Origin of the sequence: Rhizobium sp. BK049, assembly GCF_014193135.1 — a bacterium.
Classification (GTDB): domain Bacteria; phylum Pseudomonadota; class Alphaproteobacteria; order Rhizobiales; family Rhizobiaceae; genus Rhizobium.
On sequence record NZ_JACHYV010000003.1, the window covers coordinates 286110 to 342864 of the forward strand.

The window sequence follows — 56755 nt, forward strand, 5'->3', positions numbered from 1 at the left end:
CTTCGCGCGCCTGGCGAGCCTCGTGCCCGCTGTCGGCGGCCCCTACGCCTATACCAGACTCGCCTATGGCGATTTCGCCGGCTTTCTGATCGCCTGGGGTTACTGGATCTCGATATGGACATCTCTGCCCGTCATCGCGATTGCCTTTGCCGGCGTGATGGTCGATCTCTTCCCTGCTCTCGCCAACCGCTTCGCCGCGACCGTGTTGACGCTCGGTGTGATCTGGGCGATCGTGCTGGTCAATCTTCGCGGCGTTCACGCGGCGGGTGTCTTCGCGCAGGTCACGACGTACGCCAAGCTGCTGCCCTTCGGCGCCGTTGCTATCATCGGCCTTCTCTACATCGATACGTCGCATTTCGCCGAATTCAATCCGAGCGGTCAGCCGCTACTGCAGTCCTTTGCGACACTGGCGCCTCTCACCATGTTTGCCTATCTGGGGCTGGAATCAGCGACCGTTCCAGCCGGCGACGTGGAGAATGCGGAGCGGACAATCCCGCGATCGACCGTCCTCGGCATTTCCATCGCCGCTGCCCTTTATGTGCTCGGCACGATCGTGGTGATGGGCCTCGTGCCCCGTGAACAGCTTGTTCAGTCGGTTGCGCCATTTTCCCAGGCGGCTGGGATCATGTGGGGACGGCCCGGCGAACTGGCGATCTCGCTTGCGGTTCTGGTCTCCTCGATCGGCGCGCTCAACGGCTGGACCTTGCTGATGGGGCAGGTTCCGATGGCTGCTGCCCGAGACGGGCTGTTTCCGCCGCTGTTTGCCCGGCTCTCCCCACGAGGCGTGCCGGCGTGGGGCATGATCATCTCGGCCTCGTTCGCAACGCTCCTCGTGCTCGTCCAGGCGCTCGGTTCCGAAGGCTTTGCCGCCGTCTATCGGCTGATGGTCGGGCTGAGCACCATGGCCGCCGTCGTTCCCTATGCTTTCTGCGCGCTTGCCGGAAGCCTTGTCGCGGGCATGACTGATGGGCGAATGCCGCGAGTGAGCGTGATCGAACTCATCGCGTTCCTCTTTGCGATCTTTACCCTTTACGGCTCCGGCGCCGAACCGGTGCTCTACGGCCTCGTGCTGCTGATGCTCGGCATCCCCGTCTATGTCTGGCAAAGACGCAATGCGGCTGGCGCGACAGACAAGGAGACGGCAGCGAGCGCCGTAACGCAACCGCTGCCGTCTCAGGATAAGTTTGCCTGATCGACCAGGCCCTCAGGCATGCCAGCTCAGGGTGTCGAAACGCTCGTTGATGATCGTCCCGCGGTCGCCGCGCACCATCCCGGCGATTTCGGCAAGAGAGCCGATTGCGGCCGTCTTGCCATTTGCCCGGGCAAAATGGCAAGCAGCATCGACCTTCGGGCCCATAGAGCCGGCCGGGAAGGAGAACTGGGCGAGATCGTCAGGACGAGCGCGGTGGATCGCCTTCTGGGACGGCTTGCCCCAATCGATGCACACAGCCTCGGCATCCGTCGCCATGATCAAAAGATCGGCCTGGAGTTCTCGCGCCAGCAGTTCCGAGCACAGATCCTTGTCGATCACGGCCTCGACGCCGATCAGTTTTCGATCAGCGCCCTTTTCGTACATCGTTGGAATTCCGCCGCCGCCTGCACAGATGACGATGGTGCGCTGCTCCAGAAGCCAGCGCACGGGCCGGATCTCGAAGATGCGCTTCGGCGCCGGCGAGGCGACAACGCGACGCCATTTTTCGCCGTCCTGCTTGAACACCCAACCTTTCTCCGTGCGGATCCGATCCGCCTCGCCCTTGTCGTAGACCGGTCCGACGAACTTGGTAGGGTTCCGGAAACCGGGATCATCGGCGTCGACTTCCACCATGGTAAGAAGCGTTGCCAGAGGTTGCTCGAACGGCAGGAGATTGCCGAGTTCCTGTTCCAGCATATAGCCGATCATGCCCTCGGTCTCGGCGCCGAGAACATCGAGCGGATAGGCCTCCTCTGGTTTGTAGGCCGCCCCCTGGAGCGCAAGCAGCCCGACCTGAGGGCCATTGCCGTGGGTTACGACGATCTCGTGTTCGGCCGCCAAGGGCGCAATCGCCTCGGCGGCGATGCGCGCGTTCCGCCTCTGTGTATCGGCGGTCATCGCTTCCCCGCGCCGGAGAAGCGCATTGCCGCCAAGCGCAATGACCACACGCATGCTAGTCTCCCAGGGTTGCTACGAGCAGGGCCTTGATCGTGTGCAGGCGGTTTTCCGCCTGTTCGAAGGCGACATTGGCTTCGGATTCGAAGACGTCGTTGGTCACTTCGAGCCCGTTGTCCATGCCGTAATCTTCGGCGATCTGCTTGCCGAGCGTCGTCTCGGTGTCATGAAATGCCGGCAGGCAATGCATGAACTTGGTCTGCGGATTGCCGGTCGCCTTCATCAGGTCCTGATTGACCTGGTAGGGGGTGAGCAGCTTGATGCGTTCGCGCCAGACGTCCTTCGGCTCGCCCATCGAAACCCAGACATCCGTATGGATGAAATCCACGTCCTTGACGGCCTCTCGCGGATCTTCGATGACCAGCAGCCGGGCACCCGAAGCCTGCTGCAAATCCCTGGCGATCTTCATGTATTCTTCCGAGGGCCACAGTGATCTCGGCCCGCAGATACGCACATCCATGCCGAGAAGGCAGCCGACGATCAGCAGCGAATGCCCCATATTCGAGCGCGTGTCGCCGACATATGCATATTTAATTTGCGCGATCGGCTTGTCGCTATGTTCGCGCATGGTCATGACGTCGGCGATCATCTGCGTCGGATGATATTCATCGGTCAGACCGTTATAGACGGGCACGCCGGCATATTTTGCCAGCGTCTCCACGCCCTTCTGTGCGGAGCCGCGATATTCGATCGCGTCATACATGCGCCCCAGCACCCGCGCCGTGTCCTTGAAGGATTCCTTGTGCCCGATCTGCGATCCCGATGGATCGAGATAGGTTACATTGGCGCCTTGGTCAGAGCAGGCGACTTCGAAGGCGCACCTCGTTCTTGTCGAGGTTTTTTCGAAGATCAGGCAGATTTCCTTGCCCTTCAGATGCTCCTGCTCGGTGCGGGCATATTTGGCCCGTTTCAGGTCGCGGGCGAGATCGAGGAGATAGCGGAATTCTCGCGGCGTATAGTCCTGCACGGTCAGAAGCGATCGATTGCGCAGATTGAAACTCATGGTCTTGCTCCGTCGGTCTGGTTCGTGGATGGAAACGGTCAGTAAGCGGGATCGCGCCAGATCGGGCACGTCATGCAGTGCCCGCCACCACGACCGCGTCCGAGTTCGGAGCCGCGGATGGTGATGACCTCGACGCCCGCCTTGCGCAGCAGCGTATTCGTATAGGTGTTTCGGTCGTAGGCAACGACGACGCCGGGCTCGAGCGCCACGACATTGTTGCCGTCGTCCCATTGTTCGCGTTCGGCCTGGTAGGAGTTGCCTCCGGTCTCGACGGTGCGCAGCTTCGGCAGATCAAGCGCTTCGGCGACGACATCGAGCATCGGCACATTTTCTGGATGGATCTCGAATGTGCCGTCGTCGTCCTTGGGATGCATGCTGTAGCAACGGATCTGATCGACGACCTCGGCAAACAGTGTGACGACGTCGCGGTCGCAGAAGCTGAAAACCGTGTCGAGATGCATTGCCGCGCGGCTCTTCGGCATCAGGCAGCCGATCACTCGCTTCGCCGCGTTGCTTCTGAAAAGGGCCTGAGCCACCTGGCCGACCGCCTGATAGGTGGTGCGCTCGCCCATGCCGATCAACACCGTGCCGTTCCCGATCGGCATGACGTCGCCGCCTTCCATCGAGGCATTGGCGAATTGATGATCGGCGTCACCCCACCAGATCTGGAAATCGCCGCCCTGGAAGATCGGATGAAACTTGTAGATGGCACGCTGAATCAGTGTCTCGGCGCGCCGCGCCGGCCAGAACATCGGGTTGCAGGTCACGCCGTTATAGATCCAGCAGGAGGGATCGCGCTGGAATAGTGTGTTGGGAATGGGCGGGATGACGAAATCGCTTTCCGGCAGGGCGCTGAGCATCAACGCCTTGGCCTTGACGTCAGGTAGGTCGGAGATCGCGATGCCACCGATCATGAAAGCGGCAAGTTGCGTAGCCGGCATTTCATCGAGCCACGGACGCATTGCTTCGGCAACCTGCGAGCCAAGCACATTCGGGGTGATGCGCCGGTCCAGGATGAAATCGCGCGCCTGCTTGTTGGCGAGGGCCTGACCGAGCAGATCGTGGAGTTCGAGGACCTCCACTCCTCTTTCCTGCATCTTCAGGACGAAATCATAATGGTCCTTCTGGGCCTCATGGACCCAGAGGACATCGTCAAAAAGCAGATCATGGCAGTTTGCAGGCGTCAGGCGCTGATGAGCCAAAGATGGTCGGCAGACCATGACGGTTCTCAGTTTTCCGACCTCAGAATGAACACCGAAACCACGCATGTGGTCCTCCTTCCAGCAACGGGGATAGCGGCCGCGCCGCCGGCTCTTTGAACAGCGTTAGATTATTTTGGCCGGTCCACTCATGTCATTGATTGCAGACAAGGTGCGGTGCAGCATTCGTGACTCCGGCCCTCAGCACCCGGAATATGCCGTCGCTCAGTGAAGATCGGACCCATCGTCTGGCCGTATCTGCCATGCGCGCCAATGGGTGGGATGAACGTCCAGGATCTCGCCCGTCAAGGCATTGGCCCATCCGCGCGCCAGGCGCTGGCATGGAAAAACCAGGGCGTGGATACCATCGCCGTCGATGACTGCGAGTTCGATATCCTCTTCGAATGGAGCTTCGACGACCAACCGCCACTTCACCGAACCCTCCCCGATGGTGCACGAGCGTCGACCGGATACGGGGCTGTTCTTAGGCAGGCCGGTCGCACGTCCAGCATTGGTTCCCCAGCCGGCGCTTTGCAGGCGGCGGCGCAACGACATCATTGTTCCGCCCTTCCGTTAGACGATGAGGCCCTGTGGCTTCGGCAACATTCACTCAATATAGAAGGTCAGGTTACCGTTACGGGCGCGCGTCACCCATTCTATTTGGTTGGGCGTCAGCTTCTTGGCCTTCAATTGCTGGACGAGCCAAGGGTTGGAACGGATAGCCGCCCGGATTTCCTTCACATGTTCTTCGCTGCCAGGCGAAGGCATGGCGCCCACTTCAACCGCCGTTCGAAAGCTGACGATTGAAAACCGCTTGTCATGATAGGTTTTGATGTGCCCCGGCAGGTTCTCGGCCCAGTTCATGCGCCGGTATTCCTTGCGGGTCTGCTGGGCGTCGACAGGCGCCGCAACCAGCGCGGCGGTCGAAATGGCAATAGCAAGGGCAATCTTCTTCATCTTCCTGCTCCTCAAGTGGCCGTGAGCCCATTTGCTGCCAGAGTAGCGGAAGAATAGACCCGCGGCATTGAGCCGGATCAATGGAGGGAGCGGAGGCAAAACACAAGGAAGACTAGGGTTTTCGACCAGCAATCGGCACGGGACACCCATAGAGGCTACGCGATACTACACCGTCCCATTTCCCAAAGGTGTTAATGTCTCAAGTCATTGTGAGAGGCTAAGCCCATCAAGGGCCGACTGGTCCTCAAAGGGCGGAGGGAACCATCATGTCTATCAAGATGGAGGCGCCGCATGTCGACGAATGCGATCGCGTTGACCCGGACGTCGCGGGACGAACCTCATTCATGGAAGCTCGGATGACAGGCCGCGACCGGCCGGGAAATTTGCGTGAGGACGACAGCGGACCGTCGGTGGACTGGATCCGGCAATTCTATGAACACCTCCCGGACGCTGTGTTCTTCATTACCGACCACCACCGGATTTCGGCCTGCAACAGGGCTGCCGTGGCGTTGTTCGGTTATGAGGAAGACGAATTGCTCGGTCAGGACATCGACTTCGTCTGGTATCCGACACCGGATGTTTCGTTGAAGGGACGCTGGGCGGACCGGGGCGTGGTGCGGTCCGGCGTGGCGATCACCAGGAGCGGCGCTCAATTTCCGACGGCCCTGACGATCATCAGGGAGCAGGACAGCAAAGGACACTTCTCTGCGGTGATCTTCGAGGACTTCCGCACCGAACGCGAGACTTTGCAGCGTGTCCAGGAGCTTCAGCGGGAGCTTGCCCGCATCGCCAGAATAGTTGCGCTCGGGGAAATGACATCGACCCTGGCTCATGAACTTGCCCAGCCGCTGGCGTCGATCGCCGCATACGCGCAAGGTTGCGGGCGGCTTCTGACCAAGGATCGTCGCGGCCATGGCGAAGACCTCCGTGAAGCCCTGTCCGAGATTACGCAGCACGCCCTGTGGGCGGGAAAGATCGTGCAGAACATCAGGGAGTTCGCCAAGCGTGGCGCCGACGAGAGAAAGATCGAGGCGATGCACGCGCTTATTCATGAGGCGACGGCATTCGCGCTTGCCGGATCGCAGCGAAAAGGCCTTTGCGCCGAGTTTCAGCTCGAAGCGGAGCGGGACGCTGTGCTTGCCAACCGCGTCCAGATCGCGCAGGTGCTGACCAACCTTGTTCGCAATGCCGTGGAGGCTACCGACGCTATTGCGCAGCCGCATATTGCCATCCGAACCAGAACCGACGATTTATCCCGTCTCATTGTCGACGTAACCGACAATGGCTGCGGAATTGCGATCGACATCGACGAGGCGCTGTTTCGTCCCTTCGTGACTAGCAAACCGCGTGGCCTCGGCATGGGCCTGGCATTGTCCAAGCGCATCATCGAGGCGCATGGCGGTCGCATAAGCGCGCGCAATCGAATGGATGGCGGTTCAATCCTTTCGTTTTCCCTTCCGCTGGTGGAGACAACAACCAATGGCAAACGACCTCACGATCCATCTCGTCGATGACGAGGAGTCGCTCAGGCGATCTTTGACGTTTCTGTTGGTCTCGGCAGGTTTCGCGGTTCGCACGCATAGCTCTGCCCAAGCCTTTCTGGAACTATTGCCGCTTTCGGGACGAAGCTGCCTCGTGACGGACCTGCGCATGCCCGATGTCGATGGCATCGAACTGCTCCAGCGTCTGCGCCGTTTCAGGCTGAACGTTCCGGTCATTGTCATTACCGGTCAGGGCGACATCGCCGCCGCCGTCCGGGCGATGAAGGCGGGCGCATCCGAATTCCTTGAAAAACCCGTCGGAGACGAGGCGCTTATAGCGGCGATCAACGCGGCGGTGGGACAGAGGCGCCCGGGCGGAGCCATCGCTGATTCCGAGAGCGTTGCAGCGCGTCTTCGCCAGCTCACGGAGCGCGAACACCAGGTTCTGACCGGTGTGCTTGATGGCCTGCAGAACAAGATGATCGCCTATCATCTTGGTATCAGCGCACGTACGGTCGAAGTCCACCGCGCCAACGTGATGGCCAAAATGGGCGCACGTAATCTGGCGGAACTCATGCGGATGGCCATCACACTGGACACGGCAGCACAGCCGGTCGAAACCGCCAAGGCCCTGTCCGATCACGGAGCTTGGACGCATGCCCGTTAGGCCCGTCACCGCCTCACACAACTCTCGGGGTCTGGCTTCAGTAGCGATACTTAAGGGGTGTCTCGAATATCGGGGCAAACGGCGATTGGTCATGTTGCCAGACGATTGGGGGGCGATGCATATGCTTCAACACCACGCGGCCATGAGGCAACCGGCAGTTCCTGGCCGTCACCCTGGAACTTCTGTCGCAACAACCAAGGATCAGTCGATCAGGCTGAAGGCCAACGAGACAATCTACAGCGAAGGCGAATATGCACTCGCAATCTATCAGGTCGAAACCGGCGCGGTGCGGATTTACCGCCTGACGTCCAGCGGACAGCGATATATCCTGTCATTCTGCGGCGAGGGCGAATGGTTCGGCCTTGAAAGCGGGAAAGTTCGCACCGACTTCGCGGAAGCCGTCTGCGATGCCTCCATCAGACCTTTTCGAACCAACCAGAACGCGGTCGTCCCTGTCGACCTTCTTCACATCGCCTTGACGAACCTGGCAAAGGCGCAACACAAGCAGCTCGTCATCACCGAGCAAAGCGCGCTGAAGCGGGTCGCGGCCTTCGTTTGCGAAATGGCGGATCGTCATCCGGAAGATCCGGAATTCGATATGATGATGTCGCGCAGCGATGTCGCCGACTATCTCGGGCTGACAGTCGAGACGGTTGCCCGCTGCTTCACGAAACTCCGCGAAAAAGGCGTCCTTTGCCTGAAAGGCAAGCTGCAGCGTGTCGTTCGCCTTCTGGATCGTGATGCGCTCATCGCGCTCACCACCTGACGCATTTCGCCCGGACGTCGGGGGCGCTTCGGGAATAAGGTAATGCAGAAGCACGGAAGCAAAAGCCGCGATGGATTGAAGCTCGATCGTTCAAAGAGGGGTTGAACAATGAGATACTTATTCGGCCGGAGATCGAATGCCGCGGTCACTACATGCGTTGCGGGTCTGCTGTGGCTGGTGACCTTTCTACTCGCCGTACAGACGCAGGACGATCTGTTTGAGCAATTTCCTTTGGTCATCCAGTGCAAGTACAATGAAACCTACCACACCTTCTACTTGTCACGCATCTCGCAGGATGGCGTTGCAACCTATCAGGCGTCCGAACGCATCGCCGGCACGATCACGCTTGACGGCAAGGCCAAGGCGATCGGCGGCGAAGGTGGAGGCACCTGCGTCGGCAAAACCTTGGCTGAGCTTCGCGCATCCCATCAAACATATGATCTGAAACGCTAGGCTATGGAGACATCCTTGATGGGCTTCGTCAGACTCCAGGAAAGGCCGATCCCTCGATAACCACGCGTCCCTGCAGATTGAACTGTGGAACGATCGGTTGGGGGCACCCGGCCGATCGGGTCCGAGCACGACAAGATTTTCCGCTTTCATCAGCTTCGTCAGCAGCTGGTCTGCTAGGCCTTTCGCAAAATTTAAGCCTTCGTGCACCGGAAAATGCCGAAGCCATTTCGGCTGCGCCGCCCACCAGTGCGACGACGACGAAACCGGCGAAGGCAGGTGTCATTCCATAAACCTTGGCAGCCTCCTGCACCGACTCGACGAAGATCTCGCTGACCAGCGCGACCAGTATCGTGACAGCGGCCAACGTGGTCAGCGCCAACCCAATCGGCCAACGGGTTTCGTCGGTCGCGGCATGCTCGGCGGCAGCAAAAGACTCCCGATGCGTCTTGAGAGTGAACGGCAGCCCCAGCGCGTATCCGACGATAAGCAGGATCGCCAGGCCTAAGCTGAGCTTGTTAATCACTTCCGTAGCCGAGGTCGAATCCATTGACGCAACTGAAAAGCAGCCCATATAGCTGTCGCAAATCGACGGCTCCTCAAAGCCCGGAAAATTTGCCTGCATGGGAGAAAGTTTTCAGCTACGCGGCAGGCGGCGCAGCGCCTCGTCGATCAGCAGATTGGCGACCATCATGCGCCTGTTGGCATTGTCGCGGAAAGGCGCCGCGACACCATCAGGATGATTGGCCTTGGCAAAGGCGCGCCGCTTCTCGTTCAGCGTCTGTTGGGTATCGGCGGCAGCGATCGCCAGTTCGATGGCGATCTCTTCGGGGGCAATGCGGGCGAGATGGTTCGGCATGACGGGCTCCGGCTGCGGCGGGGGAGCCTCCTCGGCCGCAGGCCCGCTTGCCAGATTATCGAAATAGGCTTCGCCAATCCGCTGCGAGGCGACCGAGATGCCTTGCATGACATCGAATGCGAGGCCGGTGGCGAGCCCGGATACGCGGTGGGCAGCCGGCGCTTGCGTCTCTTCGGCCGGTTCTTCCTCCGTCCTCAGCCGCTCGAGCACTGATTGAAATACCGATTGTCCGAACAGCATTCGCCTTCCTCTCGAAGACATTAGATCCTGGCAAGATGGCGCAGGGCTTGCCGGGTTAAATCGGTGGAGCATCTGTCGTCCGAGAACCGCGGCCCGGCGCCGGGATCTAACCGCCCTGCTTGCGGCTCTCCTCGATGATGATGTTATAGAGCAGCTTGGCGCTCGGCGGCAGCGCCCGTTCTCTCGCGGTGATCAGGCTGTAGGGCTTGACGTTGATGTCGAAATCGATCGGCAGCATGCGCACATCGGACGCCCTCGCGCCTTGGCTTGCGAGGAAATGGGCGACGTCGACGGCGACGGGGGCGATCGCATCGGTTTCGCAGACGATGGCGCAGGTGAGCAACAGCGACGAGGTGTTGACGATGTTCTCCGGCAGCGCCACGTCGTGTGACAGGAAGATGTCCTCGATCGTGCGGCGCAGCAGAGTGCCCGGCGGCTGGAACACCCAGTCGTAATCCCGGACATCGATAAGGCTGCTCGTCTTCTTCCTTTTCAAGAGCGGATGGCGGTTGCGCACGATCAGGCAGGCCCGTTCGATGCCGATCTCTTTCACCTCGAACAGGCGCGGGTTGAGGTCGTCGGGAATGCGGCCGATGATGAAGTCGTGGCGGGCGGCAAGCAACTCGCGGGCGAGCACGTTGCTCGTCTCCACCTGGATGTTGATCTCGATTCCAGGATAGGCCTTGCGCACCCTGTCGATCGCCGGCACGACGAGGCTCATGGCCGGCGCCGTCACCGCGCCGATGAAGACCGAGCCGCCCTTGCCGCTCTTCAATTCGCCGATCTCGCGGCTCGCCTCGCGCAACTCCAGAAGGATCTTGCGGGCGCGTCTGGCAAGCGCCGCGCCGAAGGTCGTCAGCACCACGCCGCGGGCTACGCGCTCATAGAGCGATGTCTTGGTAATCGCCTCCATTTCCGACAGCATGCGCGATGCGGCGGGCTGTGAGATGTTGAGAACTTCTGCGGCTGCGGAAATCTGTCCACTATCTTCGATTGCGACGATAACGCGCAGGTGATTCAGCTTAAGTCCCGAACGGAGAAAGCTGTCGTCGCCAAAATTGTCGCTGTGGATATCGACGTGATCCATCAAAACGGGCTCTGAAACGATCGTCATGGTTGCAGCCTCCCCACTGCGCTCCATCAAAAGTAATACTTTTTAACGATATACCAAAATTGTTATGCACATTACCACTTATTCTATTTGACAGTTATAGGAATCCATACCAGTTTGCCGCCGTGTGCTGGTTGGCACTCAACACGTGTGAGATCGTGGAGGAGACCTACTTCGTTTCTCACCATCTGAAGTAACTATCCAATACGGAACCTGCCACAGTTTCGGGGCGGGCGATTTTTCGTCCGCTGCTCTATTAACAAGGGAGAGAGAAATGAAATCCATTATCTCATTGATGGCTGCGGCTGCCTTCGGCGTCGCTTCATTCGTTGCACCGGCGATGGCCGCGGACAAGGGCACCGTCGGCATTGCAATGCCGACCAAGGCTTCGGCTCGCTGGATCGACGACGGCAACAACATTGTCAAGCAGCTGCAGGCCGCCGGTTACGGCACCGACCTGCAGTATGGCGACGATGACATTCCGAACCAGTTGTCGCAGATCGAAAACATGGTGACCAAGGGCGTCAAGGTTCTCGTCATCGCTTCGATCGACGGCACGACGTTGTCCGACGTTCTCCAGAAGGCCCATGATGCCGGCATCAAGGTCATTGCTTATGACCGCCTGATCCGCGATTCGGCAAACGTCGACTACTACGCCACCTTCGACAACTTCCAGGTCGGCGTTCTTCAGGCCAACTCCATCGTTGACGGTCTCGGCCTCAAGGACGGCAAGGGCCCGTTCAACATCGAACTCTTCGGCGGTTCGCCGGATGATAACAACGCCTTCTTCTTCTATGATGGCGCCATGTCCGTCCTGCAGCCCTACATCGATTCGGGCAAGCTCGTCGTGAAGTCCGGCCAGACCGGCATGGACAAGGTCGGCACGCTGCGTTGGGATCCGGCAACGGCCCAGGCCCGCATGGACAACCTGCTCTCGGCAAACTACACCGACGCCAAGGTCGACGCCGTCCTGTCTCCCTATGACGGCCTCTCGATCGGCATCATCTCCTCGCTGAAGGGCGTTGGTTACGGCACTGCCAGCCAGCCGCTGCCAATCGTCACCGGCCAGGACGCTGAAATCCCGTCGGTCAAGTCGATCATCGCTGGCGAACAGTACTCGACGATCTTCAAGGACACCCGCGAACTCGCCAAGGTCACGGTTTCCATGGTCGATGCCGTCATGTCCGGCAAGGAGCCCGAGGTCAACGACACCAAGACCTACGACAACGGCGTCAAGGTCGTACCGTCCTATCTGCTGAAGCCGGTTGCCGTCGACAAGACCAACTACAAGCAGGTCCTGATCGACAGCGGTTACTACACCGAAGACAAGCTGAAGTAAGTTAAGCTGGAGGCCGGAGCCTGCGCTTGCGGGTTCCGGCCTTCGATTTTATGATTACCCACCCATTGACGGGCTGGGGACGCTGGAAATTTGACTATGGACAATACCATCCTCGAAATGCGGAGCATCACCAAGACGTTCCCGGGCGTCAAGGCGCTGGAGAACGTGAACCTCAAGGTTCGCAAGGGTGAAATTCACGCATTGGTAGGCGAAAACGGGGCCGGCAAATCGACCCTGATGAAAGTGCTATCGGGTGTTTATCCCACCGGAAGTTATGACGGCGATATCGTCTATGAAGGCGAGACGCGCCACTTCAAGGCGCTGAGGGACTCCGAAGAAATCGGCATCGTCATCATCCACCAGGAACTGGCGCTCGTGCCGTTGCTGTCGATCGGCGAAAACATCTTCCTCGGCAACGAGAACGCCAAGAATGGCGTCATCAGCTGGGATGAGACCTTCAACCGTACCAAGCAGCTGCTCAAGAAGGTCGGCCTGTCCGAATCTCCGAACACGCTGGTGACCGACATCGGTGTCGGCAAGCAGCAGCTCGTCGAGATCGCCAAGGCGCTGTCGAAGAGCGTCAAGCTGCTCATCCTCGACGAGCCGACGGCCTCGCTCAACGAAAGCGATTCCGATGCGCTGCTCATGCTGCTGATGGAATTCCGCAAGCAGGGCATCACCTCGATCATCATTTCCCACAAGCTGAACGAAATCCGCAAGGTCGCCGACCAGATCACCGTCCTGCGCGACGGCATGACCGTCAAGACGCTCGACTGTCACGCCGACGAGATCAGCGAAGACATTATCATCCGCAACATGGTCGGCCGCGATCTCGAAGACCGCTATCCCCCGCGTTCGGTGCCGATCGGCGAAACCATTCTCGAAGTGAAGAACTGGAACGCCTATCACCAGCAGCACCGCGACCGTCAGGTCCTGCACAATATCAACATTACCGTCCGCAAGGGCGAGGTCGTCGGTATCGCCGGGCTGATGGGGGCAGGGCGCACCGAATTCGCCATGAGCCTGTTCGGCAAGTCCTATGGCCACAAGATCTCGGGCGAAGCATTGATGCACGGCAAGCCGGTCGATGTCAGCACCGTGCGCAAGGCGATCGACGCCGGTCTCGCCTATGTCACCGAAGACCGCAAGCAACTCGGCCTGGTGCTCAACGACACGATCCTGCACAATACGACCCTCGTCAATCTGAAGGCTGTGTCCAATGCCTCGGTCATCGACAGCGTCAAGGAATCGCGCGTTGCGGCCGACTATCGGTCGAAGCTGCGCATCCGCTCCTCCAGCATATTCCAGGAGACGGTCAATCTTTCCGGCGGCAACCAGCAGAAGGTGGTGCTGTCGAAGTGGCTGTTCTCCGGCCCCGATGTCCTGATCCTGGACGAGCCGACGCGCGGCATCGATGTCGGCGCGAAATACGAAATCTATACTATCATCAACCAGCTTGCCGCCGATGGGAAAGGCGTTCTGATGATCTCGTCGGAAATGCCCGAACTGCTTGGCACTTGTGACCGCATCTACGTGATGAACGAAGGACGCATCGTCGCTGAACTGCCGAAGGGAGAAGCAAGCCAGGAAACCATCATGCGCGCTATCATGCGCTCAGGGGAGAAGAAACAATGACGCCGATCAATCAACCCATCGCTGAGCAGGGGCGTGTCGTCTCGATCGGAGACTACATTCGCGGCAACATCCGCGAATACGGCATGTTCATCGCACTCATCGCGATCATGGTGTTCTTCCAGTTCTCGACCGGCGGCGTTCTCTTCAGGCCGCTCAACCTGACCAACATCATCCTGCAGAACTCGTTTATCGTCATCATGGCGCTCGGCATGCTGCTCGTCATCGTCGCCGGCCATATCGATCTGTCGGTCGGCTCCGTCGTCGGCTTCATCGGCGCCATCGCCGGCGTGATGACGGTGCAGTGGCACATGAATTATGTCCTGGCAGGCGTCGTCTGCCTGGCGCTCGGCGCGCTGGTCGGCGGTCTGCAGGGCTATTTCGTCGCCTATCACAAGATCCCGTCCTTCATCGTCACACTCGCCGGCATGCTGGTTTTCCGCGGTCTGACGCTGTTCGTGATGACGGCATCGGGCACCGGCACCAGCATCGGTCCGTTCCCGCCGGAGTTCCAGCTGATCAGCATCGGCTTCCTGCCCAACCTCTTCGATATGGGCGGCATCAACTCGACCTCGATCATCCTGACCGTCGTCGGCGCCGTCACCCTGTTCTACTTGGCCTGGCGCAAGCGCCTGTCGAACGAGAAGCACGGCAATGACGTCGAGCCGATGGGCTTCTTCCTCGCCCAGAACATTATTGTCTCGCTCGCGATCCTGGGGCTCGGCTACCAACTGTCGATCTATCGCGGCTTCCCGAACGTGCTGGTCGTCATGCTCGTTCTCGTCGCCGCCTATGCCTTCATTACCCGCCGTACGACGATCGGCCGCCGCATCTACGCCATGGGCGGCAACGAGAAGGCGACGAAGCTTTCCGGTATCAATACCGAGCGGCTGACCTTCCTGACCTTCGCCAATATGGGCCTGCTTGCCGGTCTTGCCGGCCTCATCGTTGCGCTGCGCCTCAACTCGGCGACGGCCAAGGGCGGTTTCGGTCTCGAGCTCGACGTCATCGCCGCCTGCTTCATCGGCGGCGCATCGGCCCAGGGCGGCGTCGGCAAGGTGACGGGTGCGGTGATCGGCGCGCTTATCATGGGTATCATGAACAACGGCATGTCGATCCACGGTCTCGGCACCGACTCGCAGCAGATGGTCAAGGGTGCGGTGCTTCTCGCCGCCGTGTTCTTCGACGTCTACAACAAGAACAAGGGCTGAGCGCCTAAGCGCAGTCCAGGCATTCGCAGTCATATGAATGATGGATTCCGGCTCCCGTGGGAGCCGGACAGGCGGAGCTTTTTCTGAGACTCGCCGGAACGAGAAGGATTGAAGTCGTGCTTATTTCCCAGATCAAGGGTGCCAACGGAGAGATCGTCGTCGCCGTGCGCGAGCAGGGCGGCGCGGCAAGGTCGGTCAAGAATGCCGGCAGTGTCTATGCGCTGGCGATGGAAGCCGCCGACGGCGGCAAGTCGCTTGCCACGGTTATCGAGGCTCATGGTTACGGCGATGCCGTCGATCTCGAAAAGGCCTATGCGGAAGGCCGCTTCCTGCCGCCGATCACCCATCCCGACGCCGCCCACCTGCATCTGACCGGCACTGGCCTGACCCATCTCGGCTCCGCCGCTACCCGCGATTCGATGCACAAGAAGACCAGCGAGGCGGCCGAGGAAACGCTGACCGACTCGATGAAGATGTTCAAGATGGGCCTGGAGAACGGCAAGCCCAAATCCGGTGAAAAAGGCGTGCAGCCCGAATGGTTCTACAAGGGCAACGGCTATGGCACGGCTGCCCCCGGCGCTACGCTCATCTCGCCCTCCTTCGCGCTCGATGGCGGCGAAGAGCCTGAAATGGCCGGCATTTACGTCATCGCCAAGGACGGTACGCCGTTCCGCATCGGCTTTGCGCTGTCGAACGAGTTTTCGGACCACGTCACCGAACGGATCAACTATCTCTATCTGGCCCACTCCAAACTGCGCCCGGCCGCCTATGGTCCGGAAATCCGCATCGGCGCCGCACCCGACGATATCCGCGGCACTTCACGCATCAAGCGCGGCGACAAGGTGATCTTCGAAAAGCCCTTCCTGTCGGGCGAGGCGAACATGTCGCACACCTTCGCGAACCTCGAATATCACCATTTCAAATATGGCCTCTTCCGTGTTCCCGGCGATGTCCATGTCCATATGTTCGGCACGGCGACCTTGTCCTTTGCCGACGGCATCAAGACGGAAGAGGGCGACGTCTTCGAGATCGAAGTCGCCGAATTCGGCCTGCCGCTCAGGAATCCGCTGAAGGTCGCGGCCGAAGAAGAGATCGTTATCAAGCAGCTCTGATTTTTGAGATCTGGCCGCCTGGTGGCCGGATCGTGATGTAAACGGTAAAGGAGGCTTGTTCAGCCCATGACCATTTATCAAAACCTGATCGCCGGCGAATGGGTCGGCACGAACGCGACGAAGAACATCAATCCGTCGGATACGAACGAGGTCGTCGGCCTCTATGCCGACGGCAGCGCGGAAGATACGAGAAACGCCATCGCCGCCGCCAAGGCCGCCTTTCCGGCCTGGTCGCGCTCGGGCATCTGGGAACGCCACGTCATCCTGAAGAAGACGGGCGACGAGATCATGGCGCGCAAGGACGAGCTCGGCGCGCTGCTCGCCCGCGAAGAGGGCAAGACCTTGCCTGAGGCGACCGGCGAAGTCATCCGAGCCTCCCAGATTTTCGAATTCTTCGCTGGTGAAGCCCTGCGGCTCGCCGGCGAGGTCATCCCGTCGGTTCGCCCGAATATCGGCGTCGAGATCACCCGGGAGGCGCTCGGCGTCATCGGCATCATCACGCCGTGGAACTTCCCGATCGCCATTCCCGCCTGGAAGATCGCTCCTGCGCTTTGCTACGGCAATACCGTCGTCTTCAAGCCGGCCGAACTGGTGCCGGCCTGCTCCTGGGCGATCGTCGATATCCTCAACAGGGCAGGGCTGCCGAAGGGCGTCCTGAACCTCGTCATGGGCAAGGGCTCGGTCGTCGGCCAGGCCATGCTCGAAAGCCCCGACGTTCACGGCATTACCTTTACCGGTTCCACCGGCACCGGCCGGCGCGTGGCTGCCGCCTCCATCGAGCATAACCGCAAGTTCCAGCTTGAGATGGGCGGCAAGAACCCGATGGTCGTGCTCGACGATGCCGACCTCAACGTCGCCGTCGAGGCAGCCGCCAATTCGGGCTTCTTCTCGACCGGCCAGCGCTGCACGGCGTCCTCGCGCCTGATCGTCACCGAAGGCATCCACGACAAGTTTGTCGCGGCGCTCACCGACAAGCTGAAGACGCTCGTCGTCGACAATGCGCTCAAGGCCGGTACCCATATCGGTCCCGTCGTCGACGAACGGCAGCTGAAGACCGATACCGACTATATCGAGATCGGCAAGAAGGAAGGCGCCAAGCTCGCCTTCGGCGGCGAGGTCATCTCGCGCGAAACACCCGGCTTCTACCTTCAGCCGACGCTGTTTACCGAAGCGACCAACCAGATGCGCATTTCGCGCGAGGAAATCTTCGGGCCTGTGGTCTCGGTGATCCGGGCGAAGGATTACGACGAGGCGCTTGCCATCGCCAATGACACGCCGTTCGGCCTTTCGGCCGGCATCGCCACGACCAGCCTGAAACACGCGACGCACTTCAAGCGCAATTCGGAAGCCGGCATGGTGATGGTCAACCTGCCGACGGCAGGCGTCGATTTTCACGTTCCGTTCGGCGGTCGCAAGGGCTCGTCCTATGGCCCGCGTGAGCAGGGCAAGTATGCGAGCGAATTCTTTACTGTGGTCAAGACGGCCTACACGCTGGCTTGAGACATATCCGATGACCCGGGCCGTACGAGGCGGCCCGGCAATCACCTGAAGGACAGAGATTATGAAGAAGAAAGCGGAATGGCCGCGCAGGCTGAGGTCGCAGGAATGGTACGGCGGCACGAGCCGCGACGTGATTTATCATCGCGGCTGGCTTAAGAACCAGGGTTATCCGCACGATCTGTTCGACGGACGGCCGGTTATCGGCATCCTCAACACCTGGTCGGATATGACCCCCTGCAACGGTCATCTGAGAGAGCTCGCCGAGAAGGTGAAGGCGGGTGTCTGGGAGGCGGGCGGCTTCCCGCTCGAGGTGCCGGTGTTCTCCGCGTCCGAAAACACCTTCCGCCCGACCGCGATGATGTACCGCAACCTTGCTGCGCTGGCGGTAGAAGAGGCGATCCGCGGCCAGCCGATGGATGGCTGCGTGCTGCTCGTCGGCTGTGACAAGACCACGCCGTCGCTGCTGATGGGTGCTGCCTCCTGCGACCTGCCGTCGATCGTCGTCACCGGCGGTCCGATGCTCAACGGCTATTTCCGCGGTGAACGCGTCGGCTCCGGCACGCATCTCTGGAAGTTCTCCGAGATGGTGAAGGCCGGCGAGATGACGCAGGCCGAATTCCTCGAAGCGGAAGCGTCGATGAGCCGTTCGTCTGGCACTTGCAATACGATGGGCACGGCCTCGACGATGGCGTCGATGGCCGAGGCGCTCGGCATGGCGCTGTCAGGCAATGCCGCAATCCCCGGCGTTGATTCCCGCCGCAAGGTCATGGCGCAGCTTACCGGCCGCCGTATCGTGCAGATAGTCAAGGACGACCTGAAGCCCTCCGACATCATGACGAAACAGGCCTTTGAAAACGCCATCCGCACCAATGCAGCGATCGGCGGATCGACCAATGCCGTCATCCATCTGCTCGCCATCGCAGGCCGCGTCGGCATCGATCTGACGCTCGACGACTGGGACCGCTGTGGCCGCGACGTTCCGACGATCGTCAACCTAATGCCGTCGGGCAAGTACCTGATGGAAGAGTTCTTCTATGCGGGCGGCCTGCCTGTCGTGCTGAAGCGCCTCGGCGAAGCCGGCCTTCTGCACAAGGACGCGCTGACGGTCTCCGGCGAAACCGTCTGGGACGAAGTCAAGGATGTCGTCAACTGGAACGAGGAGGTCATCCTGCCCGCCGAGAAGGCGCTGACGTCGTCCGGCGGCATCGTCGTGCTGCGCGGCAACCTCGCGCCCAAGGGCGCAGTGCTGAAGCCCTCGGCGGCTTCGCCGCATCTTCTGGTGCACCGGGGCAGGGCGGTCGTGTTTGAGGACATCGACGACTACAAGGCCAAGATCAACGACGACAATCTCGACATCGACGAGAATTGCGTCATGGTGATGAAGAATTGCGGGCCCAAGGGTTATCCCGGTATGGCCGAGGTCGGCAATATGGGGCTGCCGCCGAAGGTGCTGAAGAAGGGTATTCTCGACATGGTGCGTATATCGGACGCCCGCATGTCCGGAACGGCCTATGGAACCGTCGTGCTGCACACCTCGCCGGAAGCGGCAGTCGGTGGGCCGCTCGCAGTCGTGAAGAACGGCGACATGATCGAGCTCGACGTCCCGAACCGCCGCCTGCATCTCGACATATCGGACGAGGAATTGGCGCGCCGTCTCGCCGAATGGCAGCCGAATCATGATCTGCCCAAATCCGGCTATGCCTTCCTGCACCAGCAGCATGTCGAAGGAGCCGATACCGGCGCCGATCTCGACTTCCTCAAGGGATGTCGCGGAAATGCTGTCGGCAAGGACAGCCACTGAGCGAAAACGCATTCAGAGATTGGTGCTTTGAAGAGGCGGGGTGAGAGCCCCGCCTTTTTGTTGCTGACAAGTCGCGAACGCCTCTTTCGTCATGCTCGGGCCTATCCTGAGCATCTGCCTCCGTTCGATAGGGCAGCAGATCCTCGGCACAAGGCCGAGGATGACGTCGAGTGAAGAGCTGAAGGCGGGTGAGAGCCGCCTTCCCAGTCGCACTTGTTCGATAAGGATATGGTGGCGACGATGTCAGGCGATGGATCGACAGAGCGCTGTCGTTGCCTGGCTTCAGCTCGCGCCCATCGAGCCTTCCATCGCGATAGACAGCGGCCGGCTAACCTGGCGAGTTTCATACCCACCCCGCCGACCGCATCATTGCCGCTACGGCCCGGTTTCATCGCGTACCGTTGCTGATCGGCGCTTCTAGCCAAGTTTCCGGAATGGCTAGCTATGGGCTGTGAGATGCCGCTCAGCTTTGGCTCTGGCTCTGGCTCTGCATCTGTCCGCCGTCCTCGACCTTCACGGTGACTGACAGCGTTTCGCCCGGTGTACCGATGCGCATGCCTGAAATCGGGGCAGCGTCGCGGTAGCAGAGGCCCGAGGCGATGCGGACATATCGTTCATCCGGGCAGATCTCGTTGGCCGGATCGAAGCCGACCCAGCCGAGGCCGGGAATATGGGCTTCGGCCCAGGCATGGGTCGCCGCCTGTTCGACCTTTTCTTCCATCATGAGATAGCCGGAGACATACCGCGCCGGCACCTGCAGGGCGCGGGCGGCGGCAACGAAGATATGCGCGTGATCCTGACAGACACCGCTCTTCTTCTCCAGCGCCTGTTCGGCCGTCGTCGCAGCGTCGCTGGTTCCTGGCCTGTAGATGACGGTCTCGTGAATGGCTGCCATCAGCGCATGCATGCGGGCGAGCTCGTTATCGCCGTTGACGGTTCTGATCAGTTCCTTCACCAGCTTGCCGCTCCTGGTGAGCGGCGTTTCGCGCAGGAAGAGCCAGAGTGGACAGAAACCGGTATGCGGCCCGGTGACGCCGTTCTGATCCATGGTTTCGACCTCGCCTTCGGCGAGAATGCGCGTCACCTGCTGCTCGCCTTCCAGCGAGACCAGGTTGACGTGGTTGCCGAACTGGTCGTCATATTCGACTTCGGGAGTCGCACCCTCGACCTTCAGCGACCAGCCGAGCACAGTCTGGCCATTGTTTGTCGGCGGTGTCAGTCTCAGCCGTTGCAGGGAGAATTTCGCCGGATCGTCGTAGCGGTATTCGGTGAGGTGGCTGATCTTCAGTCTCATATTCTGATCCGCTTAAACGTAGAACCGGTAGCCGTCGGAAATTTCCATGCCGAGCTGGTTGTTGCGCGCGACGAAATCCTCGAGGAACTCATGCAGGCCTTGATCCATGATGTCGCGGATCGCCCGCGTCTGCAGGGTGGTGCGGATCGCGTCCGCCGTATCGTGGGCGGGAAGCCGTTCCTCGTAATCCTGGGCGAGATAACCGAGATTGCTGACGATCTTCTCGTAGCAATAGGCCAGCGAGCGGGGCATCTGCACATTCAGGGTGAGGAAGTCGGCGATGTTCATTGCCCGGTACTCGCCGTCATAGGCCCAGCTATAGGCGCGGTGCGCGGAGACCGAGCGCAGGATCGATTCCCACTGCACGTTGTCGAGTGATGAGCCGACGGCCGAAACCGAGGGCAGCAGGACGTAATATTTGACGTCGAGGATGCGGCTCGTATTGTCCGCCCGCTCGATGAAAGTGCCGATGCGGGCAAAGTTATAGAGTTCGTTGCGTAGCGTCGAGCCGTGGAAGGCGCCGCGGATGAGGCCAGCGCGGCGCTTGATGACGTCGATCACCTCCGGCATGTCGGCGGCTTTCACGCGCTTTTCGAGCAAAGATTTCAGATCGATCCAGCATTCGTTGGTTGCTTCCCAGGTCTCCCGCGTCAGCGCGGTGCGCACCATGCGGGCATTGTTGCGGCCGGAGTCGATGCAGGACATGACGCTTGACGGGTTTGAGCGATCGCGCAGGAGATAATCGATCGCATCGGCATTGGTCAGCTTGGCGTGGCCCTCGTCATAGGCCTCGCGCACGCCGGCACTTTGCAGTACGCCATCCCAGTTGTCGTCGCCGGCGCTGCTGCGGGTCAACGACATGCGCAGCCCGGCGTCGATCAGGCGGGCGATATTTTCGGCGCGCTCGATGTAACGGAACATCCAGTAGAGGCCGTTTGCAGTTCTTCCGAGCATCAGTCCTCCAGTACCCAGGTGTCTTTGGTGCCGCCGCCCTGACTGGAGTTGACCACCAGCGAGCCCTGCTTCAACGCCACGCGGGTGAGACCGCCCGGTATGATCTGGACCTTGTCGGAAACGAGTACATAGGGACGAAGGTCGACATGGCGCGGCGCGATCCCCTTGTTGACGAGGATCGGCACGGTGGAGAGCGACAGGGTCGGCTGGGCGATGTAATTGTTCGGTTTGGCCTTCAGCTTTTCGGCGAAATCTGCGCGTTCCTTCTTCGATGCCGTCGGTCCCACAAGCATACCGTAGCCGCCGGAGCCGTGCACTTCCTTGACGACGAGCTCCTCCAAGTGCTCCAGCACGTATTTCAGGCTTGATGCTTCCGAGCAGCGCCAGGTCGGGACGTTTTCCAGAAGCGCCTTGCGGCCGGTATAGAATTCGACGATCTCCGGCATGTAGGAATAGATCGCCTTGTCGTCCGATATGCCGGTGCCCGGCGCATTGGCGATGGTGATGTTGCCGGAGCGGTAGACATCCATGATACCGGGGATGCCGAGGGCGGAATCGGCCCGGAATGTCAGCGGATCGAGGAAATCGTCGTCGACACGGCGGTAAAGCACGTCGATCGCCTCGTAGCCACGGGTCGTGCGCATCTTCACCTTGCCGTCAATGACGCGCAGGTCCGAGCCTTCGACCAGTTCGACTCCCATCATGTCGGCCAGGAACGAATGTTCGTAGTACGCAGAATTGTAGATGCCGGGGGTCAGCACCGCGACGCGCGGCTTGCCGGTACAGCCGGGAGGCGCAAGCGACGCAAGGCTCTGGCGCAAGAGGTAGGGGTAATCCTCGACGCGCTGAACCTTGTTCTCATGGAAGAGCTCCGGGAACATCTGCATCATGGTTTCCCGGTTTTCCAGCATGTAGCTGACACCGGAAGGCGTGCGGGCATTGTCCTCCAGCACGTAGAACTGGTCTTCGCCTGTTCGTACGATGTCGGTGCCGACGATATGGGTGTAGACGCCGCCGGGCGGGCGGAAGCCGATCATCTCCGACAGGAAGGCAACGTTGTTCTCGATCAGCTCGCGCGGAACGCGGCCTGCGCGGATGATCTCCTGCTTATGGTAGATATCGTCCAGGAAGGCGTTGAGCGCGATCACCCGCTGCTCGATGCCCTGGGCCAGCTTGCGCCATTCGCGGGCGGAGATGATGCGGGGGATGATATCGAAGGGGATGAGCTTTTCGGAACTGTCGGCATGGCCGTAAACGGCGAAGGTGATGCCGGTCTTCCGGAAGATGTTTTCCGCGTCGCGGGACTTGGCAATCAGATGCGACCGGTCTTGGCTGTTGTACCACTCGAAATATTTTTCATAAGGCGGGCGGGGGCTTTCGTCCCCGGTAATCATTTCATCAAATGCCAAAGGTGCGGCTCCCCTTTTTTGTTCATTTGAATACAACGCAAATTGCAATGCAAGAACCATGCGCAGTTCGGGGAAAAGATTTTGCACTGCGAGAAAACGGTAAAAATCCGGGCATTCGGAGTGAGGTGGCGCGGCGGAGAGGGTGGTCAGTCTGCCGGGGCTGCGCAAAATGCAGGCAGGTGATGGTTTTTCGGTCAAGCGGTTTAAAGGGTGCATGCGCTTCCTCCCTCATTCCTGTGCCTGTCACAGGAATCCAGCCACCGCGCGTCTGCGCGGTGAATGACTCTGTGACGATGATGAGAGTCTCCCGCGCCCAAGGATCTTGGGCGCACTGGATTCCTGTGACGAGCACAGGAATGAGGGAGATTGGGAAAGCGCCGGTGATTCTTCGCCGTGGTGGCATGGCCCCGCCTGTCGCCCGCAACATCAGCGAAATTTCACGTAAGCATCAACGCTTCGCCTTTGACTGCGGTGCCCGGGTGCCGTTATCAGCACGGCGAATCTTTCTTGCGAGCCCCCATGTCCCTCGATCGCCTTGCCCCCGCTCTCTTCGTTCTGCTCTGGTCCACGGGATGGGTGGTGGCGAAATATGCGGCGCTGCATTCCGAGCCCTTCACCTTTCTTTCGATACGCTACGCGCTGTCGGCCCTGGCATTCCTGGTGCTCTGCCTGTTGATGCGGGCGCAATGGCCGACAAGCCGGGCGACGTGGCTGCGCGCCATCTATTCCGGCTTCTTCCTGCATGGTTTCTATCTCGCCGGCCTCTGGTGGGCGATTGCCAATGGCGTGCCGGCCGGCATATCGGGGATCATCGCGGCGCTGCAGCCGCTGCTGACTGCAATGGCGGCGCCCTTTCTCGTCGGCGAGCGGTTGCAACAGACACAGAAGCTCGGCCTCGGGCTCGGTTTCATCGGTATCGCCATCGCGATTTCGCCGAAGCTCTTCGATCCGGCGACGGCCGATCTCGGCCATGCGGCGCTGCCGCTGGCGATCAACCTCATCGCCATGGGCTCCGTCACTTACGGCACGCTTTACCAAAAGAAACACTTGCAGTCGGGTGATCTCAGAAGCATCGCGACGCTGCAGTATGTCGGTGCGCTAATCCTCACCCTGCCGTTGTCGCTGATCTTCGAAAACCAGCATTTCGATGGCACCGCGCAGGCCTGTGGCGCGCTTCTCTGGTCGGTCTTCGGCCTCTCGATGGGCGGTGTCGGGCTGCTGCTTTACCTCATCCGCCGCGGACAGGTCTCGCGCGCCGCCTCGCTCATCTACCTGATGCCGCCGGCGGTGGCGTTGGAGGCCTTCGTTGCCTTCGGGGAACCGCTGACGCTGCCGTTGATCATCGGCACCGCGATCGTAGTGATGGGCGTATATATGACAAACCGTAGGGTCGTTCAGCAAGCGCAGGCGAGCGTATAGGCTGATGGCTGGGCCAAGGTCGAACAATCGGATGGCTTGAACCTCAACTGAGCGAGGTCGCCGGCGATTGCCGACGACCTCATATCTAGAGCGTCGTAGAGCGCTACTCGGCCCATCAAGCAGCAAGCGACGATCAGCTGCGGGGCTGCAGCAGCGCCAAGGCAACCGTCGACGCCGCCAGGAGAGCGGTGAGCGTCAATGGTCCCGCAGCGCCGTAGTGGTCGACGATATAGCCGCCAAAAATCGCGCCGCTACTGATGGCCACCTGAAAGGAGACGACCATCAGGCTGCCCGCCGCCTCCAGAGCGTCGGCGGCCGCGCGGGAAAGATTGGTCGGCAGCACTACCGGCGCCATGCCGAAGGCAAAGCCCCAAAGCGCAACGAGCGCAAACGCGACGGCGGTATGAGCGCCCCAAAGCAACAGAGCGAGTGCGGCAAAAGCCATCAACACCGCCGTGACTGCGAGCGCTATGCGGATGCTCGCGTCGGCCATCCGGCCACCGGCAAGATTGCCGATCACCGAGGCGATGCCAAACCCGAGCAGTGCCAGGGCGATCGATCTGGTTTCAAGGAGCGTCACTTGTTCAAGGAAGGGACGCACATAAACCGATCCGGCAAAATGTCCCGTCATCAGCAAAAGGATAGCAAGCATTCCCAGTTGAACACCGCGCCGTCGTGTCAGCCGGAAAACATCAGCGAGACTGTTGCTTGTGCTTGCCGGGAGCGTCGGCAAGCTGAGCACCTGCAGCAGCATGGCAAGCGCGGCAAGCCCGGCTGTCATCGCCATGGCGCTGCGCCATCCCAGCCAATCGCTGATCAAAGCACCCATTGATGGTGCAGCTATCGTGGCGAGCGAAACGCCGAGGGTGACGATAGCCATGCCCCGACCTGTCGCGTTGGCGCCGACCAGCCTCGCCACGACCGCCACGGAAAGCGCCCAAAAGCCGCTCAACGCGATGCCCAGCCCAGCCCGGCCCAACAACAACAGCCAAAAATCGGTCGCTAAAGATGCGAGTATATTGGAGCCGACTGCCAACGCACTGAGACCGACCAGCACCACCTTGCGGTTCAGTCTGCCGATAAGAACATTGCTCAAAAGGGCCGTCACAGCTCCGACGGAAGCGGTGGCGGTGACGACCTGTCCGGCCGTTCCCTCGGAAATGCCGAGATCGCGCGCCATTGGCGTCAACAGTCCCGCCGGCAGGAACTCAGCAGATACCAGTGCAAAGCTGGTGGCCGCCATCGAAACAACGGCAAACCAAGTGGCCGCGCTCCACGCGGATGGTTCAGCCGTCTCCAGGCCGATTGCAGCCTCGTCGAATTGTGATGTTGTGTCCGTCATAGATGGATCTCCTGTGTTCGGAGATTTCATAGACGAAGTTTTCAGGATGATATGTGTCTTAAAATCCGAAATCCATGTCCGTCCGTCCGGAATTTGTGCGACGCACAATCCCCGGTGAAAGGTTGGTGACGCGCTTGAAGGCACGCGCAAAAGACGCCTCGGACTCATAGCCCAATCGTGAGGCTACCTCGGCGACCGACATGCCGTTCTGCGCCAACAAATCGCGGGCAAGCTGCATACGCAGACGGGCGAGATAATGTGCCGCGCCTTCTCCCAAGATAGCGCTGAAGCGCTCGGCGAAGATCGAGCGCGACTGGCCTGCCACACCAGCGAGGCTTTCAAGGGTCCAGTTATGGCCGGGATCTCGGTGCATGGCCGCCAGCACACGACCGATCTGGGGATCGCGGATGGCAGCGAGCCAGCCGGTGGTCGAGGCTCCGCTGCAGTTGACCCAGCAACGGATAAGCCGCGCAGCGAGCAAGTCCGCCATACGCGACAAGACCGTCGCACTTCCCATCTGGGGTTGTGTCGCCTCGGCCGACATAGCGGCCAGCAGGGGGCCCACGATCGGGTCATTACCGGCTACATCGCAGCCCTTGATGATTGGGGGCATCAAGGCGATTAACGGATTAAGCGCATGGGCGCCCAAAGCCATGGAACCGCAGAAAAGGGTGCTGGTGGCGCCCGTTCCTTCCCGCACGACGTCGCAGACGTTGCTGCCCAATTTTGTAATCTGGCAACTTTTAAGCGAGTCGCCCTCAACATCAGGCGCGCTCGCCAACCGGTGTGCGTTACCTTGCGGCAGCAGCACCAGATCGCCATCGTTCAACGCCTGCCATCCGTGGGTTTCGGTATGGATCCAGCATGAACCCTGGCTGACGAAGTGAAAACGAAGCAGCTGTTGTTGCGGAAAGGCGATGCTCCATGGATGCCTGAGCTCGCAGCGTCCATAATTGACTCCACTCAAGCGAAAGTCTTGCAGGACTTCGCTCAGGGCATCCATTGGGATAGATGGCGGGGACAATGGCCGGGACGGATGGTCAAGCATGGAGCCAATTTAGGTCTCAAACGTCCGGGACGCAAGCGGTCCGGCTTCGCGGCGAGGTTCTTTGCGGCGTCACGCTGCCCGTCGACGGCGGGTTCACAGCGCATTGATACCGCAAGGCTCCCGCCGGCGCTGCGAAGGCTTCGATCTCGTCAACTGGGTGCGGGCAGAAACCGGGAAACGTGACCGAGTACTGCCGTCGCAGTGTTGTCGTCACTACAATGAGAAAGGCCGGGCATCCCACCAGATGCTCCGGCCTCCTAATATTCAAGGCCGAAGGTCCGGCCTTTTCTCCTTTGAATTAATCGGCGCTCAGGCGCGTTCGCGGCGCTGGCCGCCGCCATTGCGAGAGCCCGAGCCGCCGCGGCGGTTGCCGCCATTGCCGTCGCGGCGCTGTTCGCCGCCCTGAGCCTGATGCGGTCCACGGTCTTCGCCGTGCTTGCGGGCCGGGCGGCCGTGAGCGTGGCGGCCGTTGCCGCGGTGATGGCCGCTCGGTTCGCCATTGGCATGATGGCCATTGGGACCGTTATGCGCAGGGCGCTGCGGCTTTGCCGGGCGGAAATCGGAGGTCGAGGCCAGATCGTTGTCGGGGCCGAAATCCGGGGCTGCTTCGCCGCGGCGCTGACCGCGGAAGTCCTCGTTACGGCCTGAGCGTTCGGGACGAGGACGGCGCTCGCGGCGCTCCTCGCCGCCGGCGCGGATTTCGCCGCCTTCGCCTTCGCGGCGCGGGCGGCGTTCCTGGCGGCTGCCGCGATGCTCCGAGCGGTTGGCATCGCCGCGGCCTTCGCCGCGACCCTGGCTGCCGCCCCGATTGCGGTTGTTGCCATTGCCGTTGCCTCGGCGCGGGCCGCCGGCGCTGATATGTGCCGGCGGTTCACCGCTGGCAACTGATATGTCGATGCCCATCAGGCGCTCGATATCTCGCAGCAGCTTGGCTTCGTCAGGAGCGCAGAAGGCGATCGCGATGCCGTCGCGGCCGGCGCGCGCCGTGCGGCCGATGCGATGAACATAGGCGTCGGGCACTTCGGGCAGGTCGTAGTTGTAGACGTGGCTGACGGCCGGGATGTCGATGCCGCGGGCGGCGACGTCTGTCGCGATCAGCGTCTTGATGCTGCCGTCGCGGAAGGCCTTCAGCGCCCGCTCGCGCTGACCCTGGCTCTTGTTGCCGTGGATCGAGGCGACGGAATAGCCGATATTGTCGAGGTGCTTCATCAGCTTCTCCGCACCGTGCTTGGTGCGCAGGAAGACGATGGCGCGGCCGTCGGGATTTTCGGTCAGCGACTTGCGCAGCAGTTCGGTCTTGTCGTTCTTGCCGCCGACGAAATGGACATACTGCTCGACCTTGTCGGCAGCCTTGCCGGGAGGCGTGACTTCGACCTTGACGGGATCGACGAGATAGTCGCCGGCGAGATCGGCGATCGCCTTCGGCATGGTGGCCGAAAACAGCATGGTCTGACGCTTCTTCGGCACCAGCTTGGCGATCTTGCGCAGGTCGTGCACGAAGCCGAGGTCGAGCATCTGGTCGGCCTCGTCGAGCACGAGATAGCGCACCGTCGTCAGCGTGATGGCGCGGCGATTGACGAGATCGAGCAGGCGGCCCGGGGTCGCGACCAGGATGTCGGTTCCCTTTTCGAGCTGCAGCTGCTGCTTGTTGATCGACACACCGCCGACGACGACGTTGATGCGCAGCGGCGACTTGCGGATGAACTTCTTCAGGTTCTCGGCGATCTGGTTCACCAGCTCGCGGGTCGGCGCCAGGATCAACGTCCGCGTCGTGCGGTTGTCGGGGCGGCGCTCGTCAGCGAGCAGCTTTTCGATGAGCGGCAGGCCGAAGGCGGCGGTCTTGCCGGTGCCGGTCTGGGCAAGGCCGATCAGATCGCGGCCCGAAATGAGGAGGGGAATGGCCTGTTCCTGGATCGGCGTCGGCGTTTCGATGCCGAGCTGGAACAAGGTGGCGACGATCGGCTTGGAGACACCAAGCGATTCAAAATTAGTCAAGGCATAACCTTTCGGGGCGCCACAACGACTAGCGCCGGAACGCACCATGCGATCCGGTTTCATTCTGGCGTCAAGAACCCCGCGTGAAGTGGGAACTTGCAAGTTGGAAAAAGCTTTCCAGCGCTTCTGGCCGCTCTTGAGAGTGCGGCGCTCTGTCGAAATGCGCTTTTGTCCCTTCTTCCTGCGTTTCGTATTTTGAGCAGGGGCACGCTCACGCGGCGGCCGGAAGGGTGAAAGCTGAGCCGCATTTGGGCTAGTTTGCGTGGAAAGTCAAGTGCAGCGCACAAAAAGGCATTAGCCCTGGTCGGGCGACGGTATTCTGAGGACGAAACTTTCCGATGCGCTTTCGGCGCCATTGACGAGCACGGCGATGCGGTGCTCGCCGGGATAATAGCGCCGCGTCGTGATCGGCCGCATGGCATGGCGGCGCTCGATTGCGTGGCTCTGCCCCGGCGCGAGCGTGACCGTCTTGCATTTGAAGACTTTGGGCGAGAGCGAGCCGTCGGCCTTCATGTGGTGAATGGCGTAGTCGATCATTAGTGAGTGCGCGGTTTCGCCTGAATTGGTCAGGCGGATTTCAAAATCCAGCCGTTCACCAAACACCACTTCGCCGTTCTGAAGGCGCAGCTCGCATGTCAGCGCGGTTGCCGCGTCGAAACCGAAATTGGCAAGCGCCTGCGCATGGCCTTTCTTGAGCATCGTGCGAGAGGCGTGTTTCAGCAGCCGGCGGCGCTCGGCGGACGCGCCGTGGATATGGCCGGCGATAAAGGCGGCGACCAGATCTGGATGATCCTTGGCGATGTCGTTCAAGCTGTTGGCGACGGAGCGGCGCACATAATCCTCCGGATCATCCATCAGCGCGGTCAAGATCGGCAGGATCGGTGCGGGGTCTTTCACGAGTTGCGGCAGGCGCATGGCCCAAGGCAGGCGCGGCCGCGTTCCCTCGCTCGCCAGCCGGCGCACATGCTGGTCGGGATCACCGACCCAGGTGGAAATGGTGGCGAGCGCACGTTGCTGGTCGCGATGGATGAATTGCCGGATGCCGAATTCGCCGGTGAAATGCGGCGTCAGCGCCTTGAGGAGGTCGAGGCCGAGATCGAAATGATCGGGGCCGCGGGCGGCGATGAACTGATTGACCGGCAGCAGCATCCAGCCGGAGAGTCCCGGCGTGTCGGCGGCCGGCAGGCTTGCCTTGAGGATAGAGGCTGCTTCAGGAAAATCTCCGGGAAGCGTGGCAAGCAGCGCGTCACGGATCAATGCGGAGCGCTCCATCAGTTCCAGGGCTGCGAGGCCATCGGTCGCCAGAGTTACGAAACGTTCCCGGTCGAAGGCGGGCGCATGGGCCGCAATGTGATCGGCCATATCACCGACGAGCGCTTCATGCAGCAGTTTCTTGAGCGGTTCCGGCATGCTGATTCTCCTGCGGGAGGATTGGACCAGCGCCGCCGGGAGGTCAAGCGGCGCCGGATGCGGTCTTGCTATTCCGGGCAGACTTTCACGCGGTAGGGCTCGCCCCAGCGGTCGTAACGCCATTCGAGGTGGCAATAGTGCGGCCGGTAATAGGTCCGATAGACGGGGTAGGGACGGTAGACAGGGTAAGCCGGATAGACGGGGTAGGCGGGGCGGGCGGCCTCCGACAGCAGGGCGCCGCCGACGACGCCGGCCGCAAGGCCGCCAAAGAAGGCATCGCGCGGATGGGCATCGGCGGTGGTGGCAGTGGCGAGCGAGGCGCCGGCAAAGGTCAGCGCGATCAGGCCCGTCGCCATGGTCTTATGAAGAACGGACATGGTAACTTCCTTATCTAGACTGGCTTCTATAAAGCCATGGCCAGACTCCGCCCGGATCGCGGCGGAGCGATGGCCGCACAAGGGCGGCCCGCATTAAATTTTAGTCATGATTTCAATGGACAGCCAGGAGTAAAGAGCGGATTGCGGCCGGCCGCAGTTGCTGCAGTCATCCCTTCGGTTTCGTGCAGCATACGGCGCCTCTCCGGTCTGTACGCCGATTGTAAAATTCCACCTTCGAAATTTATGGTTAAAACCTTGTTAAAAGCCTTGGCGTTATAGTCTTTGTCGTTGATATTCCATTCATTGCGGGAGCGACGATTTCTTGAAATCAGCCGGGGACATTCTGGAATTGGCTTGCCGCCGGATCGCCGATCTGGACACCCCGGCCTATGTCAAGAACAGCGAGCTGCGTTATGTCGCCGTCAACGAGGCCTATGCCGATTTCCTGGGCCGAGAGATTTCCGATTTCATCGGCAGGCGCAGCCGCGAACTCTTCGACCGCCCCGAGGAAGAGGACCGCGAGGACAAGGAGCGCCGCGCGCTGGTGTTCGGCACCGAGGAAAATGCCATCTGTTTCGATGCCGCTGGCCTCGATCACGAGCGCATTCAGATCGAAAGCTTCTCGCCGTCGCCGGAGCGGATTTATGTGCTCGGCATCTTCGAAGCGCGCGAACGCAGTGCCGTTGCTCTTGGGAGGATTGCCGGCAAGCCCGGGATTGCCGGTAGCTCTAAGACTGTAAACGATTTCGGAAGTGCCGCCGATCTCGCCCAAGTGCGCGAGGCACTAGAGAACCTCGATCACCCGATCGGCATCTTTGCAGCCGACGGACGCCCGCTGGTCGTCAATGCAGCCTATCGCAACGGCGCGACGCCTGTGGCCGCCGAGGAATCGGCCTGGGGAGAGAGTGTCAATGAACTCGACGTTCTCCGCACCGTCCTGGAGGATCTGCCTGTGGCGGTCTTCGTCCGCGACGACAAGCACCGCCTGGTCTATGCCAACAAATATTATGAAACCTTCAGCGGCCGCGCCCGCTCCGAATATCTGGGAATGACCGAACACGAAATGTTCGGGCCGGAAGGTGCTGAGGCGATCTACCAGGAAAACCTGCTGGCGCTCAGGGACGGCATTTCGGTGGAGCTCGAAAGCGAGATGCCGAGCAATAGCGGCCATGTGTATCCCGTCATCTCGCGCGTCAACCGTGTCATAACGGCGGATGGGCGAACCTATGTCGTCGGCTCCTTTTCCGACATCTCGCCGCTCAAGGAACGCGAGAAGGCGCTGATTGAATCGCGCAAACAGCAAGAAATACTGCATCGGGACATCGAGAGCATTCTGCGTTCGCTGCCGATCGGCGTGCTGATCCTCGATAACGACCACCGGATTCTCTACGTCAACGACGAATTTTACAGCATCTGGGAACTGCCGCTCGACGATCGCTTCGACGGCCGCCCGTTCATCGACGTCATCCGCCGTAATGACGAGCTCGGCCGCTACGACGGGACACAGACGCCGGAAGAGATCTACGCCTTCCGCAAACATCTGTTCGAAGCCGAGGAGCCCGAGCCGATCGAGCTTGGCTGGGCGGGCGGCAAATCCGTGATCTTCGACAGCCGCCGCATCTCCAACGAGCGCATTCTGCTCACCTATGCCGATATTTCTGCGGTGCGCGAACGGGAAAAGGAAATCCACGAGACGCGCGCAGCCCTCGAGCGGCTCGGCGAAATGATGCGGGATGCGACGCATGCCATGTCGCAGGGCCTTGCCATCGTCCAGGACGGCATGATCAAAATGTCCAACGAGGCGATGGCCGAGATCCTGCAGATCCCGGCGCACTATATCGAGGCCGGCCAGGGCTGGCTCGGCATGTTCGAATTCTGCGCGGCACGCGGCGATTTCCACGATGCGGCGGATGAGATCCTGCAGGAGTGGCGGGCGAATATCGCAGCCAGGCAGCCAATTTCCACCGTCTTCCATGTCGGTGGCGAGCGCTGGGTGAACATGGATGCGACGGTCAGCCAGGGACAGCATTGGGTGGCGCTTTTCACCGACGTCACCGAGCTCAAGAGCCGCGAGGAGGAACTGCGCCAGCTCCTGTCGCGCGCCGAAGCCGCCGACCGCGCCAAATCCGAATTCCTTGCTAATATGAGTCACGAGATCCGCACGCCGATGAACGGTGTGCTCGGCATGGCGGAACTGCTGGCCAAGACTAATCTCGACACGCGCCAGAAAACCTTCATCGACATCATCGTCAAGTCGGGAAATGCCCTGCTGACTATTATCAACGACATCCTCGACTTTTCGAAGATCGATGCCGGACAGATGAAACTGCGCAAAGCCGCCTTCGATATCACCGAAGCGGTGGAGGACGTGGCGACACTCCTCTCCTCGCATGCCGCCGAGAAGAACATCGAACTGCTGGTGCGGGCTGCACCCGATCTGCCGGCCGCGGTGATTGGTGACGCCGGGCGTTTCCGCCAGATCGTCACCAATCTCGTCGGCAACGCCGTCAAGTTCACCGAGCGCGGCCATGTCTTCGTCGATGTCGGCTTCGAGACGATCGCCGGCGGGGAGATCATGGCGATCATCCGCATCGAGGATACCGGAATTGGCATTCCCCGAGAAAAGCTCGAATCGGTCTTCGAAAAGTTTTCGCAGGTCGACACCTCGTCGACCCGCCGGCATGAGGGAACGGGGCTCGGCCTCGCGATCACCGCCGGCCTCGTCGATCTCTTCGGCGGCTATATCAATGTCGAGAGCGAATGGGGTAAGGGCTCGGTCTTCACCGTCAACCTGCCTTTTGCGGTGGCGGCCGCCCGCCTCGAACCGAAGCCGCTGCCGATCAATGTGCAGGGCGCGCGCATCCTCGTCGTCGACGACAATGAAGTGAACCGGCGCATCCTGACCGAGCAGCTCTCGCTCTGGGGCTTTGACGGAGTGGCTGCCGAAGGTGGCGGCACCGGTCTGGCGATCCTCGAGGCAGCGGCCGATCTCGGGGTCACCGTCGACGCCGTCGTGCTCGACTATCACATGCCCGACATGAACGGCGCCGACGTCGCGCGCCGGCTGCGCGCCGATCCCCGCTTCGTCGAGCTGCCGATCATCTTCCTCACGTCGATGGATATTTCGGGCACGGAAAAGGAATTCGCCGCGCTGAACGGCCATGCGCATCTGATGAAACCGGCACGCGCCAACGTGCTGCGCAATACTGTCGTCGAGGTCGTCCGCGCCCGCCGTGTCAAACAGGCGTCGGAAGCCGATATCGCCCGGCTGCGGGCGGAAGCGGCCGTGCCGGCGTCTGCACTTGCAACTGCGCCCGAGCCGCAAAAGCGGGCGGCCGAATTCGTCGACGTGCTGGTTGCCGAAGACAATGAGGTCAACCAGATCGTCTTCACCCAGATACTGCAGTCGACGGGCCTCTCCTTCCTGGTCGTCAACAACGGGCAGGAGGCCGTCGCCGCCTGGGAAAGCCACACGCCACGCATCATCATGATGGACGTCTCGATGCCCGTCATGAACGGCCATGAAGCGACCCAGACGATCCGCGAAAGGGAGAAGGGGCAGGGCCACCGGGTGCCGATCATCGGCGTCACCGCCCATGCCCTCGAAAGCGACCGCGAAGCCTGCCTCGACGCCGGCATGGACGATTACATGTCGAAGCCGATCAGCCCGGAACTTCTGGAGGAGAAGATCCGGCAATGGCTCGGCAGGGATGAGCTGCAGCCGGAGCGCACGAGTTACTGATCTCCATCGAATGGAAGTCGTAGGGCTTACCGAGCGGTTGCCTTAATGCCGCAGAGCATTTCGCGCTTGCCGGCGAAGCCCTGGCGGCGTTCGACCGCAAAGCCGGCGGCGATGAGGTTGCGGCGCACGAAGCCGGCTGCGGCGTAAGTTGCGAAGGTGCCGCCGGTCACAGTCTTTTCGGCGACCTCACGCATCAGCTCTTCCGACCACATGTCGCCGTTGCGCGAGGGCGCGAAACCGTCGAGATACCAGGCGTCGAAGCCGGGTTTTGCCGCGGCGACGCCGTCAAGTGCCGCGCCGCAGACAACGCTGAGCCGCGTCTGGCCATCGAGATCGAGCGAGACGGTACCAGCAGGTGTTTGAGGCCAGGCTGCGGTCAGCGCCTCACGTTCCGCATCAATCTCCGGCCAATGCGAGAGCGCCCGGCCGATCTCTTCACCGCGCATCGGATGGAGTTCGAAGGAAATGAAATGCAGGTGCCGGCCGTCTGCGCGATGGAGCTTCCACTGCCGCCAGGTCTCGGCGAAGTTCAGGCCGGTGCCGAAGCCAAGTTCGCCGATGGCAAAATCCCGCTGGCCGTGCCAACGCTCCGGCAGGCCGTTGCCGGCGAGAAAGACATGGCCGCATTCCAGACGGCCATCGGTCTGGCAATAAAAATGATCGCCAAAGGCGGTGGAATAGGGCATATCGCCGTCGCGCCATTCGAGCGGCTGCGGCGCGCCCGCGCCAATCTCATCGGGGTTCACGTCTCTCATGGAAAAAGCCGATAGTCCTCAGCCCACGTCCGGTCAATCTTCTTGCGACTTGCTGATCGTCGGCGGCGGCATCATGGGTCTCTGGGCGGCCATTCATGCCGAACGCCGCGGCATCAGCACCGTCCTCGCCGACGCCGGCAGACTGGGCGGAGGCGCGAGCGGCGGACTGCTCGGCGCGCTGATGCCGCATATGCCGGACCGGTGGTCGGAGAAAAAGCAATTCCAGTTCGATGCGCTGGTCTCGCTCGAAACCGAAATTGCGGCGCTTGAAGCAGAAACCGGGCTGTCGGCCGGCTACAACAGGTCGGGGCGGCTGATCCCGTTGCCGAAACCGCATCTCAACCGCATCGCCCGCGGCCATTCCGAAGATTCCGAGCGCCATTGGCGGACCGGCGAACGCCGCTTCCACTGGAATGTCATCGACAGGCCGCCGGTCGATGGTTGGCCTGACGCATCTGCCGGCGAAAGTGGCTTCGTGCACGATACGCTCGCCGCCCGTGTTGCGCCCCGCTCCTTGATCTCAGCGCTCATCGCATTGCTGCGGCGGGCAAAACATGTGCGCATCATGGAAAATGCTGTTGTCGCTGATCTCAATCCCGATCGCGGGACGGCCGAGATCGGCGGCGAAATCATCACGTTCGGCCGCTGCATCCTGGCCGCCGGCCATCAGTCCTTTCCCGCGCTGCAGCGGCTGACGCCGGGCTTGAAGCAGCCGCTCGGCCAGTCGGTGAAAGGGCAGGCGGCTCTATTGAAAGCAGATGTCGACCCGGCGTTGCCGACGATCTTCCTCGATGGACTCTATGTCGTCGCGCATGAGGGGGGGCATGCGGCGGTCGGCAGCACCAGCGAGAACCGTTTCGACGACCCCCTCTCGACCGATGCACAGCTCGACGCGTTGATCGAGGCGGCGCGGGCGATCGTGCCGGCGCTCCGCAGCGCCCCTGTCATCGAACGTTGGGCGGGGCTTCGCCCGAAAGCCATCGACCGCGATCCAATGATCGGCCGCCATCCCATCTATCCCCGACTAATCGCACTGACCGGCGGTTTCAAGGTGAGCTTCGGGCTGGCCCATCGGCTGGCGGAGGCTGCGGTTTGTATGGCAGGCGACACAGATTGCGAATTTTCGCTGCCGGAAAGCTTCGCGATATCAAGCCATATCGCTGTCGCTTCACGTTAAACGTGAATTAGATACAGCTGCGTTTCGTTATTCTGTCATGCAAATCACCTATCTGCTTGCGCATCGGCAGCGCCGGATTTCCCCGGCGCTCACTTCCTTCATGGAGGAAATTGCATGCGCTATGCCATTTGCTTTACGCCTCCGGCGAGCGACCCCTTGTCGCTCGTGGCCGCTAATTGGCTTGGCCGAAACGTGTTTTCAGGCGATATGGTGGAGCCTCCGGCCGTCCGCGGCCTCGGCATTCATGAGATCGCCTTTTATACTGCGGTGCCGCGGCGCTATGGTTTTCACGGCGTTCTGAAAGCGCCTTTTCACCTCTCCGCCGAGACGTCCGAATCGCAACTCCTGCGCGACCTTATGCGTTTTGCCGGAACATATGCTCCCTTCCAGATCCCAGGTCTCGAAATCGCCCGGCTCGGCAATTTCTACAGCCTGGTGCCGAGCGCCCCCTGTGAGCGGATCCAGTATCTGGCTTCGGCGATCGTTCAGGAGTTCGATCGTTTCCGGGCGCCGCTGAGTGAAGCCGATATCGAACGCAGCGATCCCGACGGGTTGTCGGCGGCGCAATTCGCCAATCTGCATCGTTGGGGCAATCCCTATGTGATGGAGGAGTTCCGCTTCCATATGCCGGTGACAGGCCCCATCAACACGATCGACATGCCCCGCATCGAGCCAGTGCTGGGAACGATCTTCGAGCCCGTCTTGAGGGAGCCGGTGATCGTTTCGAATGTGGCTTTGATGATCGAGGAGGGCACTGGCGGTCCCTTCCGCGTTCACTCGCTCCACCCGATGGGCAAGGTCAGCGCGCGCAGGATCGCCTGAGCAGATGTCGATCTAAGTCGTTGTGTTGAAAAGAGAAATTCTCCTATGCAGTTTCCGTCTCGACATTCCGGCTGCGGATGATACCGTTCCTTCGTCTTTTCAGAAGGTGATTTGATGGTATCCGAGACCTACCCGCGCAATCTCGTCGGCTACGGGCGTCAGACGCCCGATCCGAAGTGGCCGGGCGACGCCCGCGTCGCCGTGCAGTTCGTCATCAATTACGAGGAGGGCGGCGAAAGCTGCATCCTCGAAGGCGATCCGGCTTCCGAAAACCTGCTGTCGGAGATTGTCGGTGCGGCGGCCTGGCCGGGGCAGCGCAATCTCAACATGGAATCGATCTACGAGTATGGTTCGCGCGCCGGGTTCTGGCGGCTCTGGCGGATGTTCACGGGTCTCAAGGTGCAGGCGACCGTCTATGGCGTGACGCTGGCGATGGCGCGCAACCCCGAAGCCGTCGCGGCCATGAAGGAGGCCGGTTGGGAGATCGCCAGCCACGGTTATCGCTGGCTGGAATACAAGGATTTCCCCGAGGATCTCGAGCGCAAGCATATCCTCGAAGCCGTGCGCCTGCACACCGAACTCACCGGCGAGCGGCCTTTCGGGATGTATCAAGGAAAGCCTTCCGACAACACGCTGCGACTGGTGCAGGAAGAGGGCGGTTTCCTCTATTCCTCCGATTCCTATGCCGACGACCTGCCTTACTGGGTGAAGGGCGTCGACGGGAAACCCTTCCTGATCATCCCCTATACGCTCGAAACCAATGACATGCGTTTTGCCACACCGCAGGGTTTCAATGCCGGCGACCAGTTCTTCACCTATCTCAAGGACGCTTTCGACACGCTTTACGAGGAAGGCAAGGACGGCAGCCCGAAGATGATGTCGGTCGGCCTGCATTGCCGCCTCGTCGGGCGTCCGGGCCGGGCAGCCTCTCTGAAGCGCTTCATCGAATATGTGTTGAAGCATGACAAGGTCTGGATTCCGCGCCGCATCGAGATCGCCGAGCACTGGCACAAGAATCATCAGCCGGATGCGCTCTGATGTTGTCGCGCGAGGATTTCGTTTCCCGCTTCGGCGGCGTCTTCGAGCATTCGCCTTTCATCGCCGAACGCGCCTATGACGCCGGGGGTCTGAGGGAGCCTTTGACGACATCAGGCGTGCATGCGGCTCTTGCCGCCGTCTTCCGTGCAGCAAGCCGGGAGGAGCGTCTCGGCGTGCTGCGTGCCCATCCCGATCTTGCCGGGCGTCTGGCGATAGCGGGCGAACTCACGGAGGACAGCCGCAAGGAGCAGGCCGGCGCCGGTCTCGATCGGCTGAGCCCGGCCGAACATGCCCGCTTCACCGAACTTAATGCAGCCTATGTCGAAAAATTCGGCTTTCCCTTCATCATCGCCGTCAGAGGGCTCGACAAGGACGATATCCTTTCGGCCTTCGAAAGGCGGATCGGCAATGACCTGGATGAAGAATTCGCGACCGCCACGACACAGGTCGAACGGATCGCGCTGCTGCGCCTGACATCGATGTTGCCGGAGGGCAAATGAACGAGCCTCGTGCTATCGACTATCTCAATGAAATGCAGAAGGCGGCAGCCGAAGCACTATACTTCGTGGGCGGAATGGATGAGGCGGCCTTCGCCGAGGATAATCTCACCTTCAAGGCGGTCGCCTTCTGCCACTTCACTATCGGCGCGGCTGCTTCCCGACTGCTCGTAGCCCATCCGGAATTCGCAACCGAGCATCCCACTCTGCCGTGGACGAAAATCTGCGGAACGGGCAACCGTATCCTGGAAGACGTCTTCGCCCTCGATCCCCCGGACATCTGGGATGCAACCTATCGCACGCTGCCGGAACTTCTCGTCGAGATCGACGCTATTCGTCACTGGCACGCCGAAGGTGAGTGAACCCATTGGCTGATTTTCTCGATATCCGCCCGCTTACCAGATCGGCCTTTGCTCCTTTCGGCGAAGTGATCGAAGCCGATCCAGCCTCGATGCGGCTCATCAACGGCGGCACGACCGAACGCTTCCATGCGCTGGCCACGGCGGAGGCGGCGGGCGAGGGCGCGCGCGTCATCATCAATCTCTTTCGCGGCCAGCCGCGCAGCTTCCCTTATGACGTCGACATGATGGAACGCCATCCCTTCGGCAGTCAGAGTTTCTCGCCGATCTCCGGCCGCCCATTCCTCGTCGTCGTCTCCGAGGACGATGGCGGACGTCCGGGCAGGCCGCAGGTGTTTTTCGCGCGCGGAGACCAGGGTGTAAACTACCGCCGCAATGTGTGGCATCATCCGCTGATGGCGCTCGGCCAAACCTCCGATTTCCTGGTCGTCGACCGCGACGGCCCTGGCAATAATCTGGAGGAATTCTTCTTCGACCCCCCCTATGTCATCAAAGAGCCAGCCCCATGACCGGACTGACGACACATGTGCTCGACACCGCCCTTGGCAAGCCCGCCAATGGGCTCAGGATCGATCTTTTCCAGCTCGACGGCGATATCCGCAGACATCTGAAAACGGTGGAGACCAATGCGGACGGCCGAGTCGACGGTGGCCCGATCCTTGCGGGCGAAAATTTTCACGTAGGCATCTACGAGCTGGTCTTCCACGCCGGCGAGTATCTCAGGGCCTGCGGCACGCCGCTGCCGCATCCGGCCTTCCTGGATCTCGTGCCGATCCGCTTCGGCATCGCCGATGTCACGGCGCATTACCATGTGCCGCTCCTGCTTTCGCCTTACGGCTATTCAACTTATCGCGGCAGCTAAATGAGGTTTGCTGCAATCGCCGATATTCACGGCAACCATCTTGCACTCGAGGCGGTGCTTGCCGATATCCGGGCTCATGGAATCGAGGACGTCGTCAATCTCGGCGATTTCTTCAGCGGGCCGCTGGAGGCAGGCCGAACGGCTGACCTGCTGACACCTCTCGGGCTGACCTCGGTTCGGGGCAATCACGACCGCTATCTGATCGAGCAGGATCCCGCCTCTATGCATGCCTCGGATGCTGCCGCCTACCGGCAGCTGACGCCGTCCCACCTCGAGTGGCTGCGGGGTCTACCGTTCGATGCCGTATATCGCGGCGAGGCCTATCTCTGCCATGCGACGCCGAAAGACGACAATCTCTACTGGCTGGAGTCCGTTTCGCCGCAGGGGCAAGTCTTCTTCAAGCCGTTCGAAGCGATCGAGGCGCTCGCCGAAGGCATCGACCTGCCGCTGATCCTCTGCGGCCACAGCCACATTCCCCGTGCCGTCCGACTCTCGGACGGCCGGCTGATCGTCAATCCCGGCAGTGTGGGCTGCCCCGCCTATGACGATGTGCTGCCCTATTATCACAAGGTCGAAGCCGGCCATCCGCTGGCGAGCTACGCTATCCTGGAAAAGACGGCAGCCGGATGGATGTGGCAGTTCCGAACTGTCGCCTACGACCACATGGCCCAGTCGGCACTGGCCGCCGAAAGGGGCCGTGCCGACTGGGCCAGTGCGCTTGCAACGGGCTGGGTGAGATAGCCCGGCCCTACCTGCGCTGCGATCAATCCTTCTCGGGCGCGTGAGGAGCGATCGTTTGTACGGGAGCCGCGGCCGATGCTACGGGCTTTACCGGAGTGGCGGGCGGGATTGCCTGTTTTGCCGGAGCCGCGGCTGGGATTGTCGGTTTTGCTCCATCGAGAGTTCCAAGCAGGGATGAGATGGCGTTGTCGCCGTCGAAGCCGGCCTCCTTCAATAATTTGTCGAGGATCGGCTTGTTGGCCTGATAGGAGAGCAACTGGCCGGCCAGTCCGTCGCCGAGACCAATGCCGTTTTCACCGTTCGCGCCGTTTCCGCGGCCGAGCATGCCGCCGGTGTCGAAGATGCGGATATCGGAGATCTTCTCGATCGGCTTGACCGCTTCGGCGAGCGCCTCGGGAATGATGCGGATACGCTCGCGGGTGATTTCGAACTCGATGATGGTCTGGCTGAGCTTGTTGCGGGCCTCGTTGAGCAGCGCCTCGCTTTCGGCCTGAGCCCGGCCGGTTTCGAGAATGCCCTTGGCCTTGATGATCGCCGCATCGGCTTCCGCGGTCGCAAGCGTCTTGATGGCTTCCGCCTGGTCGATCGCCGCCTGCTTCTCGGCTTCGGCGCCGACGGTGACGGCGGTCGCTTCGGTTTCGGCGGTCTTGCGGGCATCGATCACGGCGATCTGTTTTTCTCGCTCGGCGATTTCGATCGCCTTGGCGGTGCCGACCTTTTCCTCCGCTGCGATCGCCCGGGCGCGGGCCATTTCGGCGGTGGCCTTGGCTTCGGATTCTTCACGGCTCTTGTTGGCGACGGCAATCGCGCTTTCCTGCGCCACGATCTGAAGGTCGCGCTTGGCTTCGGTATCGCGCTGCTGGACGGCGCGGGCGGCATCGATGTTTGCGCTTTCGCGGGCCTGCTTGGCGGCTGCCTCGCGCTCGGCGATCGCCTGTTCGGCGGCGATGCGGGCTTCCTCCTCGGCGCGTTTGGCCGCCTGTTCCTGTTGTGCGGTTTCGGCGCGGGTCGCCGCGGATTTGTTGGCGATGTCGCGTTCCTGGTTGAGTTCAGCTTCGCGCTTGGTCCGCTCGATGGCCAGCGATTGCTGGCGGGCCTCCAGGTCCTTCTGGGCGATGGCGACTTCGGTGTCGCGGACGATTTCGTTGCGCTCCTTCTTGCGGCCTTCGGTGATGCGGGTCAGCGCCGCCAGCCCCTGCGCGTCGAAGAAATTGTTAGCGTTGAAATGCTTGATGTCGGTCTGGTCGAGGCGTGTCAGCGACACGGATTCAAGCTCGAGGCCGTTCGACTGGAGGTCGGCGCCGACGGCTTCCTGCACGGCCTTGACGAAATCCATGCGCTGTTCCTGCAGCGCGTCGAGATTCATGGTCGCCGCCACCGAGCGAAGGCCGTCGACGAATTTCGCTTCGATCAAGATGCGAAGCGCCTCGGCGTCGTTGGTGCTGCTGCCGAGCGTCTGGGCGGCCAGCGCGATCGACGAAGCGTCGGGTTTAACGCGGACGTAGAATTCGGCGCCGATATCGACGCGCATGCGGTCCTTGGTGATCAGCGCATCGCCTTCGCCGCGGCGAACCTCGAGGCGCAGTGTCTTCAGATTGACCCTGGCGATGGAGTGGAAGATCGGCAGGACGACGGAGCCGCCGTCGAGCACGACCTTCTGGCCGCCGAGGCCGGTGCGCACATAGGCCTCGTCGCGGCTGGAGCGCGTATAGAGAGAGGCGAGAACAAAACCGATGCCGAAGATCAGAACGATGCCAATGCCGGCCGGTAGAATAATGTCATACATCATGGCTGCTCCCTGAAAGATTGATTGTCCGCTGCGGCGGGGTCCGCCAGTGCGGGAATGGCGATAAATACATCTGCCGTGCGATCGACGAGGAGAACCTCCGTGCCAACCTTGAGAGGCTCCTGATCTCTGGCGGCCTTGGCTCTCAGCACGTGCCAGTTTCCATGCTGGTCCTTGACGCGGACGCGCCCCGGCAGTCCCTGATCAAGCGGGCCGAGCGATACTTCGGCGGTCCGGCCGATCAATGTGTCGAGATCGACGGCATAGGTCTCGTCGTGTGGAACGAGCCGCGCCACGGTTCTGCTCGACGCCCTGACCATGGGCACGGCGACCAAGATGGCGGGAACGGCGGCGACGGCGGCGGGAAGCGGCGCCCAGAAGGCGTTGGCGACGGCCTGTATGGCAAAGCCCGTCATGGCGAAGAAGCCGAGCGCCAGCATGATGAGGATGAGCAGGGGAACGCCGCCGACGTTGAGCCAGGACAGATAGCCCGAAAACCCGTCATGGCCATGAAAATCCGGTTTTCCCAGAAATTCCATGATCGAAAAACCCATGACGGTCGCGAGCATCTCGATCGCGGTCAGGCCTGCGAGCACGGCGGCGGCGATGGCGAAGGGGGCACATTCAGGGGCGAAAAGAAGTGCCATCGGCGTTACCGGTTATCCGCCTTGAAGCGTGCGAGGCGTGCTTCGATCGCTTGTTCGCGATGCAGCCGGTCGAGTTCATCCAGTTCGGAGCTGTTGATATGGTCGCCTGATGGAACGCCGGTCAGCCGCGACACCGCCGCCGCAGCCCGGGCAGCATCGGCGCCCGGCGCGGGCCGGCTATGGCCTGTAGCGGCGTCCTCGGGATGTCTGGCGATGCTGCGCTTGAAATCGGCAAGGCGGGCGTCGGCCTCGCGGCGCGTGGCGAGCACGGCCTGTAGGGCTTTCTGGCCTTCGTCCAGCTGCTGCCTGGCATCGGCCAGCGCCTTGTCGAGCGCGGCGATCTGGGATTCGAGATCGATCTGGCGGGCGACGCCGGCCTTTGCCAGATCATCGCGCCCGGAAGAGACGGCGAGGCGGATCTTTCCGTCGAGCGCGTTCATATCTCCGACGATCTCGTCCCTGCGGCTCTGGATGCGATATTCCTCGGCGCGCGCCTTGCCGAGATCGGTGCGGGCCTCATCAGCCGCAGCGTCGATCTCGCGGATCGCCTGTTCGATGACGGCGATCTTGTTGATGCCTTCCGCCTTGTCGACCGCTGCATTCGCGATGCCCGCGATCAGACGGCCCATGCGGGATAGAATGCCTTCATTCGTCATGTTTTCCTCCATCCGAGCGGAATTCGGCGTGACGCCGATATGGATCTCGTAATCCGGCTCTGCAACGAGGTAGGCCGGAAAAATGCTCTCCCATCCCCGTGAATAACCGGCGACATCGAAGGGCACGGCAACGCGTCCATGCACGGTGGCGATGGTCAGATCCGAAGGGCCTTTGATGGCGAAGAGCTTGTCGTCGAGGGGCATTTGCGGCGGGTCGACGATCATGCCGCGATTGGCAGCGAAATCGCGAAGGCCGAGTGTGACCAGCCGTGCCGGCAGGCCCGTTTGTTCGCGCACGGTTTCATAGGCAAGGTCGTGCAGGACGACGAGATTGGCGCCTGCCTTGTCGTCGATGATTTCAGCGAGGATGTCGATCATCCTGCGGTAGGCGGCGATGGTGTCATCAAGCGCCTGGCGGGCATGATCATCCGGTGCCAGCACGTAGCGCAACTGCGATGGATGCTGTGTCTTGCTCACGTTTGCCATGACTAAGACATAAAGCACCGCTTTTTTGCTTTCAAGGGAGCGGAAAAAAATAGAGGCTGTATTTAATAGGTCGTTAGGCGGAGAGTGGCTTGGAAGAAGCGCCAACCAAGCAACTCGTAAGAAGCAGCGTTCAACACTAGTTTCGAAATACACTGCCAGTGAAAGAACGGGCGGCCGATCGGCTCCGCGCTTTCTATCGGGTGGCCGTTTGCGACTCCCGAATACCGGCGCTGATACGGTTGATGGTGGTCCATACGAGAAGCAGGGCCACCACGGCCCAAAGCCATGAGGTCCATGCGGCAAACGTGCCGCCAACGGCGACAAAGATGCCGAGCGCGCCGAAAAGCACCGCACGGTCGCTCTTGCCCAGCGGCCCGTCATAACGCCGGCTTGCCCCAACCGTTTGACCCAGGACGCCGGCAAATTCCGTCAGTGCCGAGAGGAATATGACAGCCATGACCGGCATCAGATCGTTCGGATCGATGAGCGCAAACGGGAAATAAAGGGCGGCATCCGACACGACGTCACCGATCTCGTTGAGATAGGCGCCCAAAATGCTCTTTTGCCCATGTTCGCGCGCGAGCATGCCGTCAATGGCATTGAGGCCCATGCGCAGTAGAAACCATGCAGGCACCAACACGAACCAATGCGGAAGCGGGGCGACGCTGAGGAAAAGCCCAAGTGCAACCGAGACGGCGGCAGCAACAGAAGTCACCTGATTGGCGGTAACACCTCGTGTCGCAAGCGAGCGCACCAGGGGGCGAAGAATATTCTGAAACCGGGACTTCAATTGATAAACAGACATGGTACCTCAGTGGAATTTCGCGGCATTTGAACAGTCTATCCCGGCTGGGTCCGTGCGGATCATCGTAGCTGTGGGAAAGCCCGCACTTCAAATCGGCTCACCCAAAGGACTTATCATTTGCAGCTAGACTTTTGCAATGAAAGCAACTCACTGTTGCCGGCAATAGATGCAACCTATCCACTGATCAGAATTGGAGACGACCGTGCTGCAGACTACCGACAGCGAGCAACCGTCCTCGACGACCAGACCCATGCATGAATCCGAATTCGCATCGCATGACGGGACTCGACTGTTTTATCGGACGTGGCCTGCGACCGGTGCTTCACCGAAGGGCGCCATCATTCTTCTCCATCGCGGCCACGAGCATAGCGGCCGCGTCGCTCATCTCGCCACCGAGCTCGGCCTCGATGATTTTGCCTTCTACGCCTGGGACGCGCGCGGTCACGGACGTTCGCCGGGAGAGCGCGGTTATTCGCCATCCTTCGCTGCCTCGGCGCGTGATCTCGATTGCTTCGTCCGCCATGTCAGCGAGACCAGCGGTACTGCGGTCGAAGACATCGCCGTCATTGCGCAGAGCGTCGGCGCCGTCCTTGCCGCCACCTGGGTGCACGACTATGCGCCGCCGATCCGCGCGCTGGTGCTGGCCTCACCGGCTTTCAGCGTCAAGCTCTATGTGCCTTTCGCCAAGGAAGGCATTGCGCTCTGGGAAAAGTTCAAGGGGACATTCTTCGTCAATTCTTACGTCAAGGCGAAGTTTCTGACGCATGATCCCGAGCGTATTGCCTCTTTTGAATCCGATCCATTGATCACGCGGCCGATTGCCTCCAACATTCTGCTGCAGCTCTACGAGGCGGCGGCCCGCGTAGTCGACGACGCCCGCGCCATCACCGTTCCGACCCAGTTGCTGATCTCCGGCAGCGACTGGGTGGTACGACACACGCCGCAGCACCGGTTTTACGAAAACCTCGGCAGCCGCATCAAGGAACGGCACGTGTTTGCCGGCTTCTACCACGACACGCTCGGCGAAAAGGATCGCGCGATTGCGCTGGCCGAAATCCGTCGTTTTATCGATGCGCGTTTCGCTGAGCCCCGGGCGCCTGCCGACCTGCGCACCGCCCATGTCCAGGGCTATACCAAGGACGAAGCCGACCGGCTCGCGAGCCCGTTGGATGCAACATCCGCACGCGGCATGTACTGGGCGCTCAGCCGCCTCAACATCAGGATCGGCGCGCTGCTGTCCGAAGGCATAAGGACCGGCGTCAAGACGGGTTTCGATTCCGGCTCGACGCTCGATTACGTCTACGAAAACAAGCCGCGCGGGCTCGGTCCCGGCGGGCGGTTGATCGACCGGGTGTTCCTCGAGGCGGTCGGCTGGCGCGGCATCAGGCAACGCAAGCTGCATTTGCAGGAACTGATCGACCACGGGCTGCAGCGCCTGAAAGCCGCCGGCCGCAGCACTCATATGCTCGACATAGCGGCCGGGCACGGGCGATATGTCCTTGATGCTATCGAGACCGCTGCAGTGCGTCCCGATAGCGTGCGGCTGCAGGATTATTCCCTCATCAACGTCGAGGCCGGCCGCAACAGCATCGCCGCGCGCGGCCTCAGTGATTTTGTGAGCTTCCGCCAGCAGGATGCCTTTGACGGCGGGGGGCTGGCCGCAATCACGCCGGCTCCGGACCTCGCGATCGTCTCCGGCCTGTATGAGCTGTTTTCCGACAATCAGATGATCGCCGCTTCGCTCGAGGGGGTCGCCAGCGCGATGGAGCCCGGCGGTCTGCTCGTCTACACCAACCAGCCATGGCATCCACAGCTGGAGATGATTGCCCGCGCGCTCACCTCTCATCGCGGCGGTCAGGCATGGGTGATGCGGCGGCGCACGCAAGAGGAAATGGACCAGCTGGTCACCGCAGCCGGTTTCCGCAAGATCGAACAGCGCATCGACCAGTGGGGCATTTTCACCGTCTCGCTGGCGGAGAGAGTTTGAGGGCAACGCCGTTGGGGCAGGCACATTCTCCTCTTTCCCGAACAGCGCCGGTTATGAAGCGGGCGGCGTTCTGGCTCGCCTTCCTGGCGCCGTTCTTCTATCTGACCTATGGCGGCGCCAACTGGCTGGCGTCGCAACGCGCTGATGTGTCGAACATTGCCTTCGCATGGGAAAGCGCCATTCCGTTCTTGGGATGGACGATCATTCCATATTGGTCGATCAATCTGTTCTACGGGCTCTGCCTGTTCATCAACACGACGCCGCGCGATGTGGATATGCTGGCGAGGCGTTATCTGACGATCCAGTTAATCGCAGTCGCCTGTTTTATCGCGTTTCCGCTCGAAGCAATCTTCGTGCGGCCGGCCACGAGCGGCCTGCCCGGTTTCATGTTTGCTGTCCTCGGTGGCTTCGACAAGCCGTTCAACCAGGCGCCGTCGCTGCATATCGCGCTGCTGGTGGTGATCTGGGACCATCTGCGCAGCCGGCTGCCGCGCAGGGCCCGGCTTCTCTGGCACTGCTGGTGCTTCCTCATCGGCGCCTCCGTGCTGACGACGTGGCAGCATCACGTCATGGACATACCGACCGGCGTGCTGCTCGGTCTGTTTGCCGCCTGGCTTTTCCCACGCGATGCCGGTTCGCCTCTTGCCAATTTTGCGTTGAGCGACGATCCGAAGTCGCGCCGTCTCGGCATCTATTATCTGTGCGGTGCTCTCGCATTTCTCGGCCTTGCAGCGCTCTTTACTCCTCTGTCGGCCGCAGCGCTTCTGTTGCTCTGGCCGGCGGTTGCGCTGGCGATCGTCGCAGCCGGATATCTCGGCGCCGGCCCGCAGATATTCCTGAAACGCGCCGATGGCCGGGCCGCGCTTGCCAGCCGCTGGCTACTGGCGCCCTACCGGCTCGGCGCTGTCATCAACGTTTGGCTCTGGACACGCAAAATGCCGGCATCCGTGATGATCATTGACGGTGTCCATCTCGGCCGCTTTCCGCGCCGCCACGAGGCCGACCATTTCGCCACGGTGATCGACATCACCGGCGAGTTTCAGCGCCCAAGCGGGACATCAAGGCGCTGGTGCAGTTTTCCCACCCTCGATCTGACAGGCCTCGACGAGATCCAGACGCGAGCCGCGGCGAACCTCATCGAGATTGCGCGCCACCAGGGACCGGTCCTCGTCTGCTGTGCGCTCGGTTTCCAGCGGAGCGCCGGCGTCATCGTGCGATGGCTGCTCATCAGCCGACGTTGCGAAACTCCAGCAGAAGCGCTGCGGCTGATCGAAAGGGCGGGGCGGCGTGTTCATCTGCCCGAGGAAAGCATCCATGCCGTGACGGAGGGCTTGCAATGACGCAATGGAATGCCAAGGCCTCGGCTGCTGCGCGAAATCTCGGCCGCAATTCGATCGTCTGCGGGCTGACAGCGCTGTTGCCGCTGATTATCGGCCCGATCACTCAGGGATATCGAGGTTTCGCTCCAGCATTCGGCTGGCTGTTGACGCTCGTCTTCTGCGGGATCGTCCTTGCGCTGGCGATCCATCTCCTTTTCGATGCGCTGTTGTTTCGCCTCGCGTCGAGCCATGAGACAGAGGCCGCCGGTCTTGCCGCCGTCGACGACCTGCTCTCCCGGATGCAGCTTCGCAAGCCTGACGGGACACCGCCCGGCCTCGAGAGGCGGATTGCCGGATCGCGCCGCATCGTTTGGCGGCAGCGTTTGGCGCTCGCCATCTGTCTCGTGATTTTTGCGATCCTGCTGTTCACCGCGGGTGACGGCCGGCCGCTGTGCTGAATCGCATGCCGTTGCGCAGGTCGAAGATCTTGCCGACCCATCGGGGCGTTCAGCAAATGCCGACTTCTCTCAGCCGCGCCCCGATATGATCGACGCATCCACGTCGTTGATGTCGCGCTTGCCGCAGAGGGCCATCGTGATGTCCATCTCCTTGCGGATGATGTCGAGCGCCAGCGTGACGCCTTCCTTGCCCATGGCGCCAAGCCCGTAGAGGAAGGGGCGGCCGATATAGGTGCCCTTCGCGCCGAGCGCCACGGCCTTCAGCACATCCTGGCCGGAGCGGATGCCGCCGTCGAGGTGGACTTCGATGCGGTCGCCGACGGCGTCGACGATCGCAGGCAGCATGCTGATCGAGGAGGGGGCGCCGTCGAGCTGACGGCCGCCATGATTGGAAACGATGATCGCATCGGCGCCGGTATCGGCGGCGGCCTTCGCGTCTTCGGGATCGAGGATGCCTTTGATGATCAGCGGGCCGCCCCATTGCTCCTTGATCCAGGCGATATCAGCCCAGGACAGCCGTGGATCGAATTGCTCGTGCGCAAACTTGGGCACGGAGGCAACGTTGGCGACGTTCTTGGCATGGCCGACGATATTGCCGAAGTACCGGCGCTTCGTCTGCAGCATATCAAGGCACCAGAGGGGCCGGGTTGCCATCTGCCAGATATGTTTCGCGGTCAGTTTCGGTGGGGCGGAGAGACCGTTGCGCAGGTCCTTATGGCGCTGGCCGAGGATCTGCAGGTCGGCGGTCAGCACCAGCGCGGAGCATTTCGCCGCCTTGGCGCGACGGATGAGGTCGAGGACGAAATCCTTATCTTTCATCACATAAAGCTGGAACCAGAAAGGACGCGTCGTCACCGAGGCGACGTCCTCGATCGAGCAGATGCTCATCGTCGACAGGGTAAAGGGAACGCCGAATTCTTCCGCTGCCCGCGCCGCCAGCATCTCGCCGTCGGCATGCTGCATCCCGGTCATGCCGGTCGGTGCGAGCGCTACCGGCATCGATACTTTCTGGCCGATCATCGTCGTTTCGAGCGTGCGGTCGCTCATGTCGACCAGCACGCGCTGGCGCAGCTTGATCTGACCGAAATCGCTTTCATTCGCCCGATAGGTGGATTCCGTCCAGGCGCCTGAATCCGCATAGTCGAAAAACATTTTCGGCACGCGGCGCTGCGCGAGTTTTTTCAGATCGTCGATGGTGAGCGGAGTTGCCATGAATCGAACCTTCTACAGGTTTAAATGCGACCATCGCCCATAACATGAATCCCAAAAGAAGGGTTACGGGAAACGTCCGCCTCAGACGGTCTTCACTGTACCTCGTTGGGGGGAACCGATATCGTCAAAGCCCTGTTTTCAAGGCAATGCCGGAAACGTAGGTCTCGGCGATCGCTCTGTCGTCGCCCATCGTCTGAAGCAGGAAGAGTTCCTCGGGCAGGGTCTTTACCGTTTCCATCTTCAGCGCCATGGCCGGGGTCGCGGCCGCGTCGAGGACGACGAGGTCCGCTTCGGTGCCGGGGTCCAGCGTGCCGATCCGGTCGGCGAGCGACAGCGCCTCGGCATTGCCGCGCGTCATCAGGTAATAGCTTTCCAGCGGGTTCAGCCGCTCGCCGAGCAGCTGCTGGATCTTGTAGGCCTCGTCCATTGTTTTCAGCATCGAATAGCTGGAGCCGCCGCCGATATCGGTTGCGACACCGATGCGGACCGGGTTTTGGCGCCGCGTCAGCGCCTTCAGCGGAAAGAGACCGGAGCCGAGGAAGAGGTTTGAGGTCGGGCAATGGACGGCGACGGCGCCGGCGTCGCTCATGACATCGGCCTCGCGTTCCGACAGGTGGATGGCGTGGCCGAAGAGACTCTTCGGCCCGAGCAGACCGTAGCGGGCGTAAATGTCGGTATAGTCGATCGCCTCGGGATAGAGCTCGCAGGTGAATTTAATCTCGTCGTGGTTTTCCGAAAGATGCGTCTGGATGTGAAGATCGGGAAATTCGCGGGCGAGCGCCGACGTAGCCTCCATCTGCGCCGGCGTCGACGTGATGGCGAAGCGCGGGGTGATGGCGACGTGGTTGCGGCCCTTGCCGTGCCAGTCCGCTATCACCTGGCGGGTCTCGTCATAACCCATCTCAGGCGTGTCGAGCAGGCCCTGGGGGGCGTTGCGGTCCATCATCACCTTGCCGCCGACCATGCGCATATTGCGCTTCATCGCCTCGGCGAAGAAGGCGTCGGCCGAGGTCTTGTGCACGGAGCAATAGGCGACCGCCGTCGTCGTGCCGTGGCGGATCAGCTCGTCGTAGAAATGTGTGGCGATCCTTTGCGCATGCGCACTTTCGACGAAGCGGCATTCCTCGGGGAAAGTGTAGGTATTCAGCCATTCGAGCAGGTTGGCTGCATAGGAGGCGATCACCTGCATCTGCGGAAAATGCAGATGCATGTCGATGAAGCCGGGCAGGATCAGATGCGGACGATGGTCGATCTCGGCCACACCAGCGGCTGCCTTTGCCTTGATGTCGGTATAGGAGCCGACTGCGGCGATCAGCCCGTCCTCGATCAGCAGGCCACCGTCTTCCTCGTAGAGATAACTCTGGCTGTCGGCGAGACTCAGCGGCGCGCGATGGAAAGAGAGGAGGCGGCCGCGGAGAAGTGTCGTCGTCATTGTTTCTTGCCTTCGACTGCGCTTTCGAACCAGGCGACGAGCAGCCTGCGTTCGTCCGGGGTAATATCGGTAACGTTGCCGGGCGGCATGGCATGGCTGCGGCCTGCCTGTATATAGATTTCTCGGGCATGGGTGGCAATTTCCTCGTCGTTTTCGAGCATCACGCCTTTCGGCGGCCGCACGACGCCTTCATAGGCGGGCTCGGCCGCATGGCACATGGAACAGCGTGTCGAGACCAATTGCTTGACGGCCGGAAAATGCGGATCTCCGGCGAATTTCTGGAAGGCCGGCGCCACTGCCGTCGCATGCGCATCTGTCTCGCCGGTCAGCAGCTTTGGCGCCGTCGAAAGCCACATGATCAGGATGAAGAGGATGACGGTAACGATCCAGGTCCAGGTTGGGCGGCCTTTCCTCGCATGGGTGGTGTTGAACCAGTGGCGGATGGTGACGCCCATCAGGAAGACCAGCGCCGCAATCACCCAGTTGAACGCCGTGCCGAAGGCCAGCGGATAATGGTTCGACAGCATGAAGAAGATGACGGGCAGCGTCAGGTAGTTGTTGTGGAGCGAGCGCTGCTTGGCGATCTGCCCGTATTTCGGATCGGGCGTGCGCCCGGCGATGAGGTCGGCAACGACGATCTTCTGGTTCGGGATGATGATCATGAAGACATTCGCCGACATGATCGTCGCGGTAAAGGCGCCGAGATGCAGGAAGGCGGCGCGCCCCGTGAAGAGCTGCGTATAACCCCAGGCCATGAAGACCAGCACCACATAGAGCACTGCCATCAGCCCCCAGGTGTTGCGGCCAAGCGGGGATTTGCACAGCAGGTCATAGACGATCCAGCCGAAGGCCAGCGACGCCAACGAGATCAGGATCGCGACGGGCGGACTAATATCGAGGACGTGGCGATCGATGAGAAACAGGTCGGCCCCGCCGTAATAGACGATGCAGAGCATGAGGAAGCCGGAGATCCAGGTGAAATAGCTCTCATATTTGAACCATGTCAGGTGCTCCGGCATCTGAGCGGGCGCCATCAGATATTTCTGGATATGATAGAAGCCGCCGCCATGAACCTGCCATTCCTCGCCATAGGCGCCGGGCGGCAGATGCGGGCGTTTCACCAGTCCCAGATCGAGTGCGATGAAATAGAAGGATGATCCAATCCAGGCGATCGCGGTGACGACATGGAACCAGCGGGCCGCGAAGGCGAGCCATTCCCATGCTATGGCATATTCATACATCGAGTTCCCCTATCTTCCTCCGACTCGCGACATTGCGGAAATTTTGGCGGGGAGGAAAGAGGAGAATGATGAACCGCACAGGCCCTTCGCAAGGCGGCGGGCCGGGGCGGGGCGCTGGCAGTCGCCATTGGTTTCGCCTATGTCGGCGACCGCTGACGCATCGCCGATCTGTCGTCCCGTGCCTAAAAGCTGCCGAGAAGGCCATGCATTATGACTGTCTCATACTGGATTGGCAAAGATTTGCCGATCTTGAAACTATGATGAGCAGATACAGTTAGGTTTGCAGGCCGCCGGCATGAAATAAAAAGAAACGTTAGATATCGGCGGCGCATTCATCGACGGAGAGATGCCCATGCGCAGCATTCTGACGTGTGTGATGATGGCATACGCATCGTTGGCGACGGCTCACGACGCACCTTCGGGGTGGAGTTATGACCCCTATTGTTGCAATGGCGACAGTCATAATGGCGATTGCCAGATGATTCCGTCGAAAAGCGTGGCGGTGACACCAAACGGATATCGTGTGACGCTGATGCCGGGCGACCACCGGCTGGTCACGCATGCTCACGTCTTTCTGCTGCCGATGACGAAGGCAATGCAGTCCGGCGATGGTGATTATCACCTCTGTCTGTTTCCCAACGAGAACACGCCGCGCTGCTTCTATGCGCCGGAAATGGGGTTTTGAAGCCGAACCTAGCAAGGCCTGTTCAGCCTGATTGGACCTGATCTGTTTGCCGGATCAGTTTCCGGCGGCTTTCATCTCATCCAGGATCCAGTTGCGGAAGGCCTTGATCTTCGGCACGTTGCGGCGATTTTCGGGATAGGCGAGCCAGTAGGCCTTGCCGTCGCTGCGGGTCAGGTCGAAAGGCTGATAGAGCCGGCCGAGCGCGATCTCCGCCTCATAGAAGGCGGGGTGGAGGATGGCGACGCCGTGACCGGCGATCGCCGCGTCGGCTTCCATCGCCTGAGAGCCCAACTGGTTGCGCGGGCGCCGATCGAGATCCGTATCGGTAACGCCGGCAGCTTCGAACCATTGCTTCCACCAGATGTCGCCGGCGTCGAAGAGGTCGAATTTCAGGAGATCGCGCGGCTCCTTAATGCCGCCTGCCGATTCCGCCAGCTTCGGGCTCAGCATCGGCGTGAACTCCAGGCCCATCAACCGGTGCAGCGCGAGCCCCGGCCAGTTGCCGTCGCCCCAGCGGATGCCGACGTCGATCTGTTCGCGGGCGAAGTCGATGATGTCGGAGGTCGCCTGAAACCGCACCGCGATCGCCGGATGCTTCAAATGGAAGGAGCCGAGGCGGGGCGCCAGCCATTTCGAGGCGAAGGTATGGGTCGAGCTGATGGCGAGCGTGCCTTCGACGCTGTCGCGCGCCGTTGCCATCGCATCATGCAGCATGGCAAAGGCCTCGGTCACCTTCGGGGCCAGCCGCTCGCCGGTCTCCGTCAGCGCGATCTGGCGGGGGCGGCGCAGGAAGAGCGGCTCGCCGACATTCTCCTCCAGGAGCTTGATCTGATAGCTGACGGCCGTCTGCGTCATGCCGAGCTCATCACCTGCCCTGGTGAAGCTGCCGAGCCGGGCGGCGGCTTCGAAGACGCGCAGCGCATTCAGCGGAAATTGCTTCGACAGTTTCATGGATAAGTTCTCTTGATGCAGGCAGACGATCGTTCGATTGGAATAGCAGCATTTTTAGCGGCAAGCTGCAACTCATACCATCAATCTAATGAGGTGACGTCATGGATTGCCAAGCTATCGAAGAGAGCCGGCCGCAACGGAATAGCAGTGTTTTCCTGCGTCTTGCCAGTTGGCTGGCGGGAAGCGCCAATCGCTTCTGCCGTTTGCCGCGGCTCGACCTTTCCGCCACGCCAGACCGCGTCAAGCGCGACCTTGGTTTCCTCGACGGCCGCGATCCCTATTATGAAGACGAGCGCATGCGGTAGGCTGCGAGTGCCGTCAGGATTTCGGCGGCCGTCATCGCGGCGATCACTTCCGGGCGCTTATCCCTGACGGCCGAACCGCCGATCGGCAGCGTCAGCCGCTCTATCCAGGCGCGGTCGCCGCCGGCCTCACGGGAAAGCCAGCTTGCGAAGGTGGCGCGTTTGGTCGCCGAGCCGATCATGCCGATATAGGCGAGGTCGGTTCTCTCAAGCGCCTCGCGGGCGATGAGGAAATCCAGCGCGTGGTCGTGGGTGAGGATGACGACCGCTCCGCCGGCGGAAATATCCTTCACCAACGCTTCCGGCATTGGCACGAGCCGGGTGTTGATTTCATCCGGAAGGTTAGCAAGCTCTTCCTGCCTCGTTTCGACGACCGTCACGGACAGCGGCAGCGGCGCAAGGGCCGACGCCAGCGCCCGGCCGACGTGGCCGGCGCCGAAGAGAAAGACCTCCGGCAGCCTGTCGATCTCGCCGGCAAGCCTTGCCTCGAGCTCATCCTTCAGCGCCTGCGTCAAGCGCCGAAACCGCAGTTGCGTGCGCCCGCCGCAACATTGGCCGATTTCGGGGCCGAGCGGGATGTCCATGGTAATCGCTCCGCCGGTTCCAGCCAGAATCTCACGCGCATTTGCAATTGCCATGAACTCGAACTGCCCGCCGCCGATCGTGCCCCAGAGGGCGTTCGCCGAAACGAGCATGAAAGCGCCGGCCTCGCGCGGGGTGGAGCCTTGCGTGCCGGTGATGTCGACGAGGATTGCGTCGGGGTGGGCGGTGAGGAAGGCAGCGAAGTTGGTCATGGGAGGACGGCCGATGAACAGGTGGGTGTGGCACCGCCCTGCCGGTTCTGCCCAAACACCAAATCAGCCGGACGCATTACTACACCCGCTTCATCCGCTCCACCGCCATCAGCACCCGTTCCGGCGTCGCCGGCGCATCGAGTCTCGGGCAGACCTTATAATCGGCGACGCTAGCGGCCGCCATCGACAGGGCTTCCAGCACCGAGATCGCCAGCATGAAGGGCGGTTCGCCGACGGCCTTGGAGCGGCCGATCGTCGCTTCGGCATTCTCCGACCATTCGGCAAGCCGCACGTTGAAGATCTTCGGGCGGTCGGAGGCGAGCGGGATCTTATAGGTCGACGGGGCATGGGTGCGCAGCCGGCCCTTATCGTCCCACCAAAGTTCTTCTGTCGTCAGCCAGCCCAGGCCCTGCACAAATCCGCCCTCGACTTGGCCCATGTCGATCGCCGGGTTCAGCGAACGGCCGACATCGTGGAGAATGTCGGTGCGGTCGATCAAATATTCGCCGGTCAGCGTATCGATCGAGACCTCGGTGCAGGCGGCGCCATAGGCGAAATAGTAGAAGGGGGTGCCGCGGCCGGCCTTGCGGTCCCAGTGGATCTTCGGCGTCTTGTAGAAGCCGGCGGCGGAAAGCTGGACACGGGCGAAATAGGCCTGCTTGATGAAATCTGGGAAGGGGATCTCGCTCTCGCCGACGCGCACGCGGTTCGGCAGGAAGACGATCTCGGAAGGCGCCACTTCCCATTTCTCGGCAGCGAAGGCTACCAGACGTTCCTTGATCTGGCGGGCGGCATCGAAGGCGGCCATGCCGTTCAGATCCGAGCCGGAAGAGGCGGCGGTGGCCGAGGTGTTCGGCACTTTCGCCGTTGTCGTCGCTGTGATCTTCACGCGGTCGATGTCGACCTGGAAACTGTCGGCCAGCACCTGCGCCACCTTGGTATAGAGGCCCTGGCCCATTTCGGTGCCGCCGTGGTTCAGGTGGATCGAGCCGTCCTGATAGATGTGGACGAGGGCGCCGGCCTGGTTGAAGGCGGTCATCGTAAAGGAGATGCCGAATTTGACCGGCGTCAGCGCGATGCCTTTTCTGATGTAGCGGCTGTCGCGGTTGAAGGCGATGATGGCGTTGCGCCGGGCCCGGTAGTCGGCCGTTTCCTCCAGCTCCTCGACGACGCGGGCGATGATGTTGTCCTCGACCTCTTGGTGGTAAGGCGTCAGCGTGCGCCCGGAGCCCGGCTGGCCGTAGAAATTTAGCTTGCGGATATCGAGCGGATCCTTGCC

General features: G+C 61.3%; 52 protein-coding genes and 1 pseudogene (2 of these 53 only partly in view). 26 read left to right on the forward strand and 27 right to left on the reverse strand.

What is annotated here, in order from left to right; all coding sequences use genetic code 11:
• Positions 1–1192, forward strand: partial view of an amino acid permease gene (locus tag FHT70_RS04920; protein ID WP_183699309.1) — the 3' portion only. The gene continues 176 nt to the left of window position 1, outside the view; only the last 1192 of its 1368 coding nucleotides appear in the window; the start codon falls outside the window, past its left edge; it ends in the stop codon at positions 1190–1192.
• Positions 1193–1204: 12 nt separating this feature from the next.
• On the opposite strand, the gene arcC is transcribed toward FHT70_RS04920, so the two are convergent.
• The 5 genes from arcC to FHT70_RS04945 form a co-directional block, all read right to left on the reverse strand.
• Positions 1205–2143: a carbamate kinase gene (arcC, locus tag FHT70_RS04925; protein WP_183699311.1), complete on the reverse strand. Its 939-nt coding sequence runs from the start codon at positions 2141–2143 to the stop codon at positions 1205–1207.
• 1 nt (position 2144) lies between these two features.
• Positions 2145–3149: an ornithine carbamoyltransferase gene (locus tag FHT70_RS04930; RefSeq protein WP_183699314.1), complete on the reverse strand. Its 1005-nt coding sequence runs from the start codon at positions 3147–3149 to the stop codon at positions 2145–2147.
• A 38-nt stretch (positions 3150–3187) separates the two neighbouring features.
• Positions 3188–4417, reverse strand: coding sequence for an arginine deiminase (gene arcA, locus FHT70_RS04935; RefSeq protein WP_183699316.1), 1230 nt, complete (start codon positions 4415–4417; stop codon positions 3188–3190).
• 156 nt (positions 4418–4573) lie between these two features.
• Positions 4574–4783 carry a hypothetical protein gene (locus FHT70_RS04940; protein WP_097597041.1) on the reverse strand — a complete coding sequence of 70 codons (210 nt, stop codon included), beginning with the start codon at positions 4781–4783 and terminating at the stop codon, positions 4574–4576.
• A gap of 171 nt (positions 4784–4954) precedes the next feature.
• A complete protein-coding gene (locus tag FHT70_RS04945) occupies positions 4955–5305 on the reverse strand; it encodes a hypothetical protein (protein ID WP_097597040.1) in 351 nt (116 codons plus the stop codon).
• A 266-nt stretch (positions 5306–5571) separates the two neighbouring features.
• Here FHT70_RS04945 and FHT70_RS04950 point away from each other — a divergent pair, with 266 nt between their 5' ends.
• The 4 genes from FHT70_RS04950 (at position 5572) to FHT70_RS04965 (ending at position 8672) form a co-directional block, all read left to right on the forward strand.
• Entirely contained in the window at positions 5572–6819 is a 1248-nt protein-coding gene (locus FHT70_RS04950) for an ATP-binding protein (protein WP_183699318.1), read from the forward strand.
• Positions 6785–7453, forward strand: a complete 669-nt coding sequence (gene fixJ / locus FHT70_RS04955; protein WP_097597038.1) for a response regulator FixJ — start codon at positions 6785–6787, stop codon at positions 7451–7453. The genes FHT70_RS04950 and fixJ overlap by 35 nt, the downstream gene beginning before the upstream one ends.
• Before the next feature lie 121 nt (positions 7454–7574).
• Entirely contained in the window at positions 7575–8219 is a 645-nt protein-coding gene (locus FHT70_RS04960; protein ID WP_183699320.1) for a helix-turn-helix domain-containing protein, read from the forward strand.
• A gap of 108 nt (positions 8220–8327) precedes the next feature.
• Positions 8328–8672 (forward strand): hypothetical protein, encoded by a 345-nt coding sequence (locus FHT70_RS04965; RefSeq protein WP_183699322.1) that lies wholly within the window; start codon positions 8328–8330, stop codon positions 8670–8672.
• A gap of 196 nt (positions 8673–8868) precedes the next feature.
• Here FHT70_RS04965 and FHT70_RS04970 read toward each other — a convergent pair.
• The 3 genes and pseudogenes from FHT70_RS04970 to FHT70_RS04980 form a co-directional block, all read right to left on the reverse strand.
• A pseudogene (locus FHT70_RS04970) lies at positions 8869–9195 on the reverse strand (calcium/proton exchanger); the annotation flags it as partial.
• 111 nt (positions 9196–9306) lie between these two features.
• The gene (locus tag FHT70_RS04975; protein ID WP_183699324.1) at positions 9307–9768 is read right to left on the reverse strand and encodes a hypothetical protein; all 462 of its coding nucleotides are present in this window, start codon (positions 9766–9768) and stop codon (positions 9307–9309) included.
• A gap of 106 nt (positions 9769–9874) precedes the next feature.
• Positions 9875–10882 carry a LysR family transcriptional regulator gene (locus FHT70_RS04980; RefSeq protein WP_183699326.1) on the reverse strand — a complete coding sequence of 336 codons (1008 nt, stop codon included), beginning with the start codon at positions 10880–10882 and terminating at the stop codon, positions 9875–9877.
• 271 nt (positions 10883–11153) lie between these two features.
• Between FHT70_RS04980 and chvE the strand changes: the two genes are divergently transcribed.
• From chvE to araD, 6 genes are all read left to right on the forward strand, one after another.
• Positions 11154–12218, forward strand: a complete 1065-nt coding sequence (gene chvE / locus FHT70_RS04985; RefSeq protein ID WP_085779018.1) for a multiple monosaccharide ABC transporter substrate-binding protein — start codon at positions 11154–11156, stop codon at positions 12216–12218.
• A 96-nt stretch (positions 12219–12314) separates the two neighbouring features.
• Complete coding sequence (gene mmsA, locus FHT70_RS04990; RefSeq protein WP_085779017.1) at positions 12315–13853, forward strand: multiple monosaccharide ABC transporter ATP-binding protein; 1539 nt, start codon at positions 12315–12317, stop codon at positions 13851–13853.
• Positions 13850–15061 (forward strand): multiple monosaccharide ABC transporter permease, encoded by a 1212-nt coding sequence (mmsB, locus tag FHT70_RS04995; RefSeq protein ID WP_085779016.1) that lies wholly within the window; start codon positions 13850–13852, stop codon positions 15059–15061. Before mmsA ends, mmsB begins: the two co-directional genes overlap by 4 nt.
• Before the next feature lie 116 nt (positions 15062–15177).
• On the forward strand, positions 15178–16173 hold the full coding sequence (araD1, locus tag FHT70_RS05000; protein ID WP_183699328.1) for an AraD1 family protein: 996 nt from the start codon (positions 15178–15180) through the stop codon (positions 16171–16173).
• A gap of 66 nt (positions 16174–16239) precedes the next feature.
• Positions 16240–17673: an aldehyde dehydrogenase family protein gene (locus FHT70_RS05005; RefSeq protein WP_183699329.1), complete on the forward strand. Its 1434-nt coding sequence runs from the start codon at positions 16240–16242 to the stop codon at positions 17671–17673.
• A 61-nt stretch (positions 17674–17734) separates the two neighbouring features.
• On the forward strand, positions 17735–19474 hold the full coding sequence (gene araD / locus FHT70_RS05010) for an L-arabinonate dehydratase (protein WP_183699331.1): 1740 nt from the start codon (positions 17735–17737) through the stop codon (positions 19472–19474).
• Positions 19475–19937: 463 nt separating this feature from the next.
• On the opposite strand, the gene FHT70_RS05015 is transcribed toward araD, so the two are convergent.
• From FHT70_RS05015 to FHT70_RS05025, 3 genes are read right to left on the reverse strand one after another with little or no spacing between them, the layout of a single operon-like run.
• Positions 19938–20768 carry a transglutaminase family protein gene (locus FHT70_RS05015; protein ID WP_183699333.1) on the reverse strand — a complete coding sequence of 277 codons (831 nt, stop codon included), beginning with the start codon at positions 20766–20768 and terminating at the stop codon, positions 19938–19940.
• Positions 20769–20780: 12 nt separating this feature from the next.
• Entirely contained in the window at positions 20781–21722 is a 942-nt protein-coding gene (locus FHT70_RS05020) for an alpha-E domain-containing protein (protein WP_085779010.1), read from the reverse strand.
• The gene (locus FHT70_RS05025; protein WP_183699335.1) at positions 21722–23131 is read right to left on the reverse strand and encodes a circularly permuted type 2 ATP-grasp protein; all 1410 of its coding nucleotides are present in this window, start codon (positions 23129–23131) and stop codon (positions 21722–21724) included. The genes FHT70_RS05020 and FHT70_RS05025 overlap by 1 nt, the downstream gene beginning before the upstream one ends.
• Positions 23132–23650: 519 nt before the next feature.
• Between FHT70_RS05025 and FHT70_RS05030 the strand changes: the two genes are divergently transcribed.
• Positions 23651–24550 carry a DMT family transporter gene (locus FHT70_RS05030; protein ID WP_183699337.1) on the forward strand — a complete coding sequence of 300 codons (900 nt, stop codon included), beginning with the start codon at positions 23651–23653 and terminating at the stop codon, positions 24548–24550.
• 133 nt (positions 24551–24683) lie between these two features.
• Here FHT70_RS05030 and FHT70_RS05035 read toward each other — a convergent pair whose 3' ends face one another.
• From FHT70_RS05035 to FHT70_RS05055, 5 genes are all read right to left on the reverse strand, one after another.
• Positions 24684–25892 (reverse strand): MFS transporter, encoded by a 1209-nt coding sequence (locus FHT70_RS05035; RefSeq protein ID WP_183699406.1) that lies wholly within the window; start codon positions 25890–25892, stop codon positions 24684–24686.
• A 58-nt stretch (positions 25893–25950) separates the two neighbouring features.
• Positions 25951–26940 carry an AraC family transcriptional regulator gene (locus tag FHT70_RS05040; protein ID WP_183699339.1) on the reverse strand — a complete coding sequence of 330 codons (990 nt, stop codon included), beginning with the start codon at positions 26938–26940 and terminating at the stop codon, positions 25951–25953.
• A gap of 309 nt (positions 26941–27249) precedes the next feature.
• Positions 27250–28983 carry a DEAD/DEAH box helicase gene (locus FHT70_RS05045; protein WP_183699408.1) on the reverse strand — a complete coding sequence of 578 codons (1734 nt, stop codon included), beginning with the start codon at positions 28981–28983 and terminating at the stop codon, positions 27250–27252.
• A gap of 246 nt (positions 28984–29229) precedes the next feature.
• Entirely contained in the window at positions 29230–30345 is a 1116-nt protein-coding gene (locus FHT70_RS05050) for a DNA alkylation repair protein (RefSeq protein ID WP_183699341.1), read from the reverse strand.
• A 68-nt stretch (positions 30346–30413) separates the two neighbouring features.
• Complete coding sequence (locus FHT70_RS05055) at positions 30414–30722, reverse strand: hypothetical protein (RefSeq protein ID WP_183699343.1); 309 nt, start codon at positions 30720–30722, stop codon at positions 30414–30416.
• 322 nt (positions 30723–31044) lie between these two features.
• Between FHT70_RS05055 and FHT70_RS05060 the strand changes: the two genes are divergently transcribed.
• A complete protein-coding gene (locus FHT70_RS05060; RefSeq protein ID WP_183699345.1) occupies positions 31045–34464 on the forward strand; it encodes a response regulator in 3420 nt (1139 codons plus the stop codon).
• Positions 34465–34490: 26 nt separating this feature from the next.
• Here the strand turns inward: FHT70_RS05060 and mnmD are convergent, their stop codons facing one another.
• Positions 34491–35219, reverse strand: a complete 729-nt coding sequence (mnmD, locus tag FHT70_RS05065) for a tRNA (5-methylaminomethyl-2-thiouridine)(34)-methyltransferase MnmD (protein WP_097597027.1) — start codon at positions 35217–35219, stop codon at positions 34491–34493.
• Here mnmD and FHT70_RS05070 point away from each other — a divergent pair.
• The 8 genes from FHT70_RS05070 to FHT70_RS05105 all read left to right on the forward strand — a co-directional run bounded on the left by FHT70_RS05070 (position 35218) and on the right by FHT70_RS05105 (position 40715).
• Positions 35218–36396 (forward strand): FAD-binding oxidoreductase, encoded by a 1179-nt coding sequence (locus tag FHT70_RS05070; RefSeq protein ID WP_183699347.1) that lies wholly within the window; start codon positions 35218–35220, stop codon positions 36394–36396. The two genes, mnmD and FHT70_RS05070, sit on opposite strands and share 2 nt — an antisense overlap.
• Positions 36397–36510: 114 nt before the next feature.
• Positions 36511–37218: a DUF1045 domain-containing protein gene (locus tag FHT70_RS05075; RefSeq protein WP_183699349.1), complete on the forward strand. Its 708-nt coding sequence runs from the start codon at positions 36511–36513 to the stop codon at positions 37216–37218.
• 114 nt (positions 37219–37332) lie between these two features.
• A complete protein-coding gene (gene puuE / locus FHT70_RS05080) occupies positions 37333–38256 on the forward strand; it encodes an allantoinase PuuE (RefSeq protein WP_085779000.1) in 924 nt (307 codons plus the stop codon).
• A complete protein-coding gene (gene uraD / locus FHT70_RS05085) occupies positions 38256–38756 on the forward strand; it encodes a 2-oxo-4-hydroxy-4-carboxy-5-ureidoimidazoline decarboxylase (RefSeq protein ID WP_097597024.1) in 501 nt (166 codons plus the stop codon). The genes puuE and uraD overlap by 1 nt, the downstream gene beginning before the upstream one ends.
• Positions 38753–39115 (forward strand): HepT-like ribonuclease domain-containing protein, encoded by a 363-nt coding sequence (locus tag FHT70_RS05090; RefSeq protein WP_183699351.1) that lies wholly within the window; start codon positions 38753–38755, stop codon positions 39113–39115. Before uraD ends, FHT70_RS05090 begins: the two co-directional genes overlap by 4 nt.
• Positions 39116–39120: 5 nt before the next feature.
• Positions 39121–39621 (forward strand): ureidoglycolate lyase, encoded by a 501-nt coding sequence (locus FHT70_RS05095; protein ID WP_183699353.1) that lies wholly within the window; start codon positions 39121–39123, stop codon positions 39619–39621.
• Positions 39618–39974 (forward strand): hydroxyisourate hydrolase, encoded by a 357-nt coding sequence (gene uraH, locus FHT70_RS05100; RefSeq protein ID WP_183699355.1) that lies wholly within the window; start codon positions 39618–39620, stop codon positions 39972–39974. Before FHT70_RS05095 ends, uraH begins: the two co-directional genes overlap by 4 nt.
• On the forward strand, positions 39975–40715 hold the full coding sequence (locus FHT70_RS05105) for a metallophosphoesterase family protein (RefSeq protein WP_097597021.1): 741 nt from the start codon (positions 39975–39977) through the stop codon (positions 40713–40715).
• Positions 40716–40737: 22 nt separating this feature from the next.
• On the opposite strand, the gene FHT70_RS05110 is transcribed toward FHT70_RS05105, so the two are convergent.
• The 4 genes from FHT70_RS05110 to FHT70_RS05125 form a co-directional block, all read right to left on the reverse strand.
• Positions 40738–42504, reverse strand: a complete 1767-nt coding sequence (locus FHT70_RS05110; protein WP_183699357.1) for a flotillin domain-containing protein — start codon at positions 42502–42504, stop codon at positions 40738–40740.
• Positions 42501–43148: an OB-fold-containig protein gene (locus FHT70_RS05115; protein ID WP_097597019.1), complete on the reverse strand. Its 648-nt coding sequence runs from the start codon at positions 43146–43148 to the stop codon at positions 42501–42503. Before FHT70_RS05115 ends, FHT70_RS05110 begins: the two co-directional genes overlap by 4 nt.
• 5 nt (positions 43149–43153) lie before the next feature.
• Entirely contained in the window at positions 43154–44290 is a 1137-nt protein-coding gene (locus FHT70_RS05120) for a PspA/IM30 family protein (RefSeq protein ID WP_183699359.1), read from the reverse strand.
• 193 nt (positions 44291–44483) lie between these two features.
• On the reverse strand, positions 44484–45095 hold the full coding sequence (locus tag FHT70_RS05125; protein ID WP_097597017.1) for a CDP-alcohol phosphatidyltransferase family protein: 612 nt from the start codon (positions 45093–45095) through the stop codon (positions 44484–44486).
• A 202-nt stretch (positions 45096–45297) separates the two neighbouring features.
• Between FHT70_RS05125 and FHT70_RS05130 the strand changes: the two genes are divergently transcribed.
• From FHT70_RS05130 to FHT70_RS05140, 3 genes are read left to right on the forward strand one after another with little or no spacing between them, the layout of a single operon-like run.
• Entirely contained in the window at positions 45298–47082 is a 1785-nt protein-coding gene (locus FHT70_RS05130; RefSeq protein WP_183699361.1) for a bifunctional alpha/beta hydrolase/class I SAM-dependent methyltransferase, read from the forward strand.
• 53 nt (positions 47083–47135) lie between these two features.
• Entirely contained in the window at positions 47136–48422 is a 1287-nt protein-coding gene (locus FHT70_RS05135; RefSeq protein ID WP_183699363.1) for a phosphatase PAP2/dual specificity phosphatase family protein, read from the forward strand.
• Positions 48419–48859, forward strand: a complete 441-nt coding sequence (locus FHT70_RS05140; RefSeq protein WP_097597015.1) for a hypothetical protein — start codon at positions 48419–48421, stop codon at positions 48857–48859. The genes FHT70_RS05135 and FHT70_RS05140 overlap by 4 nt, the downstream gene beginning before the upstream one ends.
• Before the next feature lie 69 nt (positions 48860–48928).
• Here the strand turns inward: FHT70_RS05140 and FHT70_RS05145 are convergent, their stop codons facing one another.
• From FHT70_RS05145 to FHT70_RS05155, 3 genes are all read right to left on the reverse strand, one after another.
• On the reverse strand, positions 48929–50071 hold the full coding sequence (locus tag FHT70_RS05145; protein ID WP_183699364.1) for an alpha-hydroxy acid oxidase: 1143 nt from the start codon (positions 50069–50071) through the stop codon (positions 48929–48931).
• Between the two features lie 124 nt (positions 50072–50195).
• Positions 50196–51503 carry a guanine deaminase gene (gene guaD, locus FHT70_RS05150; RefSeq protein ID WP_183699366.1) on the reverse strand — a complete coding sequence of 436 codons (1308 nt, stop codon included), beginning with the start codon at positions 51501–51503 and terminating at the stop codon, positions 50196–50198.
• Entirely contained in the window at positions 51500–52744 is a 1245-nt protein-coding gene (locus FHT70_RS05155; RefSeq protein ID WP_183699368.1) for a urate hydroxylase PuuD, read from the reverse strand. The genes guaD and FHT70_RS05155 overlap by 4 nt, the downstream gene beginning before the upstream one ends.
• Before the next feature lie 352 nt (positions 52745–53096).
• On the opposite strand from FHT70_RS05155, the gene FHT70_RS05160 reads away from it, so the two are divergent.
• A complete protein-coding gene (locus FHT70_RS05160) occupies positions 53097–53429 on the forward strand; it encodes a hypothetical protein (protein WP_085778989.1) in 333 nt (110 codons plus the stop codon).
• Between the two features lie 54 nt (positions 53430–53483).
• On the opposite strand, the gene gcvA is transcribed toward FHT70_RS05160, so the two are convergent.
• Entirely contained in the window at positions 53484–54380 is an 897-nt protein-coding gene (gene gcvA / locus FHT70_RS05165) for a transcriptional regulator GcvA (RefSeq protein WP_183699370.1), read from the reverse strand.
• A 101-nt stretch (positions 54381–54481) separates the two neighbouring features.
• On the opposite strand from gcvA, the gene FHT70_RS05170 reads away from it, so the two are divergent.
• A complete protein-coding gene (locus tag FHT70_RS05170) occupies positions 54482–54685 on the forward strand; it encodes a hypothetical protein (RefSeq protein ID WP_097597011.1) in 204 nt (67 codons plus the stop codon).
• Here FHT70_RS05170 and xdhC read toward each other — a convergent pair.
• Both xdhC and xdhB read right to left on the reverse strand, forming a co-directional pair.
• Positions 54661–55476, reverse strand: a complete 816-nt coding sequence (gene xdhC, locus FHT70_RS05175) for a xanthine dehydrogenase accessory protein XdhC (RefSeq protein WP_183699372.1) — start codon at positions 55474–55476, stop codon at positions 54661–54663. The genes FHT70_RS05170 and xdhC overlap by 25 nt on opposite strands.
• A gap of 79 nt (positions 55477–55555) precedes the next feature.
• Positions 55556–56755 carry the 3' portion of a xanthine dehydrogenase molybdopterin binding subunit gene (gene xdhB / locus FHT70_RS05180; protein WP_183699374.1) on the reverse strand. The gene runs 1140 nt beyond the window's last position, so only the last 1200 of its 2340 coding nucleotides appear in the window; the start codon falls outside the window, past its right edge; its stop codon occupies positions 55556–55558.

What these genes read in the sequence shown, in the direction of transcription:
- FHT70_RS05015 (WP_183699333.1), bottom strand. Translation starts at nt 20,768, where the DNA reads ATGAGACTGAAGATCAGCCACCTCACCGAATACCGCTACGACGATCCG.
- FHT70_RS04950 (WP_183699318.1), top strand. Translation starts at nt 5,572, where the DNA reads ATGTCTATCAAGATGGAGGCGCCGCATGTCGACGAATGCGATCGCGTT.
- FHT70_RS05135 (WP_183699363.1), top strand. Translation starts at nt 47,136, where the DNA reads ATGAAGCGGGCGGCGTTCTGGCTCGCCTTCCTGGCGCCGTTCTTCTAT.
- guaD (WP_183699366.1), bottom strand. Translation starts at nt 51,503, where the DNA reads ATGACGACGACACTTCTCCGCGGCCGCCTCCTCTCTTTCCATCGCGCG.
- FHT70_RS05105 (WP_097597021.1), top strand. Translation starts at nt 39,975, where the DNA reads ATGAGGTTTGCTGCAATCGCCGATATTCACGGCAACCATCTTGCACTC.
- mmsB (WP_085779016.1), top strand. Translation starts at nt 13,850, where the DNA reads ATGACGCCGATCAATCAACCCATCGCTGAGCAGGGGCGTGTCGTCTCG.
- FHT70_RS05110 (WP_183699357.1), bottom strand. Translation starts at nt 42,504, where the DNA reads ATGATGTATGACATTATTCTACCGGCCGGCATTGGCATCGTTCTGATC.
- FHT70_RS05045 (WP_183699408.1), bottom strand. Translation starts at nt 28,983, where the DNA reads ATGGTGCGTTCCGGCGCTAGTCGTTGTGGCGCCCCGAAAGGTTATGCC.
- chvE (WP_085779018.1), top strand. Translation starts at nt 11,154, where the DNA reads ATGAAATCCATTATCTCATTGATGGCTGCGGCTGCCTTCGGCGTCGCT.
- FHT70_RS05075 (WP_183699349.1), top strand. Translation starts at nt 36,511, where the DNA reads ATGCGCTATGCCATTTGCTTTACGCCTCCGGCGAGCGACCCCTTGTCG.
- FHT70_RS04945 (WP_097597040.1), bottom strand. Translation starts at nt 5,305, where the DNA reads ATGAAGAAGATTGCCCTTGCTATTGCCATTTCGACCGCCGCGCTGGTT.
- mmsA (WP_085779017.1), top strand. Translation starts at nt 12,315, where the DNA reads ATGGACAATACCATCCTCGAAATGCGGAGCATCACCAAGACGTTCCCG.
- uraD (WP_097597024.1), top strand. Translation starts at nt 38,256, where the DNA reads ATGTTGTCGCGCGAGGATTTCGTTTCCCGCTTCGGCGGCGTCTTCGAG.
- FHT70_RS04960 (WP_183699320.1), top strand. Translation starts at nt 7,575, where the DNA reads ATGCTTCAACACCACGCGGCCATGAGGCAACCGGCAGTTCCTGGCCGT.
- FHT70_RS05120 (WP_183699359.1), bottom strand. Translation starts at nt 44,290, where the DNA reads ATGGCAAACGTGAGCAAGACACAGCATCCATCGCAGTTGCGCTACGTG.
- FHT70_RS05140 (WP_097597015.1), top strand. Translation starts at nt 48,419, where the DNA reads ATGACGCAATGGAATGCCAAGGCCTCGGCTGCTGCGCGAAATCTCGGC.
- FHT70_RS04930 (WP_183699314.1), bottom strand. Translation starts at nt 3,149, where the DNA reads ATGAGTTTCAATCTGCGCAATCGATCGCTTCTGACCGTGCAGGACTAT.
- FHT70_RS05020 (WP_085779010.1), bottom strand. Translation starts at nt 21,722, where the DNA reads ATGCTCGGAAGAACTGCAAACGGCCTCTACTGGATGTTCCGTTACATC.
- FHT70_RS05155 (WP_183699368.1), bottom strand. Translation starts at nt 52,744, where the DNA reads ATGTATGAATATGCCATAGCATGGGAATGGCTCGCCTTCGCGGCCCGC.
- FHT70_RS05115 (WP_097597019.1), bottom strand. Translation starts at nt 43,148, where the DNA reads ATGGCACTTCTTTTCGCCCCTGAATGTGCCCCCTTCGCCATCGCCGCC.
- arcC (WP_183699311.1), bottom strand. Translation starts at nt 2,143, where the DNA reads ATGCGTGTGGTCATTGCGCTTGGCGGCAATGCGCTTCTCCGGCGCGGG.
- uraH (WP_183699355.1), top strand. Translation starts at nt 39,618, where the DNA reads ATGACCGGACTGACGACACATGTGCTCGACACCGCCCTTGGCAAGCCC.
- araD (WP_183699331.1), top strand. Translation starts at nt 17,735, where the DNA reads ATGAAGAAGAAAGCGGAATGGCCGCGCAGGCTGAGGTCGCAGGAATGG.
- arcA (WP_183699316.1), bottom strand. Translation starts at nt 4,417, where the DNA reads ATGCGTGGTTTCGGTGTTCATTCTGAGGTCGGAAAACTGAGAACCGTC.
- FHT70_RS05055 (WP_183699343.1), bottom strand. Translation starts at nt 30,722, where the DNA reads ATGTCCGTTCTTCATAAGACCATGGCGACGGGCCTGATCGCGCTGACC.
- FHT70_RS05145 (WP_183699364.1), bottom strand. Translation starts at nt 50,071, where the DNA reads ATGGCAACTCCGCTCACCATCGACGATCTGAAAAAACTCGCGCAGCGC.
- mnmD (WP_097597027.1), bottom strand. Translation starts at nt 35,219, where the DNA reads ATGAGAGACGTGAACCCCGATGAGATTGGCGCGGGCGCGCCGCAGCCG.
- gcvA (WP_183699370.1), bottom strand. Translation starts at nt 54,380, where the DNA reads ATGAAACTGTCGAAGCAATTTCCGCTGAATGCGCTGCGCGTCTTCGAA.
- FHT70_RS05035 (WP_183699406.1), bottom strand. Translation starts at nt 25,892, where the DNA reads ATGACGGACACAACATCACAATTCGACGAGGCTGCAATCGGCCTGGAG.
- FHT70_RS05090 (WP_183699351.1), top strand. Translation starts at nt 38,753, where the DNA reads ATGAACGAGCCTCGTGCTATCGACTATCTCAATGAAATGCAGAAGGCG.
- FHT70_RS05070 (WP_183699347.1), top strand. Translation starts at nt 35,218, where the DNA reads ATGGAAAAAGCCGATAGTCCTCAGCCCACGTCCGGTCAATCTTCTTGC.
- puuE (WP_085779000.1), top strand. Translation starts at nt 37,333, where the DNA reads ATGGTATCCGAGACCTACCCGCGCAATCTCGTCGGCTACGGGCGTCAG.
- FHT70_RS04975 (WP_183699324.1), bottom strand. Translation starts at nt 9,768, where the DNA reads ATGCTGTTCGGACAATCGGTATTTCAATCAGTGCTCGAGCGGCTGAGG.
- FHT70_RS04980 (WP_183699326.1), bottom strand. Translation starts at nt 10,882, where the DNA reads ATGACGATCGTTTCAGAGCCCGTTTTGATGGATCACGTCGATATCCAC.
- fixJ (WP_097597038.1), top strand. Translation starts at nt 6,785, where the DNA reads ATGGCAAACGACCTCACGATCCATCTCGTCGATGACGAGGAGTCGCTC.
- FHT70_RS05125 (WP_097597017.1), bottom strand. Translation starts at nt 45,095, where the DNA reads ATGTCTGTTTATCAATTGAAGTCCCGGTTTCAGAATATTCTTCGCCCC.
- FHT70_RS05170 (WP_097597011.1), top strand. Translation starts at nt 54,482, where the DNA reads ATGGATTGCCAAGCTATCGAAGAGAGCCGGCCGCAACGGAATAGCAGT.
- FHT70_RS05030 (WP_183699337.1), top strand. Translation starts at nt 23,651, where the DNA reads ATGTCCCTCGATCGCCTTGCCCCCGCTCTCTTCGTTCTGCTCTGGTCC.
- FHT70_RS05040 (WP_183699339.1), bottom strand. Translation starts at nt 26,940, where the DNA reads ATGCTTGACCATCCGTCCCGGCCATTGTCCCCGCCATCTATCCCAATG.
- FHT70_RS05160 (WP_085778989.1), top strand. Translation starts at nt 53,097, where the DNA reads ATGCGCAGCATTCTGACGTGTGTGATGATGGCATACGCATCGTTGGCG.
- FHT70_RS05005 (WP_183699329.1), top strand. Translation starts at nt 16,240, where the DNA reads ATGACCATTTATCAAAACCTGATCGCCGGCGAATGGGTCGGCACGAAC.
- xdhC (WP_183699372.1), bottom strand. Translation starts at nt 55,476, where the DNA reads ATGACCAACTTCGCTGCCTTCCTCACCGCCCACCCCGACGCAATCCTC.
- FHT70_RS05050 (WP_183699341.1), bottom strand. Translation starts at nt 30,345, where the DNA reads ATGCCGGAACCGCTCAAGAAACTGCTGCATGAAGCGCTCGTCGGTGAT.
- FHT70_RS04965 (WP_183699322.1), top strand. Translation starts at nt 8,328, where the DNA reads ATGAGATACTTATTCGGCCGGAGATCGAATGCCGCGGTCACTACATGC.